The organism is Pseudarthrobacter niigatensis (assembly GCF_030812615.1).
Taxonomy (GTDB): domain Bacteria; phylum Actinomycetota; class Actinomycetes; order Actinomycetales; family Micrococcaceae; genus Arthrobacter; species Arthrobacter niigatensis.
This window is the reverse complement of the sequence record NZ_JAUSTB010000003.1, coordinates 115,344-172,052: the sequence shown is the minus strand read 5'-3', so window position 1 is coordinate 172,052 and position 56,709 is coordinate 115,344. Positions and strand designations below refer to the sequence as shown.

Genomic DNA, 56,709 nt, shown 5'->3' with positions numbered 1-56,709 from the left:
CACCAGGCCCGGGGTGTTGTAGACGGCGAGGCCTGCGGAGTCGGGTCCGCGGTCCACGATCTGGCAGAGCATCGAGGACAGCAGGCTGCCCATCTGGGGGTGCAGCGAGGGATTGCGCAGCTGCAGCGCGGCGATTCCGCACATGGTGGGATTCCTTTACGGGGTAGTGGTCAGATCGAGGTGAGGTACGTCCGGATTTCCCAGTCGCTGACTTGGTTGTGCCAGCTGAGGAACTCCTCTTCCTTGGCGTTTGCGTAGTAGGTTCCGATCTCCGGATCGCCGCTGAGGCTGGCCAGGATCACGGGGTCCCTGCGGAGCGCTTCCACGGCGTGGAGCAGGGTGGCCGGCAGGAGATGGGCATCCGCTTTGGACTCCCCCGGCCCGGATGGCGTCCCGGGGTCGAGTGCCTTCTCCACGCCGTCCAGCCCCGCGGCGATGACGGTGGCGACGGCGAGGTAGGGGTTGGCGGAACCGTCCCCGGAGCGGAGTTCGAGCCTCGCGTTGTCCGGCACGCGGATCATGTGGGTCCGGTCGTTGCCCCCGTAGGAGGCCTTCCGCGGCGACCACGTGGCGCCGGAGGAACTGGTAGTGGCGCCGGTGCGCTTGTAGGAGTTGACCGTGGGGGCGAGGAAGGCCTGCAGCGCGGGGGCGTGGTCCAGGATTCCGGCGATGAAGGAATACGCGAGGCCGGACAGCCCCAGGCCGCGTCCGCCGTCGTCCGTGTTTCCGTCCTCCCCCGGGAACAGCGCGTCCGCGCCCGACCACAGCGAGAGGTGGAAGTGCAGGCCGGTGCCGGTGCGGTCCGTGAACGGCTTGGGCATGAAGGTGGCGGTCATGCCGCGCTGCCCGGCCAGGATGTTCAGGATGTAGCGGAGCGAGATGACGCGGTCGGCGGTGGTGAGGGCATCGGCGTACGTGAAGTTCTGCTCGAACTGGCCGGCGGCGTCCTCGTGGTCGTTGGCGTAGTTGCCCCAGCCGAGTGAGTTCATCGCGTCGCTGATGGACGTGAGGTGCTCATACATCCGGGTCACGCCGCGGGCGTCGTAGCAGGGGCGGGGCGAATCGTCCCGGGTGTCGGCGGTGCTCAGCGTCCCGTCGTCGCTCCTGTTGACCAGGAAGTACTCCACCTCGGCGCCTACCTTGGCCTGCATTCCCTGGTCCGCCAGGCGGGCGAGGGCGTTCTTGAGGATGACGCGCGGGGCGTAGGGCCAGGGCTTGCCGTCGACGTGCGGGTCGCAGTGGATGATGGCCAGCCCTTCCTTGATGAAAGGGACGGGGGTGAAGGAGGCGAGGTCCGGGACGGCGATGAGGTCCCCGTCCTGGGGCTTCTGGCCGATGAGGCCGGCCGCGTAGCCGGCAAAGCCCATGGCGCCCGCTTCGAGTTCGTCGGCGGCTTCCACCGGAACGAGCTTGGCGCAGGGCTTTCCGGTCATGTCCACGAAGGTGGCCAGGAGGAAGCGGATGCCATGGGCGCGGGCGATGTCGGCGAGGGTGATCGTCGGTTCGGAGGCGGGAGCGGCGGACGCAGGGGCCGGCTCCATGGCGGGGGTTACAGCAGGGGTTGCGACACTGGTCATCGAAACATTCCTGTCCAATTGGTTAGTTACAGTAAACCTTGTTGCATCAAAGTATCCAAGGCCGTATTTCACGCGTCGGGCCGGAAGGTTAAATGCATGTTTCGATGGGATGGGGGTACGCGTCCAGCAAAGAGAGAGGGTGTACCCGTTGAGCAATGAGCAGTCCCCTGACCCGCAGGCACCCGCCGAAGCAAAGACCCCCATCCCGGACTTACGGGTGGGGGTGGTGGGCATCGGCTGGGCCGGCCAGCAGCACCTCAAGGCCTACTCGGCGCTGGACGGAGTAAGCATCGTCTCGGTGGCCGGCATGGAACAGGACCTCCGGGACTCCCTGCAGGCCGAATACGCCATCCCGAACGCCTTCGCCGGCTGGGAGGACATGCTGGAGCACGGCGGCCTGGACGCGGTCAGCGTGGCAGTGCCCACCTTCCTGCACGCCCCGATCGCCATCGCCGCCCTGGAACGGGGCCTCCACGTGCTCAGCGAGAAGCCGATCGCCCGCAACGCTGCGGAAGGCCAGGCCATGGTGGACGCCGCCCGCAAAGCCGACCGCGTCCTTGACGTCGCCTTCAACCACCGCCGCCGCGGGGACATCAGGGCGCTCAAGGACGTGATAGACGGCGGCGGCCTGGGCCGGCCGTATTACGCGAAGGCCTCGTGGCTGCGGCGCGCCGGTATCCCCACGCTGGGCAGCTGGTTCACCAACCCGGAGCTCGCAGGCGGCGGCCCCCTGGCGGACATCGGCGTCCATGTGCTCGACTTCGCCCTGTACCTCCTCGGCGAGCCGAAGGTGGTGGCGGTATCCGCAGCCACCCATGCCGAACTGGGTCCGCAGGGCCGGGGCGGCGGAAGCCGGTTCTCCGCCCAGGCCACCAGCCACGCCTTCGACGTGGAAGACTTCGCCACGGCGTTGCTGCGGCTGGAGGGCGGCGCGACCCTGCTGGTCGAGGCCAGCTGGGCTGCCTACCGGGAAACCGACGACCAGCTGGACTTCACCGTGTACGGTACCGACGGCGGTGCCGAGCTCAGGGTGCACGGGGCCCCCTTTCCGCCGGTGGGCCGGCTGCGGGTGTTCGCGGACAAGGACGGGGAGTCCGCGGACTACCTGCCCCCGGTCCTGCCGGGCCGCGCACACGATGCAGTGGTGGAGGACTTTGTCACCGCCGTGCGCGGCGGCGCGAACGTCTGGGCCAACCATGACGGATCCCTGGCGCTGTACCGGGCGCAGGTCATCGACGCGTGCTACCAGTCCGCACGCGAGCAGAGGGAGGTTCGGCTCTGATGGACGGCGGACTGCGGATCCTGGTGTGGAACGAAGGCGTCCACGAAGCCAACAATGAGCCGTCCCACATCGGGGAGATATACCCGGACGGCATCCACGGCGCCATCGCCGCCGGCCTCCGCTCCCACTTTCCGGACGCGGAGATTACGACGGCGGTCCTGGCCACCGGCGCCGACCACGGCCTCAGCGAAGAGGTGCTCGCGGAGACTGACGTGCTGTTGTGGTGGGGCCACATCGCGCACGCGGAGGTGGGGGACGCCGTCGTCGAGCGCGTCCACCGGCACGTGCTGGGCGGGATGGGACTGATCGTGCTGCACTCGGGGCACTTCTCGAAGATCTTCACCAAACTGCTCGGTACCAGCTGCTCCCTTGCCTGGCGGAATGATGGCCAGCGCGAACTGGTGTGGACCGTCAAGCCGTCCCACCCCATCGCGGACGGGGTGGACAGCCCCATCGTCATCCCGGAGCAGGAGATGTACGGCGAACTGTTCGACATCCCGGACCCTGACGACCTAATCTTCATCAGCTCGTTTGCCGGCGGTGAGGTATTCCGGTCCGGCGTCACCTTCACCCGCGGAAAAGGCCGCATCTTCTACTTCAGCCCGGGCGACCAGGAGTACCCGGTGTACCACCATCCGCAGGTCCAGCGGGTCCTGGCCAACGGCGTGCGGTGGGCTGCGCAGCCAGATGTGGACCGTTCCGCCCCGGCCGTGACCAACCCGGCCCGGGAGTGGTTTGACGGGGCAAAACAGCATTGACATCACCTCTGCGGCGGAGCAGATTGGGATCGTCGCACACGAGGTTCGGCAGGTTCCGGACGGGCACACCCCTCCCTGGCGGACCATCCTCCCGGAGCGCCCCGCACGCCCGGGTGAATTAAACAACCCCCTCCTTCCCAGGAGCCTGAAATGCCAGCAGTAACGGTCAAGGACCTTGAATCAAAATCCTTCGATGAGCCGGATGAAAAGCGCCGGCCGCCCATGACGCAGGTCGATGTCGTCACACTCGGCGGTACCACCCTGGGCCGCTTCACCTTCGAACCCGGCTGGCGCTGGTCGGAGACCGTCAAGACGGTGGTCCACACGGACAGCTGCCAGGTCAGCCATTTGGGCGTCTGCGTAGCCGGAACCCTGACCGTTGAACTGGTCGATGGAGGCCGGATGACCATCCACGCCGGTGACGCCTACTCCATTCCGGCCGGGCACGACGCCTGGGTGGAGGGCAGCGGGACCTACGTTTGCTACGAAGTGATGAGCGCCGCGGAGTACGCCAAGCCGGAGTGACCGGCGGCCCGCCGCCAACCACGAGGAAAGGGAGGTCCGCAGGCCCTCCCTTTCCCGCTGCTGCGGCCCTACCGTTTGAGGAAACGCAACGATCGGAGAGCAATGAGAGTCACCGTCATCGGCGGCAGCGGCCACATCGGGTCGTTCCTGGTCCCCCGGCTGGTCCGCGCCGGCCATGAGGTCACCAACATCAGCCGCGGCACCAGCAGGCCTTACACGGAGGCACCGGAGTGGCAGCAGGTGCACCACGTCACCGCAGACCGTGAGGCGGAAGACCGGGACGAAACGTTCGCGGACCGGGTGGCGGCCCTCAAACCGGACGTCGTGGTGGACCTGGTCTGCTTCACCCTCGAATCGGCGGCGCAGCTGGTGCAGCGGCTGCGGGGCGAGGTGGGGCACCTGCTGCACTGCGGCTCCGTCTGGCGGTACGGGCAGAGCCTGAAGCTGCCCATCAGGGAGGGCTCGGATTCCGCTGCTCCACCCTTTGGCGAATATGGCATCCAGAAGAACCGGATTGCCCTGATGCTGAAGGAAGAAACCGCCAGCGGCGGCCTGGCCACCACGTCCCTGCATCCCGGCCACATTGTGGGGCCGGGATGGCAGCCGGTCGGTCCGTTGGGCAACCTCGATCCCACCGTCTGGCAGACCATCTCTGCAGGCCAGCCCCTTCGGATTCCCGGCAGCGGCACGGAGCTGATGCACCATGTGCACGCCGATGACGTCGCGCAGGCGTTCGAACAGGCGATTGCCCGGCGCGGAGCGGCCGCCGGGGAGGACTTCAACATCGTTGCCCCTACCGCGCTGACAGTGCGCGGCTATGCGGACATCGCTGCCGCCTGGTTCGGCCACGCTGCAGTGCTGGAGACAGTTTCGTGGGACCGCTTCCGCGGGAACACCTCCCGCGAGCACGCGGATGCGAGCTGGAACCATCTCTACCGCAGCCAGTGCTTCAGCATCGAAAAAGCGGCCTCCGTGCTCGGCTACGCGCCGCGGTACGAACCGGAGCAGGCAATCTTCGAATCCATCCAGTGGTTGGTTGACCACGAACAGCTGCATGTGGCCCGCCCGCTCGGCGTCGCCGGCTGAGCCTCGACGGCCTACCGGCAGGACCGCCGGAGCCGAGCCACCAGCGTGGCGGCGAGCAGCGCCGTCGTTAGTTCCAGGGCGACAACCAGCAACAGGTCCGTGCTGCCGGAGCCGCTTCCAGCGGACGACGGCGGCTGGCCGCCGTGCGCGTGCCCGGCACCGCCGGCGCCAAGCAGCAGTGTTGCATGAAGGGCAGCCATCACCACGGCAGCGATGGTGACCTGGTGCAGCGCACCCACCCGGCTGTGCCGCCAGATATGGACCGCGCAGGGAGCGCAGACCGCGGCGAGTGCCAGCATGAGCACGCCAAGCCACGTGCCGTGGCGCCCGGAGACGGCCAGCCATACGTGGGCCGCGCAGGAGACCGCGGTAACGATGGCAACCAGCCGGGCGTGCTGGCCGGGCCGTTGGGCATGGACCCGCAGGGCACGGTCCCGTCCAGCCGCCGTCGTGCTCCCTGCCGGGGCGGGGGTCAGGCTAGTGGCAGCCACCGCTGCTGCCCTCGGCATGGCAGGAGGATTCCTGCTTGTTGGGGTTGGCGGGAACGTCCAGGACCGGGCTGCGGTCGAAGAAGCCCTCCGGCCGCAGCTTGAAGCCGACGGTGTCCACGGGCATGATGGGCCAGTCCTCCACCCGGGGGAAGTGGGTCAGGCCGAAGGTGTGCCACACCACGATGTCCTGGCCGTCGATGTCCCGGTCCTGCGCGACATAGGCGGGCAGGCCCGCGCCGCCGGCGTGCTGGTTCACGAAGTCGCCCGTGGGGTACTTCTCGTCCTCGGCGTACCGGGTGACCCACAGGTCCTTGGTGGCAAAGGCGGCGCGGCGGGCGATGGAGGAGTCCGGGTCTGCCAGCAGCGTGGGCTGGTTGTGGGAGTGCAGTTTGTATCCCACGGGCTCGCCCAGCCGGTTCCTTGACCCCGGGTTAGAGATGATCCAGGTGCGGCCGGCGCGGGCGTCGGCTTCCCGGACGCCTTCGGACTCGCGGGCCAGGACGGTGCGCCTGCGGGAGAAGGCATTGCCCCGTTCGTTTCCTGGCCCCATGGCCTGGCGGATGACGTCCTCCTCCTCCACGCGGTTGGTGAAGCCGTCGATGGCCATGTCCAGCCGGGCGCTGAAGAGGTGCTGGTGGAAGGGGGCGCCCAGGCCGGGCGCCAGTTGGGAGATGTTGTCCGAGCCGCCCTCGGGGAACGCGGAGGTGAACACGATGCCGGTGGCTTTGGCCTCGAATTCGATGGTTCCATCCAGGTAGAGGTACCAGTAGAAGCCGTAGTCGTAGTTGCCGATCGTGGTGAAGAAGGAGATGACCAGCCGGCGGTTGCGGCGGGTGTAGGTGACGCCGCTCCAGAGGTCGGAGTGCTTGGAGAGGATACTCCAGTCCTCCTCGTGCATGCAGATGCCGTTGCGGATTTCCCGCGGGGTGCCGAAGGCGTCGCTGATGACCGGGCTGAGGTAGGTGATCTCACCCAGGCAGTCGCAGCCCAGTTCCAGGGAGTTGGCGTACTGGCCAACCAGGTATTCGCCGGTGTCGAAGTAGTTCTGCCAGGACCGGACGGGCGACGGGTCACCGTACGGCACCACCATCTCGGCGATGGACGCGCGGTTGATGATCTGCCGTTTCCGGCCGCCGTCCCGAAACGCGAGGTTGTGCAGGACCACGCCTTCGCGGACATCGAAGCCCACGTCCACGCTCCATTTTTCCCACTCCACGTGGTTGCCGCCCGTGACAGTGAAGCTGGGGCCCTCCGGTTGGGTGATGCTGATGGGTTTCTGGGTTTCGCGGACCGGCCCGGTCAGTTCGGGGTCGGTGTAGTTGCCGTGCTCGGCCGGGATGGGCATGGCACCGAGGTCGATGACCTGGGTGACTTCCCTGCTGACCACGTCCACGTAGGCCACCAGGCCGTCCACCGGGTGTGCCCAGGCGCTGTCCTCGGGGAAATCCTGCACGAACGCCAGGCCGCGGAGGATGCGGCGGCCCTTCTCTTCGCCGTATTCGAAGACGCCGGCCGAGAGCGGGGCCACGCGGACCTTTTGGACGTCGAGTCCCCTGACGGCGAGTGCCGTAAGCCACCGTTCGTCAGTGGCGAGGAGGGACTCCACCACTTCGAACTCCTCCTCCAAGACCGGCAGCTCGCCGGTCACTGCAGTGTCCAGGACGACGGCGGAGAGCACCTTTTGCTGGGTAACGGAGACAACGACGTCCCTCGGCGCAGCCCCGGAGACGTCGTGGATGAAGACCCGGAAACGGCGGTCCGCCTGCGGTTCCGCGCCCCGCGCCGGATCCAGCAGGCCGAGATAGGCGATGCGGTGCCGGGGGCCCAGGTGGCCTTCCGCCTGCAGAAGGGCGCGGACGTCCAGGATTTCCTCCGCGGTTGCCAGGCGGAAGGCGGAGGCGGTTTCGGTTGCTGCGAGAGTCATGGGAAGAGCCTTTGTCCGGGCCGTCACCGGCCACTGGTTTATTTTCTATAGTTGTAGAGAATAAACGTCCGTAACATGGCCCACAAGAGTCTGAGCGAAAAATTTCCGGGGAGTGGCCGCGGTGCCGAAGATAGTTGACCATGATGAGCGCCGCCTGGAACTCATGGATGCCACCTGGCGGATCATCGCCCGGCAGGGCCTTGAGAGCGCCACCATGCGCGAGATCGCCACGGAGGCAGGCTTTGCCAACGGTGCCTTGAAACCCTACTTCCCCACCAAGGACACCCTGCTCGAATTCGCCTTCAGCCACGTCTTCAACAGGACCAACCGGCGCATCGCAGAGGTCACGGCCGGGCGGACGGGCCTGGACGCGCTGCGCGCCTTTTCCCTCGAGGTCCTTCCCCTCGACGAAGAGCGCGTCAACGAGGCACGCATCGTAGTCCCGTTCTGGCAACGGGCCATCAACGACCCCCGGAAGGCGGCGATCCACCAGCAGTCAATGAATGAATGGCTGGTTGCCATCCGGCGCTTCCTGGGAGAGGCGAGGGACAGCGGCGACGTGACCGCCGCCGTCGACGATTCCATCCTTGCCGGGCAGCTGCTGAACATGCTGCTGGGAGCCCAGATCGAGGCGGCCCTGGCGCCGGAAGGCGAAACGGATTTTGGCCATGCCGCCCAGCTTGAGGGCTATCTCGCGCTCCTCGGCAAAATTCCCGGCCGGAAATGAGCGGCAAACTCGAAAGTATGCTTACTATTGGTGGGTCAGGTTCTGGCAGATGCCGGAGCGAGCACGAACTGTAAGGAGCATCTCCATGGGTTTGGATGACAAGATCGGCAACGCTGCAGAGAAGCTCGGCGGCAAGGGCAAGGAAGCTGCCGGAAACGCCACGGGCGACGAGAGCCTGAAGGCCGAAGGCCAGACGGACCAGGCAAAGTCGGATTTTAAGCAGGCCGGCGAACACGTCAAGGACGCCTTCAAGAAGGACTAGTCGGCGCTCGCATAATGGGTGCAACTCCAACCGGAGTTGCACCCATTGCGTTTAAGCGCCCGGCTTGGCCGGGACGCCGGGACGCTCAGTGGATCAGCCCCGACACCAGGTTGATGGTGGTGGCCAGGACGATGGCGCCGAGCAGGTAGGAAAGCAGCGCCTGGCGCAGGACCGTAGAGCGGATGGCAGTGGTCTTCAGGTCGGTGTCCGATACCTGGAACGTCATGCCCACTGTGAAGGCCAGGTAGGCAAAGTCCGAGTACCGGGGCTGGCTCCCTTCGTTGAAATCCACACCCGTGCCGTCGCGGTAATAGATGGCCGCATACCGCAAGGTGAACAGTGTGTGGACCAGGAACCACGAGAGGGCAATGCTGCCCAGCGCCATGGCAACCGTGGCATCCTTGGCACCTCCCTGCTCACTGGCGGCGTCAAGCAGGATCAGGGCCACCCCAGCAAAGCTGGCCACGGTGGCACCCAGGACCAGCGCGTCCGAAAAGACCCTGCCGGGATCCTCCCGCCTGGCATGGGCAGCAGTGGCCGCAGGGCCCAGGCGCCCGATGACGCTCCAGACCCAGATGAGGTAGGTGGCCGAGGCGGCGGCCCAGCCGAGCGCCGGGGCATACGTCCATGTGCCGAAGGTGCCAACCGCCAGTGCCGCGACAAGGCCGACGGCGAGCATCACCACCATCCGGAGCCGGGAGTGGTGCGCGCGGGAGTTGAAGTTCCGGTAGTGGTCACCGGCAGCCGTCATGGACCTCATGGCCCCGATCATGGCACGGGAGTCTGGGCTGCGGCTGGAAAGACGAACTTCTTATTTTCGCCGACCGTTGAAAAAAGAGTATCCGCCCGCTAGTCTGGGAAAACTGTGTCGCAAGGCACAGTTCCGGGGGAAACGTGAAGTGGCCATCCGTCGCGAGGAACATCCATGCAAGCAGCAACCACAGCCCGCATCCCACACCAGGACCTGACCTCCAGGGTGGCCGCGTCGTTTGACCACTGGAAGCACCTGGTGGCGGAATCCTTCGTTCCTCTCGCCGCACGGACCGCCGACGTTGACGGCTTCCAGGGCCGCATGCGGGCCCGGGTGCTGGACCGTATGTCCGTCGTGGAGGTCACCGCCACCTCCCACGAGGTCCACCGCACCCCCGCACTGATCGCACAGTCCCATGAGCGCTATTTCAAGCTGAACCTGCAGCTGGAAGGCACGGGCCTGCTGATCCAGGACAACCGCGAAGCCGTCCTCCAGCCCGGCGACCTGGCAATCTACGACACCAACCGCCCGTACACCCTTGCCTTCGAGGACAGCACCAGGATCATGGTCCTGATGTTTCCCTGCGATGCCCTGTCCCTGCCCGCGGACTACGTGGGGCAGCTCGCCGCCGTGCGCATGGGAAGCGGGGGCCTGAGCGGAATGGTGGGCCAGTTCATCCGCGAACTGTCGGCGAACCTGGACGTCCTGAACGGTCCCAGTGGCTCAAGGCTGGCTACCAACGCCCTGGACCTGGTATCCACCATGCTGCACGCGGAAATGGACATCACGCCGGACCGCATGAAGCCGCAGGCCCTGCTGGCCGTCTCGGTCCGCGAGTACATCGAAGCCAACCTGGCCGATCCCCTGCTGTCACCGGCAAGCATCGCCGCGGCGCATTTCATCTCCACCCGGCACCTGCACAACGTTTTCCACGAGTCGGGGACCACCGTAGCCAGCTGGATCCGGACGCAGCGGCTCGAAGGCGCACGCCGCGACCTCCGTGACCCGCTGCATGCCGGGCAGTCAGTCGGCACGGTTGCTGCCCGCTGGGGGTTCCTGGATGCCGCCCATTTCAGCCGCACGTTCCGGGATGCTTTTGGTGTCTCACCCAGCGAATGGCGCCGGGGCTGATGCAGGCGTTTCCTAGATCAACCCCTGCGCCAGCATGGCGTCGGCTACCTTGACGAACCCGCCGATGTTGGCGCCGAGCACGTAGTTGCCGGGTTCGCCGTATTCCTCGGCGGTGGCGGCACAGCGGTCGTGGATGCCCACCATGATCTCGGTCAGCCGCTCTTCGGTGTGCTCGAAGGACCATGAATCACGGCTTGCGTTCTGCTGCATTTCCAGGGCCGAGGTTGCCACGCCGCCGGCGTTGGCGGCCTTGCCGGGCCCGAACAGGACGCCCGCTTCCTGGAACACCGCAACAGCGTCGCGGGTGGAGGGCATGTTGGCGCCTTCGCCGATGGCGAGCAGGCCGCTGCCCACCAGGCGGGCGGCAGCAGCGCCGTCGAGCTCGTTCTGCGTGGCGCAGGGAAGCGCCACGGTCGCATCGACGTCCCACACTGAGCCGCCGTCCACATACGTGACACCACCACGGCGTTCCGCGTAATCCTTCAGGCGGCCGCGCTGCACTTCCTTGACCTCGCGGAGGAGCGCGACGTCGATTCCCGACTCGTCCACGACGTACCCTGACGAGTCGGAGCAGGCCACCACCACGGCTCCGAGGGACTGGGCTTTGGCGATGGCGTTAATGGCCACGTTGCCGGAGCCGGACACCACCACGCGCTGGCCATCAAAGGAGGCCCCGCGCGTTTTCAGCATTTCCTGGGTGAAGATGACGGTGCCGAAGCCGGTGGCTTCGGGACGGACCAGGGAGCCTCCCCAGGAAATGCCCTTGCCGGTGAGCACTCCGGACTCGTAGCGGTTGGTGATGCGCTTGTACTGGCCGAAGAGGTAACCGATCTCGCGGCCGCCCACGCCGATGTCGCCGGCCGGAACGTCGGTGTATTCACCGATGTGGCGGTAGAGCTCGGTCATGAAGGACTGGCAGAAGCGCATCACTTCGGCGTCGCTGCGGCCCCGCGGATCGAAATCGGAGCCTCCCTTGCCGCCGCCGATTGGCATGCCGGTCAGGGCATTTTTGAAGATCTGCTCGAAGCCGAGGAATTTGACGATGCCCAGGTAGACGGACGGGTGGAAGCGCAGGCCCCCCTTGTACGGGCCCAGCGCAGAGTTGAATTCCACCCGGAAACCGCGGTTGATCTGGACGCGGCCGGCGTCATCGGTCCACGGAACGCGGAAAATGATCTGGCGTTCAGGCTCGCAAAGGCGTTCCAGGATGGCGGCCTCCAGGAATTCCGGATGCCTGTCGTGGACCGGCCCAAGGCTTTCGAAGACCTCCACCACTGCCTGGTGGAACTCCGCCTCACCGGGATTCCGGGCCAGGACGGTGTCCTTAATGGCTTCGAGCCGTGCGTCCATGAACTGTTCCTTACCTCTGAGCCGAAACGAGGGACAGCGCAAAAGCAACGTCGCCCCATAGGTTTACTCTTCAACTTATCGGATTACGACCGGGGAGCAGTAGGCGGACCGGTCCAGGTGGGATAATCTCCGTAATGTGACAAGGATATTTCACATTGTGAGATCTTGGTTCAGGCGATTCTCTCTAGCGGAGGCGCGCTGATGCCCTTCATTTGCCTGCTTCTCTCCGGGGCCGCTTTGCTGATCAACGGGCTGGCGACCCTCGAACGCCTCCCCCGCATCGACGCCGCCACCTTCAGCCTGCTGCTCGGCGGCACCCAGCTGGTGCTCGGCGTCGTCCATCTTTCCACCGGGAGTACCGGCACTGAAGACCTTCTGGCGGCCGCCGGCATGTTCCTTTTCGGGCTGACGTACGCCTATGCCGGACTGGATGGCCTGCTGGGGCTGGGCTCGACGGGCCTGGGCTGGTTCTGCGGCATGGTGGCGTTCTTCGGCCTGCTGCTGGCGGGCGCCTGGCTCGGTCCGGACCCGCTGCTCGCGGTGCTCTGGGTGTGCTGGGCGGTGCTGTGGGGGCTGTTGTTCACCTCTGCTGCACTCGGCGCCGCGCGGCTGGAGCCGTTCACCGGCTGGGCGCTGGTGCTGGCCAGCCAGGTTACTGCCACTGTTCCCGCGTTCCTGGGCCTGGCCGGTCTCTGGCCGCGTTCGGCCGCCGTTGCGTGGTTGGCCGCCCTGCTCCTGGCCGGGCTGTTCGTGGCGGCACGCGCACTGGCCCGGCGCGGACAGGATGTTCCGCGCCGGGCCAGAGAGTCCCTGCCGGCTAAGTGAGCGCGTGGCCCAGGGAGCCAACGTGCTGGCGTCGCTGGATGGCCGATTCCACCAGGACTCCCGCCAGGAAGACCACCGGGACCGCCACCAGCAGGGCAGCAGCAGTCTCGGCGCTGCCGCCGATGAGGGCGGTGAAGTTGCTGACCACCAGGGACAAAACCCAAGCCAACAGGACCGCCGCCAGGACGGGAGCGACGCGGGTCTGCCACAGTTGGGCTCCCGCGCGCTCCCGGCGGAAGAACGCGACGACGGCCGCGGAACACAGCATGTACAGCACCAGCAGTGCCGCCACGGCCAGGCCGCTGAACCAGGAAAACAGAGTCAGGACAGGATCCATGGCCAGGATGGCGAAGGGCACCACCAGCACGACGGCGGTGGCGGACTGGACCCAGGCTGCCACGGCAGGTGCCCGGTGCCGGTTGGTCCGGGCGAGGACGGCGGGCATGGAACCACGCAGTGCCAGGGAGTGGAGGTACCGGTTGATGCCGTTGTGGAAGGCGATGATGCCGGCGAGCAGCGAGGTGACCAGCAGGATGCCGGCCACGATGCCCGCCCAGGGGCCGAACAGTTCCACCAGCGGGCCCAGCACGAAGGAGGTGGCATCCCCTGACTCGAGCGCGGCACCCGCGGCGTCCATCACCTGCGAGGGGCCGTAATAGCTCACCAGCATCCAGGAAATAAAGGCGAAGAACACCGAGATCACGCCGACGGACAGGTAGGTTGCCCGGGCCACAGTGCGGTGCGGATCCTTCGCCTCGGCGGAGTAGATGGCCGTGGACTCGAAGCCGAACATGGAGGCCACCGCGAACATGATGGCAACACCGGGAGCTCCTGCACCGATGGCTTCCGGGGAGAAGGACGCGGCCACGCTGATGCCTTCCGGGCCGCCGCCGTGCAACAGCACGGCGAAGCCGAACATCAGGAGGATGGCCACCTCCAGGCCCACCAGCACGGCCAGCACGCGCGCACCGAGTTCGATGTTAAGGGAGCCCAGAACCTGGACGCCGGCCATGGTGGCCAGGGCCGGCAACCACCAGGGAATGGCCAGCCCGGCAGAGGCTAGGAGCCCGGAGAAGGCAGCGCCGTAGAGCCCGTACATGGCGGCCTGGACGGTACTGTAGGCCAGCAGTGCCAGCCACGCCGCACCGGCTCCCGTCCGCCTGCCGAATGCCGCCGTCACGTAGGCGTAGAAGGCGCCGTTGGCCTGGATCTTGCGGCTCATCGCCACGAACCCCACTGCGAAGATCACGATGACGATGCCCACGATCAGGTAGGCGCCGGGTGCGCCGGCACCGTTACCGAGCGCTGCTGCAAGCGGCGAGGCGCCCACGATCCCCGTGAGGGGAGCCTGTGCCGACAGGACGAAGAAGAGGATGCCCAGGACGCCGATGCTGCCGGCACGCAGTGCCGTTGAATGCTCCTTGGCCGGAGCGTCAGTGGTCCGGGGCTCGGAATTCGAAATACTCATTTGATCCTTCTTAACGGTCATGAGTTCAGGAAAATTGCGGTGGAATCCAGCTTGGCAGCGGGGCACCGAAGCCCTTTGTCCACCAGCGACGAGTTGTTGATTGTCAGCGCAGTGCAGGACTGGGCATCCTCCCGCCGCTGCAGCCGCGCTGAAATTCCCCACCTTTCCGCCCGCACCACTCACAGCCGACGGCGTGTGGCGGGGACACGCCGTCGGGCGCGCTTAAACATGGGGAGAGTCAGCCGGGCATGACAAAGCGCGGCCGGCCGCCCGGAAAGGGCAGCCAGCCGCGCTGACAGTATTCAGTTGAGTAGGCCTACCGCAGCACCACGGTGCGGTTTCCCTGCAGCAGGACCCTGCCCTCGCAGTGCCATTTCACCGCGTTGGAGAGGGCCTTGCACTCCGTATCGCGGCCGGCGGCCACCAGGTCTTCGGGCCCGTAAGTGTGGTCCACCTCCACCACCTGCTGGGCGATGATGGGTCCCTCGTCCAGCTCAGCGTTGACATAGTGCGCGGTGGCGCCGACGGTCTTGACGCCCCGCGCGTACGCCTGGTGGTACGGCTTGGCACCCTTGAAGCTGGGCAGGAACGAGTGGTGGATGTTGATGGCCCGGCCGTCCAGCTTTCGGGTCAGGTCGTCGCTGAGCACCTGCATGTAGCGGGCCAGCACCACGAGTTCGACGTCGAGCCCGTCCACCAGTTCCATGAGCGCAGCCTCGGCCGCGGGCTTGGTCTCCGCCGTGACCGGGATGTGGTGGAACGGGATGCCGTGCCACTCCACCAGTGCCTGGTGGTCCCGGTGGTTGGACACCACGGCCACCACCTCAACGGGAAGTTCGCCGACCCGGGCGCGGAACAGCAGGTCGTTGAGGCAATGCCCAAACTTGGACACCATGATCAGCACCTTGCGCTTGGACCCGTGGCGTTCCAGCTGCCAGCGCATGCCGAACTTCTCCGCCACCGGGGCGAACGAGGTCCGCAGCTTCTCCAGCGTGGACTCATCGCCTTCGGAGACGAAGTGCACGCGCATGAAGAAGTGGCCTTCGGAGCGCTCACCGAACTGCTTGTTGTCGATGATGTCGCAGCCGTGCTCCAGCAGGAACCCGGACACGGCGTGCACAATGCCGGGCCCTTCCGGGCAGTCCAGGGTCAGGACGTGTTCCACGGTGGTGGGCGCCTTCGATGCGGGGATATGGGTTTCAGTAACAGTCATGGCTCAGCACTCGATCACATTCACGGCGAGGCCTCCTCGGGAGGTTTCCTTGTACTTGGTTTTCATGTCGGCTCCGGTATCGCGCATGGTCTTGATCGCCTTGTCCAGCGAGACCTTGTGGCTGCCGTCCCCGTGCAGGGCCAGCCGGGCCGCGTTGATCGCCTTCACGCTGGCGATCGCATTCCGCTCAATGCACGGGATCTGCACCAGGCCGCCCACGGGGTCGCAGGTCAGGCCCAGGTTGTGCTCGATGCCCACCTCGGCGGCGTTTTCCACCTGTGCCGGCGTTCCACCGAGCACCTCGCAGAGCCCGGCCGCGGCCATCGAGCAGGCGGAGCCCACCTCCCCCTGGCAGCCCACTTCGGCGCCGGAGATGGAAGCGTTCAGTTTGAACAGGATTCCGACGGCGGCCGCCGCCAGCAGGAAGCGGACCACACCATCGTCGTCGGCCCCTGGAACAAACTTCACGTAGTAGTGCAGGACTGCCGGCACAATGCCCGCGGCCCCGTTGGTGGGGGCGGTGACGATCCGGCCGCCGGCCGCGTTCTCCTCGTTCACGGCCAGCGCGAAGAGGTTCACCCATTCCATCGCCAGCAGCGGATCCGCGGGTGCCTGGACGGGCGACGGCGACGCTGCCGCGGCTTCGGCGGAGGCGGCCGAGGCCGTCAGGGTGCGGAACAAGGCGGGCGCCCGCCGGGTGACGTTCAGGCCTCCGGGCAGGATGCCTTCGGCGTTGCAGCCGTTCTCCACGCATTCACGCATGACGGCCCACAGCCCCAGCAGCTGTTCGCGGAGCTCCGCTTCGCTGCGCCAGGTCAGTTCGTTGGCCAGCATGACCTCGGAGATGGACATGCCTTCACGGCTGCAGATCTGCAGCAGTTCGTCCGCCGTGGAGAACGGGTACGGCAGCACGGTGTCATCCGGCACCACCTTGTCCGCACCCTCGGCGTCGCCGTCCACCACGAAGCCGCCGCCGATCGAGTAGAAGCTCCGCTCGCTCAGCACGGCGCCCGTGTGGTCCAGGGCCCGGAAGGTCATGCCGTTGGGGTGCGCGGGAAGGGACTTGCGCCGGTGGAGCACCACGTCCTCTTCCCAGTTGAAGTCCACCCGGTGCACCCCGGCAATGTGCAGTTCGGCGTCCAACGCGGCGGCTGCCACCTGGTCGTCGGCGGTGGAAGTGTCCACGGTTTCCGGGTCCAGGCCTTTCAGCCCCAGGACCACTGCCTTGTCCGAGCCGTGGCCGCGGCCGGTGGCGCCGAGCGACCCGAACAGTTCGGTCTGGACGCGGGCGGTGGCGGCCAGCTGGCCGTCACCCTTCAGTCCATCCGCGAACAGCTTGGCCGCCCGCATCGGGCCCACCGTGTGTGATGACGAGGGCCCGATGCCAACGGAAAAGAGGTCAAGGACGCTGAGCGCCATCAGGGGACCTCTGGCGAGGCGTACTCCCGCATGGCGTCCAGCAGCCACCGGCCCAGGAACTCGGCGAACGAAGCGCGGGGGAAGATCCGGAAGGACTCGTCACCGGTCTTCCACAGGATGGCGGGGATGTTCGCGATTTCCGTGGAGAAGGCGGTCCCGGCCTTGAAGACCCGCGGGTGGAGGTCCAGCGAGCAGCCCTTTTCCAGGACGGCACGGGCCCGGGGGCCCGTCAGTTCGAACGTGGTCCGGTTGGCGGACAGGTCCACCACCTGGCCCGCGTCGCCGCCCAGCGCGTCCCGGAGCGCGGGGATGAGGTCCCCGCCCAGGGATTCGTGCGCCTCGGTGGGTGCAACCACCAGGAACTCGGCGGGGCCGAGCCACAGGACGGACACGTCGCCGCTGCCGGCTACGGCACCGGAGCCGGCGGGGAGGCCGCCGGTCACACCGGCCAGGCGCTCCGCCGCGGCGGATCCTGCGAGTGCCCGGAGGCCCACCATTGTCAGGAAGGGCACCTCGGAGATTTCAACGGTTCCTGCCAGGGAGCCAGCCGCGAATTCTTCCGCCAGCTGACGCGCCGGGCTGACGCGGGCGGCGAGGTTCTTCTCGGCGTTGGTCTTGGCGGAGGTCGGGGATGCTGCTGTTTCAGCCATCTTTACGGGTCCCTTCAGAGTCAAAAAGCACTGTTTCTGCGACAACCACGTCCACCAGCTGGTCGCCGGCGGCTGCCACCAGCGTTTCGCCGATGCGGTTGCGTCCGTTCTTGATCAGGGCCAGTCCGAACGACCGGCCCAGCGCTGCGCTGTGGTAGCTGGAGGTGACGAACCCTTCCATCGGCACGGGACCGTAGGCAGGGTTGGTCGAACGTCCCTTCTCCACGAGCTGGGTGCCTTCGGGCAGCCGCAGCGTGCCATCCACGGGGAGGACGCTGACCAGGTGCTTGCGGTCCTCACGCTGGGCGTCCGACCGGGTGTAGGAACGCTTGCCGATGAAGTCCTTCGCCTTGGAGACGATCCATTCCATGCCGGCATCCTGCGGAGTGACGGTGCCGTCGGTGTCCTGCCCGACGATCGGGTAGCCCTTCTCGGCGCGCAGCACGTGCATGGTTTCGGTGCCGTAGGGGGTGATGTTGAACTCCGCCCCGGCAGCAGCAACGGCTTCCCACGTGTTCAGCCCGTACCAGGCGGGGACGTTGATCTCGTAGGCGAGTTCACCGGAGAACGAGATCCGGCAGATCCGGGCCCGCACGCCGGAGGCGAGGGTGGTTTCGCGGAAGGTCATGAACGGGAAGGCTTCCGCGTCCAGGCCGCCGTTGGCAGCCAGTTCAGGGGCCACACGGGCGATGACCTCGCGGGACTTGGGCCCGACGACGGCGATGGTGCTCCACTGTTCCGTCACGGAGGTGCACTGCACGTCCAGCTCCGGCCACTCGGTCTGCAGCCATTCCTCCAGCCAGTCCAGTACCTTGGCGGCACCGCCGGTGGTGGTGGTCATGAAGTAGGTCTCGTCGTCGACGCGGAGGGTCACGCCGTCGTCGAAAATCATGCCGTCCGGGGTGCACATGACGCCGTACCGTGCCGAACCCGGGGCGAGCTTCTTGAACGCGTTGGTGTACATCCGGTTCAGGAACTCCCCCGCGTCCTTGCCGCGGATTTCGATCTTGCCCAGGGTGGTGGCGTCCATGAAGCCCACGGATTCGCGGACGGCGGCGCATTCGCGCAGCACGGCGGCATCCATGTCTTCCCCGGCCTGCGGGTAGTACCAGGGCCGCTTCCACTGTCCGACGTCTTCGAACAGCGCGCCCTTGGCCACGTGCCAGGGGTGGATCGACGTGACGCGGGCGGGGTCGAACAGTTCCCCGCGCTGGCGTCCGGCCAGTGCGGCGAAGGCCACCGGGGTGAAGGGGGCGCGGTAGGTGGTGGTGCCGATGTCGCCGATGCCGCGGGAGGCCTCGCCGGCAGTGCGGAGCGCCGCGGCGATGACGCCAATGGCGTTGACGCCGGAGGTCTTGCCCTGGTCGTTGGCGGTGCTGATGGAGGTGTACCGCTTGATGTGTTCCACCGAACGCATGCCCGCGCCCGTGGAGCGAAGGACGTCCGCCACGGACTGGTCGCGCTGGAAGTCCACGAAGTGGTGGTGCCAGTCATCCGGAGTGCCGCTCTCGCCCGGCACCAGCCACAGCTGGCGGGTGGGGGCGGAGGCCTTCGGGTCGCCGGACACGGACGGCTCGACGGCGGATTCGAAGCCGGCGGCGATGGCCGCCTTGGCGCCGGCGGAGATGCCCTCCGCAACGCAGTCTTCGGTGGCGAAGGAGCCGCGGCCGGCACCAATGGTCTGCTGGTCGGGGACCTCGGTGCTGGGCACGAAGGCTGCCAGCTCTTCGTCCCAGCGCAGCTTGCCCTGGCGCTGGGAGTGCAGGTGGACCAGCGGGCTCCAGCCGCCGGACACAGCCAGCAGGTCCGCTGCGATCTGCTCAACGCCGGAGGTGAGCTCGCCGTCGTCGTTGATGCTGCGGACGGTCACGCCGTCCAGGCGGCCGTCGGCGCCGGCGGAGGTGTTGGCCACCGCGCTGCCGATGAGCACCCGGATTCCGGATTCGACGGCGGCGCTGGCCACCGCAGTGAGGGCCGGGCGGGCGTCCACCACGGCGGCGACCTTGACGCCTGCGGCGGCGAGGTCGGCGGCGGTGGCGTAGGCGCTGTCATTGGTGGTGCTGATGACCACGCGCTGGCCGGCGGCCACGCCGTAACGGTTCAGGTAGCTGCGCACGGCGGAGGCGAGCATGATGCCGGGGCGGTCGTTGTTCTCGAACACCAGCGGACGTTCGTGGGCGCCCGGGGCGACCACCACCTGGCTGGCACGGATGTGCCAAATACGCTGGCGGGACACACCTGCAGCTGCGGGGCTGCTGAGGTGGTCGGTGCGGTTCTGGACGGCGATGACGTAGTTGGCGTCGTAGGCGCCGAACGCGGTAGTGCGGTTCAGGACCGTGGATTCGGCGCCGGAAACCAGTTCGGCTTCGACGTCGGCCACCCATTCCAGGGCCGGCTTTCCCTCGATGGTTTCGGCATGGCCGGGAACCGTGGAACCGGAGAGCAGCGAGCCGCCGAGTTCGGGCTGGTCATCGAGGAGCATCACCCTGGCGCCGGTGCGGACAGCCTCGCGGGCTGCGGCCAGCCCGGCGGGGCCGCCGCCGATCACCAGGACGTCGGTGTGGACGTACTTCTTGTCGTATTCGGCGCGGTCGTCCTCCGGGTCCAGCTTGCCCAACCCGTTGAGCAGGGTGGCCTGGAGTCCGTCCACCAGGGAGACGGTGGTGGCGGGAAGCATGGATTCGGCAACGTGGCCGGGGAAGCGGGCTTCCACGCGGACCAGGGCGTTGGCCTCTTCCACCCCGGCGGACATGATGCCTCGGGGGCGGTCCTCGTAGAGGGAGTTGCCGGCGGCGATGCGGCCGTTGGCCAGCAGCGCGGAGGCAAGGGTGTCACCGGGGTGGCCGGTGAACTCTTCGCCGTCCACGGTGAAGCGCCAGGAGATGGTGCGGTCGATGCGGCCGCCGGTAGCCAGGCGGGCGTTCTGGGAGGTCACTTGGTCGCTCCTTCCGGGGCGGTGGTGCTGAGGATGCTCGTGGCGGAGGTGCTGGGTGCCGCACTTCCCGTGGTGGTGCTGTCAGGGCCGGTGCTGGCGGTCCCGGTTTCGGGTGCACCTTCCGGGGAGCGGTCGGGCCGCTTCGCCCCCATCGGGTAGACAGCTTTGATGTCATAGCTCACGGTGTCGCGGAGCATGTTGAACCACTGGCGGCAGCCGGTGCTGTGGACCCAGCGCTCGGCGAAGATGCCTTTGGGGTTCTCCCGGTAGAAGAGGTAGCGGGACCACTCCGTGTCGCTCAGCTCGTTGGGGTTCTCGGGGTACGGAACGTGAGCCTGTCCCCCGTAGTGGAATTCGGTTTCGTCCCGCGGGCCGCAGTTGGGGCATGGGATCAGCAGCATGTGCGTTAGTCCTTTTCTGGTGGCGGCGGCTAGTGGGCCACGGCGGCAGCGCCGTGTTCGTCGATGAGGGCGCCGGTTTCGAAGCGTTCCAGCGAGAACGGCTTGTTCAGCTGGTGCGGGGCGCCGGTGGCAATGGTGTGGGCGAAGGTCATGCCCGCGGCAGGGGTTCCCTTGAACCCGCCGGTACCCCAGCCGCAGTTCACGAACATGTTCTCCACGGGGGTCAGGCCCACGATCGGTGAGGCGTCCAGGGTGGTATCGACGATCCCGCCCCAGGTCCGGAGCACGTGGGCCCGGGCGAAGATGGGGAAGAGCTCGACGGCGGCCGCCATTTGCTGCTCGATCACGTGGAACGAGCCGCGCTGGCCGTAGCCGTTGTAGGAGTCCACGCCGGCGCCCATGACCAGTTCGCCCTTGTGCGCCTGGGAGACATAGACGTGCACGTGGTTGGACATGACCACCGTGGGGTGGACGGGCTCGTGCAGTTCCGAGACCAGTGCCTGCAGGGGGTGGGACTGGATGGGGAGCTGGAATCCGGCCATTTCGGCCAGGACGGAGCTGTGGCCGGCGGCGGCCAGGCCCACCTTTTCGGTGTTGATGGTGCCGCGGTTGGTCTTGACGCCCACGACGCGGTTGCCGTCCTTCAGGAAGCCGGTCACCTCGCAGTTCTGGATGATGTCCACGCCCATTTCGTCGCACTTGCGGGCGAAGGCCCAGGCCACGTGGTCGTGCTTGGCGATGCCGGCGCGGGGCTGGTAGGTGGCGCCCATGACGGGGTACCGGATGTTGTCGCGGATGTTCAGGATGGGGCAGAGTTCCTTGACCTGCTGCGGGTCCAGCCATTCCGCGTCCACGCCGTTGAGCTTGTTGGCGCCGACGCGACGGATGCTTTCCCGCACGTCGCCCAGGGTGTGGGCCAGGTTCATCACGCCGCGCTGGCTGAACAGGAAGTCGTACTCGAGTTCCTCGGGCAGGATTTCCCAGAGCTTGAGGGCGTGCTCGTAGATGGCGGCGCTCTCGTCCCAGAGGTAGTTGGAGCGGATGATGGTGGTGTTCCGCGCCATGTTGCCACCGGCCAGCCAGCCCTTTTCCAGGACGGCGATGTTGGTCATGCCGTGATTCTTGGCCAGGAAGTAGGCGGTGGCCAGGCCGTGGCCGCCGCCGCCGACGATCACGGCGTCGTAGGAGGACTTGGGTTCCGGGTTCCGCCAGAGGAAGTCCGGGTGCTCAGGAAGGTGCGGGGCGCTCACTGTGCGGCTCCAATCAGGTCTGCCTCGATGCCGGCCAGGTTGGCGTCGGCGGAGAGGTGCGGGTAGAGGGGGAACTTTTCGGCCAGGGCGGTCACGCGTGCGCGGAGTCCGACGGCGGTGTCCCCCGGGAGGGTGCCCGTGCCGGCGGAGGCGATCAGAGCCGTGGCGATGATGTCCGCAACCTCGGTGAATTCGGCGGCCCCGAAGCCGCGGGCGGCCAGGGCGGGGGTGCCGATCCGGAGGCCGGAGGAAACCATCGGCGGGCGGGGGTCGAAGGGGACGGCGTTGCGGTTGACCGTGATGCCGATCTGGTGGAGCGCGTCCTCACCCTGCTGGCCATCCAGTTCGGAGTTGCGGAGGTCCACCAGGACCAGGTGGACGTCGGTGCCGCCGTTGACAACCGAAATGCCCGCGGCTGCGACGTCTTCCTGGAGGAGGCGGTCGGCCAGCAGCCTGGCGCCTTCCAGTACGCGCTCCTGCCGTTCCTTGAATTCGGGGGCTGCTGCGAGCTTGAAGGCCACGGCCTTGGCGGCGACAACGTGCTCCAGCGGGCCACCCTGCTGGCCCGGGAAGACGGCGGAGTTGATCTTCTTGGCGTACTCTTCCTTGGCCAGGATGACGCCGCCGCGGGGGCCGCCCAGGGTCTTGTGGGTGGTGGTGGTGACCACATCCGCGTACGGGACGGGGTTGGGGTGCAGCCCGGCGGCTACCAGGCCGGCGAAGTGGGCCATGTCCACCATCAGGTACGCGCCCACGAGGTCCGCGATGCGGCGGAACTCGGCGAAGTCCAGCTGGCGGGAGTACGCGGACCAGCCGGCAACGATCAGCTTGGGCTTGTGTTCCAGGGCCAGCGCTTCCACCTCGGCCATATCGATCCGAAGGTCTTCCTCGCGGACGTGGTAGGGAACCACGTTGTAGAGCTTGCCGGAGAAGTTGATCTTCATGCCGTGGGTGAGGTGTCCGCCGTGGGCCAGGGAGAGGCCCAGGATGGTGTCGCCCGGGTTCAGCAGGGCGAACATGGCGGCGGCGTTGGCCTGGGCGCCGGAGTGCGGCTGCACGTTGGCGAACTCGGCACCGAACAGTGCCTTCACGCGGTCAATGGCGAGCTGTTCGATGACGTCCACGTGCTCGCAGCCGCCGTAGTAGCGCTTGCCCGGGTATCCCTCGGCGTACTTGTTGGTGAGCACCGAGCCCTGGGCTTCCATCACGGCGGTCGGAGCAAAGTTCTCCGACGCAATCATTTCCAGGGTGGACTGCTGGCGGTGCAGTTCCTGTGCCACAGCGGCGGCGACGTCGGCGTCGACCGTGGCGAGCGAGGCGTTCAGTACGTCCTGCATTGTTCTCCTTCTGAGCCCTTCGGAGTTACTGACCTATAACTGATCTGTAACTGATATATTAGAACTGTCGTAATAGTATGTTCCAGATCACTTGGACGTCAATAGCACTCCTGGGAAGGCTCGAAATGAGCGTCACATTAGAGAACCACCTGGCCGGCGACGGGGACCTCTCACTCTCCGAACAGGCCTACCGGCACCTCCGGGACCGGCTCATCATGCTGGACATCAGGCCGGGCGAGGCGATCAACGACGGCAAGCTGGCCGCCGAACTGGGGATCGGCCGCACGCCGGTCCGGGAAGCCCTCAAGCGGCTGGAAAGCGACCACCTGGTGGTGTCCTATCCCCGCCGCGGAACGTTCGCCACCATCGTCGACATCACCGAACTGGCAGACGTCTCAGAGCTGCGCGAGTCCTTGGAACCTCTGGCCGCCCGCCGCGCCGCCAAGCTGGCAACGCCGGCACTGCGGACGGAAATCCGCGAAACCGCGGCAGCGATTTCCACCATGGGCGATGACGACGATGCCTACGACCTCATGCGGTACGACATCAAGGTCCACCGGCTGATCTACCGGGCCGCCGCCAATGCGCACCTCGAGGACGTCCTGATCCGCTACGACAACCTGGCCACGCGCATCTGGTGCATGGTGCTGGAAAAAGTACCGTCCGTCGCGTCCCACATTGCCGAGCACGTTGAACTGCTGGAGGCAGTGGCCGACGGCGACGCGGACCGGGCCGGCAAGCTCGCCCTGGAGCATGTCACCAGTTTCGAGCAGGCCATCCGCAACGTGCTTTAGGCAGCCCGCGCCAACAGGCGCCGCCCGCATGTGACGTGGAATACTTCCGTACAAGCGCCGCCGAATGTTCCGGCGGGAAGTTCGGGAGGGACAGGCGGACATGCAGGGATTGGTCAACGAGGACGAAGAAGCCCGGCGGCATGTCCTGGCGGTGCTGGCGGCGGAGAGCAGCAGGGGGCTGCGCCCCGACCCTGATTTCGACCGCCGCTTCTATGGGCACTTCCCCACCCTCCGCAGCCTTTTCCATTCCCTGTACGGTGACCGGACGGACTGGCTGGACCAGCTCGCTGCGCTGGTGGTGCAGAGCGCCCGGTCCTGGCAGGAACGGCCGGCGGAGCTGAAGGTCCTGGACGCCGGGCGGGAGGAAAACCCGGACTGGTTCCAGTCCAACCGGATGCTGGGCGGCGTCTGCTACGTGGACCGCTATGCCGAAAGCCTGGAAGGGGTCCGGAAGCGCATCCCGTACTTCAGGGAGCTTGGCCTCACCTACCTGCACCTCATGCCGCTCTTCCTGGCGCCGGAACCACACTCGGATGGGGGGTATGCGGTCTCCAGCTACCGTGAGGTGAACCCGAAGCTGGGCACCATGGAGCAGCTGCGCTCCCTGGCAGCGGAACTGAGGGACAACGGCATCAGCCTGGTGGTGGACTTCATCTTCAACCACACGTCGGACGAGCACGAGTGGGCCCGCAAGGCGGCCGCGGGCGATCCGGAATACAGCGGCTACTACTGGATCTTCCCGGACCGGACCATGCCGGACGCCTTCGAAGCGAACGTGCGCGAGATCTTCCCGGAAAACCACCCCGGATCCTTTATCCGGATTGATGATGGCCGCTGGGTCTGGGCCACGTTCCACACCTACCAATGGGACCTGAACTACTCCAACCCGGAGGTCTTCCGGGCCATGGCTGCCGAGATGCTGTTCCTCGCCAACCAGGGCGTGGACATCCTGCGGATGGATGCGGTGGCATTCATCTGGAAGCAGCTGGGCACCCCCTGCGAGAACCTCCCGCAGGCGCACACGCTGCTCCGGGCCTTCAACGCGGTGTGCCGGCTGGCGGCGCCGTCGCTGCTGTTCAAGTCCGAGGCGATCGTGCACCCGGACGAGGTGGCCCTCTACATCGACCGCAAGGAATGCCAGCTTTCCTACAACCCGCTGCAGATGGCGCTCATCTGGGAATCCCTGGCCACGCGGGATGCCTCGCTCCTGGCCCAGGCACTGCACCGGCGGCACAACATCCCGGCCGGCACCGCGTGGGTGAACTACGTCCGCAGCCATGACGACATCGGCTGGACCTTCGCGGACGAGGACGCGGCCGAACTGGGCATCAACGGCTTCGACCACCGGCGCTTCCTGAACTCCTTCTACGTCAACCGGTTTCCCGGCAGCTTTGCCCGCGGCGTCCCCTTCCAGGACAACCCCAAGACCGGCGACTGCAGGATTTCAGGCACGACGGCGTCCCTGTGCGGGATGGAGGTTGACCCGGCCGAGGCCGTGGAACGGATCCTCCTGGCCCATTCGGTGCCCTTCAGCACCGGCGGCGTCCCGCTGCTGTACCTGGGCGACGAGGTGGGGCAGGTCAACGACTACGCCTACGCCTCGGAACCTGGCCACGAGGAGGACAGCCGGTGGGTGCACCGGCCGCATTTTCCCGCGGAGCAGTACGCCCGCCGCCTGGACCCGGCCACACCGGAAGGCGCGGTGTACGCCGGGCTGAAGCGGATGATCGAGGTCCGGACCAGCACCCCCGGACTGGCCGGGACCACGCTGATCGATTTCGGCACCAATAACCGCGCAGTGCTCGGCTACCAGCGGCCGGGCGCGACGGAGGGCGGCCCCGTCATCCTGGTCCTGGCCAACTTCAGCGACTCCGCCAAGACCCTCCCGGCGGAAACGTTCAGCGGGTTCTCCCCTGCCGCCGTCGACCTTCTCTCCGAAGCAGCCCTGCAGTTGGATGACGGCGTCACCCTCCTGCCCCGGCAGTACCTCTGGCTGCGCGTTACGCCGCAGTAATTGGGAGCTGGCGCCGGGGCGTGAAACCATACGGATCATGGCCTCCAAGATTGCGTACCAGGGTGAGCCCGGCGCCAACTCCAACATCGCGTGTCAGCAAATGTTCCCGGACATGGAGAGCGTGCCGTGCGCCAGCTTCGAGGATGCCTTTGAGCTGGTGGCAAGCGGCGAGGCGGAGCTCGCCATGATCCCCATCGAGAACTCGATCGCCGGGCGGGTGGCTGATATCCACATCCTGCTGCCGCAGTCCAGCCTTCAGATCGTGGGCGAGTACTTCCTGCCCATCCACTTCGACCTGCTGGGCATCCCGGGCAGCACCATCGAAGGCGCCACCGAGGTGCACAGCCACATCCACGCCCTGGGCCAGTGCCGGAAGCTGATCCGCGACCATGGCCTCAAGCCCGTCATCGCCGGCGACACCGCCGGGTCCGCCCGGGAAGTGGCGGAGTGGAACGATCCCCGCAAACTCTCGCTCGCGCCGCCGCTGGCAGCCCAGATCTACGGACTTGAGGTCCTGGCCTCCCGGGTGGAGGACGACCCCTCCAACACCACCCGCTTCGTGGTCCTGGCCCGCGAAAAGACGCTTCCGGCCAAGGACGAACTTCCCGGTCCGGCCGTCACCAGCTTCGTGTTCCGCGTCCGCAACGTCCCGTCCGCCCTGTACAAGGCACTCGGCGGGTTCGCCACCAACGGCGTGAACATGACCCGCCTGGAAAGCTACATGGTGGGCAACGAGTTCGCCGCCACCATGTTCATGGCCGACGTCGAAGGCCACCCCGAGGACCTGCCGCTGAAGCTGGCCCTCGAGGAACTGGACTTCTTCACCACCGAGGTACGGATCCTCGGCGTGTACGCCGCGGCCGACTACCGGGCCGCAGCCGACACCGCCTGACGCGGCGCCGCGGGGGCGGCCTTCAACACGGGCGCGAAGAACGCGCCGAGTTCCGTGGTTGCCGTCAACGGCAGCACGTTGGCCACGTACTGGTCCGGACGGACCACCACCACAGCTCCGGAACGGTCCACGCCGCGAAGGTCGAAGATGTCAGCCTTCGGATCGGTGGCATACACCTTCTCGTAGTCGGTCAGCTTGAAGGGCCCCACCAGCGGCTTGAACACGGCGGGCACGGCATTGATGTCGACGGCGGTGTGCGGCTGCTGGTAGATGACCTTCAGGTCGAACCACGCGTCAGGGTCGGCGCCGGCGGGCGTCGCGGCCAGCGGGGACTCCGGCGATTTCGCGAACCAGTCCGCCAGCCTGTCCGTTGCCGAGCTGGTGCTCGGCAGGGCGGGATCGGCGAAGACGTAGATCCGCCAGCGGCCGTCAGCGGTGGCGTGGTGGCCCAGGTGGAGGGGGTTGGTGTCCCCCACCCGGACCACGGGGGCCGACTTGAAGCGCTTGCCCACCGGGAACCCGGTGGCCAGGTCCTGATGGTCAGGGGTGCCAACGATCAGGGACGGCGTGTACTGCGTCATGAAGCCGGCCGGGAATTCGGCGGTCTGCACGTAGAAGTCCTCAAGATCGGATGGGTGCTCGAACTCCTCCGGCTTCTTGGCCATCATGGTGGACCATTCCTTGTCGAAGTCGATGAGGTTCTTGGCCACCACCTGCCGTTCCTCGGAATACGTGGTGAGCAGGCTCTCGGGGCTGCGGCCTTCGAGCACGTGGCCCAGCTTCCAGGCGATGTTGAAGCCGTCCTGCATGGACACGTTCATGCCCTGGCCGGCTTTGGCGCTGTGGGTGTGGCAGGCATCGCCGGTGATGAACACCCGCGGGGTGCGCGTGCCGCGCTCGGCCGGCAGGACGTCGTCGAACCTGTCCGTAAGCCGGTGGCCCACCTCGTACACGCTGTGCCATGCCACGTTCCGGACGTCCAGCGTGTAGGGGTGGAGGATCGCGTTGGCCTTGGCGATGATCTGCTCGATGGTGGTCTCGCGGACCGAGTGCTGGCTGGCGGGGTCCACTTCGCCCAGGTCCACGTACATGCGGAACAGGTGGCCGCCTTCGCGCGGGATCAGCAGGATGCTGCCTTCGGCACCCTGGATGGCGCACTTGGTCCTGATGTCCGGGAAGTCGGTGACGGCAAGCACGTCCATGACGCCCCAGGCATGGTTGGCCTGGTCACCGGCGAGCGTGCAGCCGATGGCCTGGCGCACCTTGCTGCGCGCACCGTCCGCTCCCACGACGTACTTCGCGCGGACAACACGGTCATGGCCTTCATCTGGGCCTGATGTGTGCCGGAGCGTCACCGTTACCGGGTAATTGCCTTCACCGGTCACCGTCAGTCCCTGGAAGTCATAGCCGTAGTCAGGCTTCATCCGGGTGGGAGCGTTGGCCATGTACTCGGCGAAGTAGTCGAGCACGCGGGCCTGGTTGACGATCAGGTGCGGGAACTCACTGATGCCCATCTCGTCATCCACGGCCCGGGCGGTCCGGATGATGTTCGCATGGTTGGCGGGATCCGGCTTCCAGAAGGCCATTTCGGTGATGCGGTACGCCTCGGCGATGATCCGCTCCGCGAAGCCGAAGGCCTGGAACGTCTCCACGCTGCGCGCCTGGATGCCGTCAGCCTGCCCGATGGCGAGCCTGCCGGGACGGCGTTCGATGATGCGGGTGGTCACGCTGGGGAACATGGACAGCTGGGCCGCGGCGAGCATGCCGGCAGGTCCGGTACCCACGATGAGGACGTCCACTTCGTCGGGAAGTTCCTCGGGGCGGTTAAGGCCGACGCCGGCCGCCGGCTGGACTCGCGGGTCACCGGATACGTATCCGTGGTGGTGGAACTGCACGGGCTTTCCTCACTTCGTTGTGGATGGCTATCGCTGGGACTGTGTTCCATATGAGAACACAAGGTTCGATAATCGAAAACTAGAAACTTGGTTTCAACTGTACGCTCGATGTGATCCGGGCGACAAGTACCGTCGGTCCGGCCGCCAAAAGCCCGGAAAACCGGGGGTTGACGACTAGCTCGGGATGGGTAATAGTGATCGTATACGATTTCGTACCTGATGAGGAGATGGCTTTGGAGCAGGTCAACGGCGACACCCTGGCGGCAGCACGCAAGGTGGTCGCAGTGCACATCAACTACCCCAGCCGGGCCGCACAGCGGGGCCGCACCCCGGCCCAGCCGTCCTATTTCCTCAAGCCTTCCAGCTCGCTGGCACTGGGCGGAAGCCCCGTGGAGCGGCCCGCCGGCTGCGAACTGCTCGGCTACGAGGGCGAGATCGCCCTGGTGATCGGCAAAGCCGCCCGCCGCGTTTCGATCGAGGACGCCTGGAGCCACGTCGCAGCCGTCACCGCCAGCAACGATCTCGGCGTCTACGACCTCCGCTACGCGGACAAGGGCTCCAACCTCCGGTCCAAGGGCGGCGACGGGTTCACCCCGGTGGGCCCGGCACTGATCCCGGCAGACGCCGTCGACCCTTCCAAACTGCGCATCCGCACCTGGCACAACGGGGACCTGGTCCAGGACGACACCACCGAAGACCTGCTCTTCCCGTTCGCCCGGCTCATCGCGGACCTCTCCCAGCTCCTCACCCTCGAGGAGGGCGACATCATCCTCACCGGTACCCCCGCCGGCGCCTCCGTTGCCGCACCCGGCGACGTCCTGGAAGTCGAGGTGGGCACGCTTGATGGCAGCCTCACCACCGGACGCCTGGCCACCACCGTGGAGCAGGGAACGACGGCGTTCGCGGACTTTGGTGCCCAACCCAAGGTCGATGACCTGCAGCGGGAGGAAGCCTACGGGTCCCGTGAAGCAGCGGGCCTCGCCGCCGTCGAACCCGTCCTCACCCCGGAACTGAAAGCCAAGCTCGAGTCCGTCGCCACCGCCACACTGTCCTCCCAGATGCGCAAGCGCGGCCTGAACAACGTCAGCATCGACGGGCTGCAGGCCACCCGCCCGGACCGCCGGGTGGTGGGCGTGGCCCGCACCCTCCGTTACGTTCCCAACCGCGAGGACCTGTTCAAAACGCACGGCGGCGGCTTCAACGCCCAGAAGAAGGCCATCGACTCCGTCAACGAGGGCGAAATCCTGGTGATGGAAGCCCGCGGTGAAAAAGGAACCGGCACCGTGGGCGACATCCTGGCCCTCCGGGCCCAGGTCCGCGGCGCCGCGGCCATCATCACCGACGGTGGCGTCCGCGACTACTCCGCCGTGGCCGGCCTGGAGATGCCCACCTACTTCGCCAACCCGCATCCCGCGGTGCTGGGGCGCCGCCACATCCCGTGGGACACGGACATCACCATTGCCTGCGGCGGTGCCACCGTGCAGCCCGGCGACATCATCGTGGCCGATTCCGACGGCATCCTGGTGATCCCCCCGGCCATCGCCGAAGAACTGGTGGCGGACTGCATCCAGCAGGAAAAGGAAGAGACCTTCATCTTCGAGATGGTCAAGCAGGGCTACAGCGTTGACGGCCTCTACCCCATGAACTCCGAATGGCAGGCACGGTACAAGGAATGGGCAGGCAACAATGAGTGAGGCCACCATGGTTGCCGGCAGCAAGTCCGAGCAGGCCTACCAGGCCGTCAAGGCCCGGATCGTGGAAGGCGCCTACACTCCCGGCTACCGGCTGGTCCTTGGCTCCATCGCCAAGGACCTGGGGTTCAGCGTGGTCCCGGTCCGCGAAGCCATCCGCCGGCTCGAAGCAGAGGGCCTGGTGACGTTCGAACGCAACGTGGGCGCCACCGTCGCGGGGATTGACCCCACCGAGTACCTGTACACGATGCAGACCCTCAGCATCGTGGAGGGCGCAGCCACCGCGCTGTCCGCCCCGCTGATCGATCCCGCGGCCGTGGCCCGGGCCCGCGCCGTGAACGAGGAGATGCGCGCATGCCTGGACCACTTCGACCCGGTCCGGTTCACGCAGCTCAACCAGGACTTCCACAGCGTCCTGTTCGAGCACTGCCCCAACCCGCACATCCTGGACCTGGTGCACCGCGGCTGGAACAGGCTCGCCGCACTCCGGTCCTCCACGTTCCGCTTCGTCCCGGGCCGCGCCCGCGACTCCGTGGACGAGCACGAAAACCTGCTGAAGCTCATTGAAACCGGAGCCGACGCAGAGCAGATCGAAAAAGCCGCCCGCCAGCACCGGGCCGCCACCCTTGACGCATATCTCGCCCAAGCCAAGCACCAGTAAGGACTTCAACGATGACGACCTCAGTAGAAACCGCCAAGCACTACGTCCCTGAGGACCTGCCCACTCACATCCAGCACTACATCAACGGCCAGTTCGTTGACTCCGTGGGCGGCAAGACCTTCGACGTCCTGGACCCGGTCTCCAACCGGAACTACGCCACCGCCGCCGCCGGCCAGAAAGAAGACATCGACCTCGCCGTCGCCGCAGCCCGCGAAGCGTTCGTGAACGGTCCCTGGCCGAAGATGAAGCCGCGCGAGCGTGCCCGAGTCCTGAACAGGATCGCCGACGCCGTCGAAGCCCAGGAAGCCCGCCTCGCGGAACTCGAAACCTTCGATACCGGCCTGCCGATTACCCAGGCCAAGGGCCAGGCCCTCCGCGCCGCCGAGAACTTCCGCTTTTTCGCTGACCTCATCGTGGCCCAGTTCGACGACGCCATGAAGGTCCCCGGCTCCCAGATCAACTACGTGAACCGGAAGCCGATCGGCGTGGCCGGCCTGATCACCCCGTGGAACACCCCGTTCATGCTCGAATCCTGGAAGCTGGCCCCGGCCCTGGCCACCGGCAACACCGTGGTCCTGAAGCCGGCCGAGTTCACCCCGCTCTCCGCCTCCCTGTGGGCCACCATCTTCAAGGACGCCGGCCTGCCCGATGGCGTCTTCAACCTGGTCAACGGCCTGGGCGAGGAAGCAGGCGACGCCCTGGTCAAGCACCCGGACGTCCCGCTGATCTCCTTCACCGGGGAGACCACCACCGGCCAGACGATCTTCCGGAACGCCGCCACCAACCTCAAGGGCCTCTCCATGGAGCTCGGCGGCAAGTCCCCCTGCGTCGTCTTCGCCGACGCCGACCTGGACGCCGCCATTGACTCCGCCCTCTTCGGCGTCTTCTCCCTCAACGGCGAGCGCTGCACCGCCGGCTCGCGCATCCTCGTGGAACGCGCCATCTACGACGAATTCTGTGAAAAGTACGCCGCCCGGGCCAAGAACATCGTGGTGGGCGATCCGCACGACCCCAAGACCCAGGTGGGCGCCCTGGTACACCCGGAGCACTACGAAAAGGTGGCCTCCTACGTGGAGATCGGCAAGTCCGAAGGCCGGCTCCTCGCCGGCGGCGGCCGCCCCGACCACCTGCCGGAAGGCAACTACATCGCACCCACCGTGTTTGCCGACGTCGCCCCCGACGCCCGGATCTTCCAGGAGGAGATCTTCGGACCGGTCGTGGCCATCACCCCGTTCGAGAACGACGACGAAGCCCTCGCCCTGGCGAACAACACCAAGTACGGCCTGGCTGCCTACATCTGGACCCAGAACCTGACCCGCGCCCACAACTTCTCGCAGAACGTCGAGGCCGGCATGGTGTGGCTGAACAGCCACAACGTCCGCGACCTGCGCACGCCGTTCGGCGGCGTCAAGGCCTCGGGCCTGGGCCACGAAGGCGGCTACCGCTCCATCGACTTCTACACCGACCAGCAAGCCGTGCACATCACCCTCGGCACCGTCCACACCCCCAAATTCGGCGCCTAAGCCAGCCGGCCGCCGTCGTACTTTCCACGCCCCCTTTCAAAGAAGAGAGACTCCAATGACCAACTTCGTCCCCACCCCCACCGTCCCGGCTCCGGACATCGTCCGCTGCGCCTACATGGAGATCGTGGTCACCGACCTCGCCAGGTCCCGCGAGTTCTACGTCGACGTCCTGGGCCTGCACGTCACCGAGGAGGACGAGAACAACATCTACCTGCGCTCCCTGGAGGAGTTCATCCACCACAACCTGGTGCTGCGCAAGGGCCCGGTCGCCGCCGTCGCGGCCTTCGCCTACCGCGTGAAGTCCCCCGCCGAGGTGGACGCCGCGGAGGCCTACTACAAGGAGCTCGGCTGCCGGGTGGAGCGCCGCAAGGACGGCTTCACGAAGGGCGTGGGCGACTCCGTCCGTGTGGAGGACCCGCTGGGCTTCCCGTACGAGTTCTTCTACGACGTGGAGCACGTGGAGCGGCTCACCCAGCGCTACGACCTCTACTCCGCCGGTGAACTGGTCCGGCTGGACCACTTCAACCAGGTCACCCCGGATGTCCCCAAGGGCCGCAAGTACCTGGAGGACCTGGGCTTCCGCGTCTCCGAGGACATCAAGGATGCCGACGGCGTCACCTACGCCGCCTGGATGCACCGCAAGCAGACCGTCCATGACACCGCCCTGACCGGCGGCAACGGCCCCCGCATGCACCACGTCGCGTTCGCCACGCACGAGAAGCACAACATCATCCAGATCTGCGACAAGATGGGCGCCCTGCGCATCAGCGACCGGATCGAACGCGGCCCCGGCCGGCACGGCGTCTCCAACGCCTTCTACCTCTACATCCTGGACCCGGACGGCCACCGCATCGAGATCTACACCCAGGACTACTACACCGGCGACCCGGACAACCCCACCATCACCTGGGACGTCCACGACAACCAGCGCCGCGACTGGTGGGGCAACCCCGTGGTCCCGTCCTGGTACACCGAAGCCTCCCTGGTCCTGGACCTGGACGGCAACCCCCAGCCGGTCATCGTCCGCGAGGAAAAGTCCGAGATGGCCGTGACCGTGGGCGCCGACGGCTTCTCCTACACCCGCAAGCCCGAAGGCGAAGCCGCTGAGGGCTTCAAGCTGGGAGTCCAGGTCTGACCATGCTGGAGCCAAAGACGATTGAGGCCATCGCGGACGAGCTGGTGGAAGCCGGCCGGACCCGCACCCCTGTTCCCCGCCTGACGGCCCGCTATCCGGAGATGACGGTGGAGGACTCCTACGCCGTGCAGCAGCTGTGGCGCCGCCGCAACGAGGACGCCGGCCGGACGCTGGTGGGGCGCAAGATCGGCCTCACGTCCAAGGCGATGCAGGCCGCCACCGGCATCACCGAACCTGACTACGGCGCCATCTTCGATGACATGGTGCTGGAGACCGGCTGCTCCGTGGAGTGGGACAAGTACACCCATCCGCGGGTGGAGGTGGAGCTGGCGTTCGTATTAAAGGATGGACTCAAAGGCCCGGGCGTGACCATTTTCGATGTCCTGAAGGCCACCGACTACGTGGTTCCGGCCCTCGAGATCCTGGATTCCCGGATTGAGATGGAGGGCCGGACCATCGTGGACACCATCTCGGACAACGCCGCGATGGGTGCCATGGTGATCGGCGGCAACCCGGTGAAGCCGGACACTGTGGACCTTCGTTGGGTCTCCGCCATCCTGTACAAGAACCAGACCGTGGAGGAAACCGGCGTGGCGGCCGGCGTCCTGGACCATCCCGCCAATGGGGTCCACTGGCTGGCCAACAAGATCGCCGCCCACGGCGACGCCCTGAAGGCCGGGGACATCATCCTGGCCGGGTCCTTTACCCGGCCCATGTGGGTCTACAAGGGCGATACCGTCCACGCCGACTACGGACCCCTGGGGAGCGTGACATGCCGTTTCGAGTAGAGGACACCTTCCGGTCCGCGTTGGCCCAGGCGGACCGCCCGCTGGCAGGTATGTGGGTGTGTTCCGGCAGCCCGCTGGTCGCGGAACTGTGCGCCGGGTCCGGCCTGGACTGGCTCCTGGTGGATGCCGAGCACAGCCCCAACGGGCTCGAATCCATCCTGGCCCAGCTCCAGGCCGTCAACGGCTACCCGGTCCACACCCTGGTCCGGCCGCCCGTGAAGGACACCGTAATGATCAAGCAGTACCTGGACCTTGGCGTGCAGAACCTGCTGGTCCCCATGGTCAACTCGGTGGCAGAGGCGGAAGCCGCGGTGGCGGCCACCCGCTACCCGCCGCAGGGAGTCCGCGGGGTGGGGTCCGCCCTGGCCCGCGCCGCCCGCTGGAACCGGGTCCCCGACTACCTGGCCCGCGCCAACGAGACCATCAGCGTCACCGTCCAGATCGAATCCACCGCCGCCGTCGAGGCTGTCGAGGACATCCTCAAGGTCGACGGCGTCGACGCGGTGTTCATCGGCCCATCAGACCTCGCCGCCTCCATGGGCCTGCTGGGACAGCAGGAACACCCGGAGGTGCGTGCCGCCGTCGACCACTGCCTGTCCGCCGCGAGGGCGGCCGGAAAGCCCGCCGGGGTGAACGCCTTCAACCCGGACACCGCCACGCACTACCTCGCGAACGGTGCCGACTTCATCCTGGTTGGGGCCGACGTCGCCCTCCTCGCCCGCGGCTCCGAAGCCCTCGCCGCCAAGTACATCAAACCTGCCGACGGCGGCACCCCCGCCAGTTACTGACTTTCCCTTCCAAAGGACTTCTGATGACACTTTCTGCGATCTCCCCTGCCTTCTCGCCGGAGCATGAAGCCTCGCTCCTGGCTTCCGTCCCTACCGGCCTGCTCATCAACGGTCAGTGGCGCGAGGCGTCCGACGGCGGCACGTTCGATGTGAACGACCCCGCCACCGGGGAGGTACTCGCCACCCTCGCCTCAGCCACCAGCGACGACGCTATTGCTGCGCTGGATTCAGCCGATGCTGCCCAGGCGTCCTGGGCGCGGACCGCGCCGCGGGTACGGTCCGGGATCCTGCGCCGCGCCTTTGACCTGGTCACCGAACGGGTCGAGGACTTCGCCCTGCTGATGACCCTCGAAATGGGCAAACCCCTGGCCGAGGCCCGCGGCGAGGTCACCTACGGGGCGGAGTTCCTCCGCTGGTTCTCCGAAGAAACCGTCCGGGACTACGGCCGCTACCTCACCACCCCCGAGGGCAAGAACAAGATCCTGGTCCAGCACAAACCCGTCGGCCCCTGCCTGCTCATCACCCCCTGGAACTTCCCCCTGGCCATGGCCACCCGCAAAGTCGCCCCGGCAGTGGCCGCCGGCTGCACCATGGTGTTGAAGCCTGCGAAGCTGACCCCTCTCACGGCCCAGTACTTCGCGCAGACCATGCTCGACGCCGGCCTCCCGCCCGGGGTCCTCAACGTCGTCGCGTCCTCCTCCGCCTCAGGGGTTTCCGGGCCGCTGCTGAAGGACTCCCGCCTCCGGAAGGTCTCCTTCACCGGCTCTACCCCGGTCGGGAAACGGCTCATGGCCGACGCCACGCAGAACGTGCTGCGGACCTCCATGGAACTCGGCGGCAACGCCCCCTTCATCGTCTTCGAGGACGCCGACCTCGACGCCGCCGTCGAAGGGGCCATGGCGGCGAAGATGCGGAACATGGGCGAAGCCTGCACCGCAGCCAACCGCTTCCTCGTCCACGAAACCGTCGCCCAGGAATTCACCCGCAAGTTCGCCACCGCCATGGGCGCCCTGACCACCGGCCGCGGCACCCACCCCGGCACACAGGTCGGGCCGCTCATCGACGGCGGCGCCCGCGACGACGTCCACGCCCTGGTATCAGCGGCAGTCGACGCCGGAGCCGTGGCCGTCACCGGCGGCGCCCCCGTGGACGGGCCCGGCTACTTCTACCAGCCCACCGTCCTGGCCAACGTCCCCAACGACGCTGCGATCCTGGGCCAGGAAATCTTCGGACCCGTCGCCCCCATCACCACCTTCACCACTGACGAAGAAGCCATCACACTCGCCAACGCCAGTGAGTACGGGCTCGCGTCCTACCTCTACAGCAAGGATTTCAACCGCCTCCTTCGTGTGGCCGAGCAGATCGAATTCGGCATGGTCGGGTTCAACGCCGGCGTCATCTCCAACGCCGCAGCACCCTTCGGCGGCGTCAAACAATCCGGCCTCGGCCGCGAAGGCGGCTCCGAAGGCATCGCCGAATACACCACCACCCAATACATCGGCATCGCAGACCCCTACGCCGGATAACCGCCGGGTACGACGGCGTCACGCACGGCACCCTTCAAGCCCACCTTCGGCGTCGGGACCCCGGAAACACGGGGTCCCGACACCGTCCGGTGCGCAAAAGCGTGCTGGGCGTGACATTGCGTTCGCTACCGAACAAGCGCTCTGCGCACAAAGACAAGAGCCTCGACCGGGTTGCCAACCACACTGTGAGTAACCCGCTACGCCGACCGGCTGGCGTCCTTGCCTACTCGAAGTGGAGTATCCCTTGGAAACCTATGATGCGCTTCTCGCGTCCGTTGCCCCCGCCGCCGGCTCCGGCCGGACCATCTTTGACCCGGCCACCGGCGAAGCTGTGGGCGAAGCCCCCATCCACGAACTCGACTACCTGGAAAGTGCCGTGTCCGCCGCCGCCGCCGCCCAGCCCGCGTGGGCTGCCCTGGGCCACGACGCCCGGTCCGCCGCGCTCCTCAAAGCAGCCGACGCCGTCGAACGCTCCGCCGAGGAACTCGCCCGCTTGCTCTCCCGCGAGCAGGGCAAACCCCTCAACGGCCCCAACGCCCGCTTCGAAGTCGGCGCCTGCGTCGCGTGGCTCCGCGCCACCGCCGGCCTGCCGCTGGAACCGGAAACCATCGTGGACGACGGCGAAACCCGCGCCGAACTGCACTACCGGCCCATCGGCGTCGTCGGCGCCATCGGTCCCTGGAACTGGCCCATGATGATCGCCGTCTGGCAGCTCGCCCCGGCCCTGCGGATGGGCAACGCCGTGGTGGTAAAGCCCTCCGAGTACACGCCGCTTTCCGTCCTGGCGCTGGTCAAGGTCATTAATGAGGAACTCCCGGAAGGCCTCCTGACCGTGGTCTCCGGCGGCCGCGACGTAGGCGCCCGGCTGGCCGGACACCCGGCGATCGGCAAGGTCATGTTCACCGGCTCCACCGCCACCGGCCGCACCATCATCAAGTCCTCCGCGGACACCGTCAAGCGGCTCACCCTGGAACTGGGCGGCAACGACGCCGGCATCGTCCTGCCCGATGCCGACCCCAAGGCCATCGCCCAGGACATCTTCTGGGGCGCGTTCCTGAATACCGGACAGACCTGCGCCGCGCTCAAGCGCCTCTACGTCCACGACGACATTTACGATGCCGTCTGCGAAGAACTCACCGCCGTGGCCAAAGCCATGCCCATGGGCAACGGCCTGGACGAGAACAACGTCCTGGGCCCGCTGCAGAACAAAGCCCAGTACGACGTCGTGGCGAACCTCGTGGAGGCAGCAAGGGCTTCCGGAGCACGCGTCCTGCTCGGTGGCAACCCGGACACCAGCCAGCCCGGCTACTTCTACCCCACCACCCTGGTGGCGGACATCGCCAACGACAACCCGCTGGTGGCCGAGGAACAGTTCGGCCCGGCCCTGCCGATCATCCGCTACAGCACCATCGACGAAGCGGTGGAGATGGCAAACGGGCTCGACGTCGGACTGGGCGCCTCCGTCTGGTCCGCGGACCTGAAGGCCGCCCGCGACGTCGCAGCCCGCATCCAGGCCGGCACCGTGTGGATCAACCGGCACGGCGCCGTGGACCCCCGCATCCCGTTCGGCGGCGCGAAACAGTCCGGCTACGGGGTGGAGTTCGGCGTCGAAGGCCTCAAGGCCCTCGGCGTCCCGCAGGTCATCAACGGTTAGGGTTTCTGGCCGGAAATTGCCCCGGTCCCGGGATTGCTAGCCCATGGCCGGGGCAGTGGATGGCCGGCCGGCGAACTGCCGGCGGGCCCAGCGGGCGAGCTTCTTTCCCTTCCCCTTCCACCAGTTGTCCTCGTCCTTGTTGTAGTGGAAGCGGAAAACGATGGCCATCAGCACGAACATGCCCATCACCACGTCCACCCAGGACGACACCACCAGCGCGATGAAGACCGTCAGCGCGTTGGCCATGACCGACGGGATGGCCAGGGTCCGGAAGACAGTGCTGGCCACGAAGCGCCGGTGCGACCTCGGGACGGACAACTCGCGGACCATGTCGAAGCAGACACAGACCACCACGATGGTCTGCCCGAGGGCCAACAGGATCTGCCCCGGCATGGAGCCGCTGAAGGCAGTGACCGCTTCCATTCCCGGGCTCACGGCCGGGCCTTGCTGTGAAGAGTTTTGCTGAGAACCTTAAACACGGAAAACCCCCAGAACTTGCGGAACCATCGCCGCTGATCCGGCGATGGTTCCATTCAAGTTTCGGGGGGCTTTTCCGTCACGAGTAGTCGGTACTCTATTTTCGCGGGACGCCTGGAAGCGGTACCTGCCGGGCCCTACTGTCCAATGGCCCGGGGGCGCCACACCACCATGGCCTGGGACCTGGGCCGTGGCCGCTGCCCGCGCGCCAGGCTCACCACGTCACCGGCGGCGCCGGCGGCAAAGATCCGGGAGTCCACCACGCGCGGGCGGCGCCCGAGTTCCTCGGTGAGTTCCGAGATCCGGCTTTGGAGCGCGGCCACCTGGTTTTCGAGTTCCAGGATGCGCTTGATCCCCTCCAGCGACACACCCTCGTGGGAGAGGCGCTGCACTTCGCGCAGCATGTTCACGTCACGCTGCGAGTAGCGCCGGGACTTGCCCGGGGCACGGCTGGGCTTGACGATGCCGAGCCGGTCATACTGCCGCAGCGTCTGCGGGTGCATGTCCGCCAGCTCGGCCGCCACGGAGATCACGAAGATCGGCTGGTCAGCACTGATGTCCACGGCTCACCCCCGCTCCTAGAGCCGGGCCTTGGCTGCCAGGCCCTCACGGACATCCGCCGACGATGTGGCCTCGGCGAACGCCTTGACCGCAGCTTCGGCATCCTTGTTGAGATTCTTGGGAACCGCGACGTCGATGGTCACCAGGAGGTCGCCCGTGGCCTTGGACGTCTTAACGCCTTTGCCCTTGACCCGCAGGGTACGGCCCGACGGCGTGCCCGCCGGAACGCGGACCTTTACCTTCTCCCCGTCGATGGTGGGAACTTCGATGTCCGCTCCCAAAGCAGCTTCCGGGAAGGTGACGGGAACATGGATGCGGAGGTTGTCGCCGTCGCGCGTGTAGAAGGCGTGGGGCTGGACGGAGACGGAGACCACCAGGTCGCCGTTGCCGGCAGCACCAGGCTGGCCCTTGCCGCGGACGCGGACCTTCTGGCCGTCCTTGATGCCGGCCGGTACACGCACGTCGATGACCTCGCCGCTGGGCTCGCGAAGCCCAATGGTGGTCCCGCGGATGGAGCCGGCGAACGAGATGCTGGTGGATGCGGTACGGTCGGCACCTTTTTGCGGCGTGCGCTGGAAGCCCGGAGCACCGCCGAAGCCGCCGAAGAGGTCTGCGAATTCGGGCGGGATGCCGCCGCCTGCGGGGTTGAACCCGCCCGCGTGCCGCCCGGTGTTGCCCGTGAAGAGGCCGCCGAACATGTCCTCGAACCCGCCGTTCGTGGCGCCGGCGCCACCGGGAGCAAACCGGGCCCCGCTGCCCATGGCCCGGATGGCGTCATACTGCTGGCGCTCTTCGGGATCCGAGAGCACCGAATAAGCCTCGGAGATGTCCTTGAACTTCTTCTCGGAAGCAGCGTTCCCGGCATTGGTATCAGGGTGGTGCTGCCGCGCAAGCTTCCGGTAGGCCTTCTTGATGTCGGCTTCGGAAGCGTCCTTGGCAACACCAAGGATCTTGTAAAAGTCCTTGTCCACCCAATCCTGGCTAGCCAATGGCGTTTCCTTTCTTAAACAAAACCTAAGTGCCCGGCGGGGCGACGCTCCGCCGGGTAGGGGGCCGTGCCCGCTTCGCGGTGCCCGCCACGCCGCGGCCCCCTACCCAGCTGCGCTTCGAGCTTGTGGTCATCTCACCTTAGGTGACACAACCGCCGAGCGACGGACGGATAAGGGGCCCGGGAGTGGCATCGGGCCTGCCGAAGCGTGGCGGCTTAGGTCCGTAGGACCAAGCCGCCACGCGTAGGGGCGGGGCCCCTTATCCGTTCGGCGCGACCAGACCAGCTGACCCCGACTAAGCCGGAACGGCCACAATCACCTGCGCGGCGCGGAGGACGCGGTCTCCTGATTTGTAGCCGGAGCGGAGGACCTGGCTGACGGTGTCAACCTCGATGTCTTCGCCGGGCTGCTGGATCAGGGCCTCGTGGATCGTGGGATCGAACTCCACGCCGGTCTCGTTGATCCGGACCAGGCCGTACGTCTTCAGCGCGTTCTCCAGCTTGGTGGCGATCGCGGCGAAGGGACCATCGGCCAGGTCGCCGTGCTGCCGGGCGGCGTCGACGTCGTCCAGGACCGGGAGCAGGGAGTTCAGGACGCCGATGACGGCCATCTCCCCTGCCACGGCGCGGTCGCGTTCAACGCGCTTGCGGTAGTTGACGTACTCAGCCTGCAGGCGGAGCAGGTCGTTGCGCAGTTCGGCGGCCTCGGCCGTGCCGGCTGCTGCCGGAGCCCCCTGGGCCACGGAGTCCTCGGCCGGCACGTCCACGCCGTTGAGAATCTCTTCGGCCTGGGCCAGCGCGTCGCCGTCGGAATCCGCTGCCCCGGCCTGGGACCCGGCCCCGGGGGCGGCGTGGCCGCCCTCGGGGTGCCGGGCCTGCCCGGTCACCGGATCAACCTTGCGGTTGTCCCGGATGACCGGTTCCTGGCCGTTGCCGTGCGCGTTCTGCTGGCCGGCGGATGCGTTGTGCTCTTCCTCGTTACCGTGGTGCGGCATGGGTTACTTCTTCGCTTCGTCTTCGTCGATGATCTCGGCGTCGACGATGTCCTCGTCCGAGGAACCTGCCGAAGCTCCTGCGGCACCCTCAGCGCCGGGTGCGGCTGCGCCGTCCGGCGAACCGGCCTGGGCGTAGATGGCCTCGCCCAGCTTGGTCTGGGAAGCCTGCAGCTTCTCGAATGCGGACTTCACAGCGGCGTCGTCGGTGCCTTCGAGGGCCTTCTTGAGGGCGTCGACGTCGGCCTGGACCTCGGTCTTGACCTCTTCGGGCAGCTTGTCGGCGTTGTCGGCGATCAGCTTGTCCACGGAGTAGGCCAGCTGCTCGGCGGTGTTGCGGGTGTCGGTCGCCTCGCGGCGTGCCTTGTCCTCGGCTGCGTGCTCCTCGGCGTCCTTGACCATGCGGTCGATGTCTTCCTTGGAGAGGCTGGAGCCACCGGTGATGGTCATGGACTGTTCCTTGCCGGTGCCCTTGTCCTTCGCGGAGACGTGGACGATGCCGTTGGCGTCGATGTCGAAGGTGACCTCAACCTGGGGAACGCCGCGCGGTGCAGGGGCGATACCGGTCAGTTCGAACGTGCCCAGCGGCTTGTTGTCGCGGGTGAACTCGCGCTCGCCCTGGAAGACCTGGATGGCCACCGACGGCTGGTTGTCATCCGCCGTGGTGAAGGTCTCGGACCGCTTGGTGGGAATGGCGGTATTGCGCTCGATCAGGTGCGTCATCACGCCGCCCTTGGTCTCGATGCCGAGGGACAGCGGGGTGACGTCGATCAGGAGGACGTCCTTGCGCTCACCCTTCAGCACGCCGGCCTGCAGTGCGGCACCGACGGCCACGACCTCGTCCGGGTTGACGCCCTTGTTGGGCTCCTTGCCGCCGGCCAGTTCCTTGACCAGGTCGGAGACGGCAGGCATACGGGTTGAGCCGCCGACCAGCACGATGTGGTTGATGTCGGAGAGCTTGATGCCGGCTTCCTTGATGACGTCGTGGAACGGCTTCTTGGTGCGCTCCAGCAGGTCCTTGGTGAGGTCCTGGAACTTGGCCCGGGTGAGCTGCTCGTCCAGGTGGACCGGGCCGTCGGGGGTGACGGAGAGGTACTGGAGGGAGACGTTGGTGCTGGAGGAGGAAGAGAGTTCCTTCTTGGCCTGCTCTGCGGCTTCGCGGAGGCGCTGCAGGGCGATCTTGTCCTTGGAGAGGTCGATGCCCTTCACCTTGAGCTGGTTCAGCAGGTAGTCGACGACGCGCTGGTCCCAGTCGTCGCCGCCCAGGCGGTTGTCGCCCGCGGTGGCGCGGACCTGGATGGTGGAGAAGTTGTCTTCGTCCTTGCCCACTTCCAGCAGGGAGACGTCGAAGGTTCCGCCACCGAGGTCGAAGACCAGGATGAGTTCGTCTTCCTTGCCCTTGTCCAGGCCGTAGGCGAGGGCCGCGGCGGTGGGCTCGTTGACGATGCGCAGGACGTTGAGGCCTGCGATTTCGCCGGCCTCCTTGGTGGCCTGGCGCTCGGCGTCGTTGAAGTAGGCCGGGACGGTGATGACCGCGTCGGTGACCTTTTCACCCAGGTAGGACTCGGCGTCGTTCTTCAGCTTCATGAGGATACGCGCGGAGATTTCCTGCGGGGTGTACTTCTTGTCGTCGATCGCGACAGTCCAGTCGGTGCCCATGTGGCGCTTGACGGAGGCGATGGTGCGGTCGATGTTGTTGACGGCCTGCCGCTTGGCGATTTCGCCAACCAGCACTTCGCCGGACTTGGAGAATGCAACCACCGACGGCGTGGTGCGGCCACCCTCGGCGTTGGCAATAACGGTGGGCTCGCCACCTTCGAGAACGGAGACGACGGAGTTGGTGGTTCCGAGGTCGATACCTACTGCACGTGACATGTGTTGCTTCCTTCTTTCCTTGGAAACTGGTTGGCGCCCTAAGCATTGAGCGTTCTGCACTCAACTTTACTCAGGGCGCCAGCGATGTCAATCCAAAGTTGAGTTAAGTACGCTCAACTTTGGATGCGGCAATAGATAGGCGGGCGAAAAATCCGCGCCATTCCGCGGGTTCCGGGCGCCGAATTACGACGGCGGCACCACAGTTCGCTGTAGGAGAACGGCCCCTCCGGCTGGTTCAGCGCTCCGGATTCCGGTCGCCATGCAGCGGACCGCGCTCCTCATCGGTCGCCTGGACCTGGCCGTCGGTGAGGCCCTCGCGGACAGCACGCTCCGTCCGGGCGCCTCCGGTGGTCCCGGCGTCGCCGTAGTCGCCTTCCTCGTATTCGCCATCGGCAAGATCCCGCCGGGGCTCGCTGCCGGTGCCGGCGGCACCGTGGTCGGCATCCACATAATGTCCGCCTTCCCCCGCGCCTCCCGAAGGGGCCCCAACTGTTCCGGCGTCGCCGTAGTTGCCTTCCGGATACTGGTCGTCCCGTTCATCCGCCGGCCGCTCCACGGCGCCGGCATCACCATAGTCACCGTCCACATACTGCCCGCCTTCACCCTCCAGTCCGGGTGCACTGCTTCCCTTGCGGGGATCTTCGGCTGCAACTTCGGGATTCTCGGTCATGGTGCATCTCTCCTTCGAGGCTCCGCGTCCATGCGGGCGCACTGGCAGTCTATCGACGGCCCGCGCACACCAACAGGGCTCCGCCGGCACCTATCTGGAGGCGCCTGCAGGGAGGCCCGCGATGCCTGCCAGGACGGCGAGGTGATGGTCGAAGAGCTCAGCGGGCGCATGGAACGTGTCCGGTCCGTACTGGTTGAAAACCTCGAAGCTGACTGCACCGAAGAGGGAGCTCCACACCAGGACGCCCCGCGCCACGAGTTCCTCCGGAATGTCCAGGCCAAACCCGGAACGGATGGCGGCGAGGTCCCCGCCCAGGGTTGGCGGCAGTTGCGTGGCGCCTACGGCCGGAACTGCCAGCCGCCCCGCCCGGGAAGCCGCGTCCAGGATGCCGATGAGGCTGACAATGACCCTCGTGCCGGGGCCCGTTGTTCGCTCCGCCGGGGCGCTGTAGCCGGGAACGGGGCTGCCGAAAAGGAGCGCGTAGCTGGCAGGCTCCCGCAAAGCCCACTCCCTGACCGCCCGGCCCAGCGCCCGGAAACGGGCCGCGTGCTCATCCTCCGGCGCTTTGGCGACGGCGGCATCCACCTCGTCCCCAAGTTCACCAAACGCGTCGATCAGCAACAAGGTCAGGAGCTCGTCCCGGCTCTCCACATACCGGTAGACCGCGGAGGACACCACCCCCAGATCCCGCGCCACCGCGCGCAGGGAGAGCGCGGCAGCACCATGCGTTGCCAGGTGCTGCCGCCCCAGGCGGATGATATCCGCCACGGTTTGCGCCCTTGCCCGCTGCCGCGGGGTGAGTGGCCGGGCAACGGCGCCGGTTGTTTTCCCGTCTTCAGTCACGGGTCCAGCATGCCACAACCGAGAGCGCGGGAATCAAAAAAGAGCACCGCTCTTGACTTGGTCAGCTTTCGGGCTCATCCTGTTTGGAGAGCAGTGCTCTCAAAACAGGAACCAAGGAGGCCACCATGACAGATGTGTATGTAGTGACGGGAGCGGGACCGGTGGGGTGGACGGTCGCCGAACAGTTGGCAGCCCTGGGACGGCGGGTGCGCGTACTCACGCGGTCGGGCAGTGGACCACAGCACCCCCTGATCGAGCGTATTGCCGGGGATGCAAAGGACCCGGAAGTTCTGCATACTGCCCTCGCGGGCGCCCGGGCTGTCTTCCACTGCATTCACGGTTCGGCCTACACCGCCGCCGCCTGGCGGGCGGAACTTCCCGCAGCCGAGCAGGCGGTCCTGACCGCGGCGCACGAGGCGGGCGCCGTCGTAGTGTTCCCCGAGAGCCTCTATTCCTACAGCGAGCCGGACAACGTGATGAAAGAGGAGAGCCCGCGCCAGGCTGTGGGCGGCAAACGCGGGGTGCGGACGGAGCTGCTCCGGGCCCGCGAGGCTGCCGCAACACCAACGGTGAGCGTGGTGGCAGGCGACTTCTTTGGTCCGCGCGTCAGGATGGCGCACGGCGGGGAACGGATGGTGGCGCCCATCCTGGCAGGAAAGAGCGTCAGCGTAGTGGGCAGTACCCGGCAGCCTCACTCGTTCACGTACGTACCGGATCTGGCCACGGCAATGGTCGCGGCGGCGGACAGGCCCTCCGCCTGGAATGCCGTATGGCACGCCCCCACGGGGCCGGCGCTTACCCAGATGGAACTGGCCCACGCCTTCGCCGCTGCGGCCGGACGGCCGGCCCCCAAGGTGCGCGCCCTGCCCGCCTGGACCCTTCGCGCTGCGGCGATGTTCTCAGCCGGGGCCCGCGAGCTGGCCGAAATGCTGTACCAGTTTGAGCGGCCGTTCATCATGGACTCGGCCGCGTCCCAGGCGGCCCTGGAAGTAGCCCCCACGCCGCTGGAAACGGCTGCTGCCGACACCGTGGACTGGTGGCGGCAGCAGGGTTAGTGCTCCGCGGCTTCGCTCTTGGCGCGTAGGGGTCAGTGGCTGGGCACTTCTTCCAGCGGTTCGACGCCGGGCTGCCGCGGCCGCGCCGCAGTTCCGCCGTCGGTGCGTCCCAGCTTGCTGGGCCACCAGATCTTCGGCCCGATGTCGTAGGCCAGCGCCGGCACCAGCAGCGAGCGCACCAGCACGGTGTCCAGGAGGACGCCGAAGGCCACGATGAAGGCCAGCTGCACCAGGAACATGATGGGGATGACACCGAGGGCGGCGAATGTGGCGGCGAGAACCACGCCGGCGGAGGTGATGACGCCGCCGGTCACCACCAGGCCACGCAGGATGCCGGGCCGGGTGCCGTGCTTGAGCGATTCCTCGCGGACCCGGCTCATCAGGAAGATGTTGTAGTCCACGCCCAGGGCCACCAGGAAGACGAAGCCGAACAGCGGGACGGTGGCGTCGGCTCCCGGGAAACCGAAGAGGTTGTTGAACACGAAGGCCGACACTCCCAGCGCTGCCGCGTAGGACACCACCACCGAGAGCACCAGCAGGACCGGGGCCACGATGGAGCGCAGGAGCAGCATCAGGATGAAGAGGATCACCACCAGGACCACCGGGATGATGACCACCAGGTCATGCTGGGCGGTGGTGTTGGTGTCGAGGGCCGTGGCAGTCACGCCACCCACCAGGGCACTGGGATCGACGGCCTTCACCTCGGTGCGCAGGGCCTTGATGGTCTCCTCCGCTTCCAGCGAGTCCGCGGCATTCTTCAGCGTGGCGTTGATGAGGACCTTCCCGTCCCGGACGTCGGGTGTGGTGGGGGCACCCGGGGCTCCGGTGACCGGCACGCTGCCGCGGCCCAGCAGGTAGGCCTCGCCCACGCCGTCGTCGGCCTTAACCTTGTCCAGCACCTCCACTGCCTTGCCCTGGTCTGCAACCACGACGGCGGGGCTGCCGCTGCCGGCATCGAAGTGGCGGGCCAGCGCGTCCTGGCCGTCCACCGCGTTGGAGGCCGTGAGGATGACGTCCGTCTGCGGTACACCGTTGGCTTTCAGCTGGAACAGGCCGCCCGCGGCCACGAGCAGCAGGAGGACCGAGGCAACCCAGACCGTCCTGGGGCGCCGCGAGACGAGCGAACCGGTGGCCCGCCACAGCCCCTTTTGGCCTTCCAGCCCGGTGACCAGCTCGGGTTCACGCTGGTCTGCAGGCAGCAGCTTGGGCCGGAAGGGCCAAAACGCGGCCCGGCCGAACAGTGCCATCAGGGCGGGCAGCAGGGTCAGGGCAGCGAACAGGGCGCACAGGATGCCGGCGGCGGCCACCGGGCCCAGGGCCTTGTTGGAGTTCAGGTCGGAGAAGAGCAGGCACAGGAGCGCAATGATCACGGTGGCGCCGGAAGCCAGGATGGGCTCAAAGGATGCTTTCCAGGCGGTAAGGACGGCTGCCGTGCGGTTGGTGGTGTGGGTCAGCGCTTCGCGGAAGCGGGCCACGAAGAGCAGGGCGTAGTCCGTGGCGGCACCGATCACCAGGATGGAGAGGATGCCTTGGCTTTGGCCGTTGAGCTGGATCCAGCCGGCCTTGGCCATGCCGAACACCAGCAGGATGGCCGCACACAGGGCAAACACCGAGGTCAGCAGCACCATGACGGGAAGCAGCAGGGACCGGTAGACCACCAGGAGGATCACGAAAACGGCGGACAGGGCAACGAGCAGGAGGATCCCGTCGATGCCGCCGAACGCCGCGGTGAGGTCCGCCGCAAGCCCGGCGGGACCGGTCACGAAGGTCTGGGTACCCTCCGGCGCCGCGCCCTTCACCGTTGCGCGGAGTTCCTTGACGGCGTCCTTGATCTCAGCGGACGAGCCAATGGGGACCACGAACTGGACTGCCTTGGCGTCCTTGGACGGGATCGGCCCGATGACGGTGCTGCCCAGCTTGAGGTTTTCGAGGTCGGTCTTCAGTGTGCCCAGGCCGCCCAGCTGCTGGGGCGTGAAGGCCTCGTTTTTCTCGATGACGATGATGCCGGGCACTTCGTCCGAGTCGCGGAACTTCGCCTGCCAGTCCTGCGCCTCGGTTGCCTCGGCGCTGGCGGGCAGGAAGGATGCCTGGTCGTTGGACGAGACCTCGTCCAGGCGGCCGAAGGTGGGTCCGCCGACCCCGGCCAGCCCCAGCCAGGCCAGCACCAGGACAACGGGGACCAGCCAGCGCAGCCAGAACGGAACCCGTTCCCTGCCAACTTTTGTGCGTTTCATGGTGCCTTCCTTATCGGGCAGGTGGAGTAGTATTTGTTCCAGCATAGATTATCTCCATAACAGAGATAAGTGCCAGTCAAGCTTTTTTTGTCCGGATTGAGTGACGGGGTCCGGCAGCGTCACCACGGCCCAACCGGCCCTGGAGTAATATCCGTCAGTACGCTTGGGCAAATACGCAGCCCGGGACATAGCAGCCGGGAGGTGGAGATGGCAGGGAACACGGCACCCGGCGCATCACCTTCCGCCCCGGCCGGGCCGGAGTTCGGCCACCCGCTGCTCCGGATCCTGCAGGAGTTCACCCTTGAAGCGAACCGCTACGTGGATGCGGCCGGGGACCGCAAGGACATGCACCGCACGGACATGAACGCCCTCGCAGTGATCATGCGCCACACGGCCCGGGGAAATGTGGTGACGCCGGGGCTGCTGCGGAAAGAACTGAACCTGAGCTCCCCCGCCACGACTGCCCTCATAGACCGCCTGGACAGCGCCGGCCATGTGGTCCGCGAACGCCACAGCACGGACCGGCGGCAGGTCCAGCTGAAGATGACCCCCAAGGCTTTCCGTGAGGGCGGAGCCATCTTCGCCCCGCTGGCCAAGCACATGGGGAGCGCGCTGGCCGGCTTCTCCGAATCCGAGCTGGATACTGTCACGCGATTCATGACCGCCATGATCGAAGCCACCATTGCGGCAAGGACGGAAACCGCCCCGGAATGACGGGGCCCCTTGCGCACATCAGACGGACCGCCAGGAGCATCAGCGGCGGCCCGTCTTCCCGGCCAGGAGGCTATGGCGCTTTCGGCCGAAGCGCGGCAAGCCAACCGGCCCACTCGCGGGCGGCACTGAACTTCCACGTCTTCGCCCCGCTCGCTCCAGCCGCCACCTGGATGCCGTCGGCAAGCTCGAAGCGGCGCTCTCCGGTTTCAACCGCCTGGTTCATCCCGTCAGGCGATGTGAGGGTAACGGAGCTCGAGTTGACGCTCATGCATCCCACAAGCATGGCGTTCGCGGTGCTGGTGGCCACCGCCGGGACGGTTCCGGCCGACGCCGCAGGGCCTGCTCCGGACGTGGCGGCAGTATCGGGCCCCAGGGCGCCGGAATACCTTGCGATGCCGCCACCGCTCGTGGTCGAAGAAGTGGTCCACGCATATTCCGGCGGCTCGGACGCCGTGGCGACCTTGAAGTAGCCGTAGACCTTGGGATTGGCGATGCTGGTCGCGGAGGCCAGTCCAGTCCACCCGGCGGGGACACCTGCCGCGCCGATGGTGCCACCGGTGAGCGATACGCAGCCGACCAGCAGATCACCCTGGGCAACGTTGGCCGGTTTGGGGATCCTGAGCGTGGTGGCTGCCGTGGTGTTGGTGGCTTGGCTGACGGACTCGCGCACGATGCCTGCTCCGCCTCCCGGCGGGCTGGACGTGACACTCCAGGTTTGCGTGGCTGGAGTCGGGTCGGTGTTACCGGCAGGGTCGGTGGCCCAGACGCTGAACGTGTGGGATGCCACCGTCAGCCCGGCGTAGCCCTGGGGCGAGGTGCATCCGGCACGGGCCGCACCGTCGAGGCTGCACTGGAACGTGGAGTTGGCCTCGGTTGAGGTGAAAGCGAAGGAAGCACTGGTCGATGTCGAGGACGCGGGTGGCCCGGAGGTAATGGTCGTTTCGGGCGGAGTGGTGTCCCCTGGCGGGGGCGGTGTCGAGGTTCCCGCCCCGATCTTCCGTTGATCGTAGGCAGGATCGACCAGCAGGGCGGGTGAGTACGCCGCCGCGATCGACTGCCACGGAACGAGCTTGAAATTCTGGTTGCCGGTGTCGTTGCTGGTGTCCTGTGTAACGAAGAAGCCCTGCGGGAACGGGCCGCCGACCCCGAAATTCGTGACGTCTATCCCGTCCATGCCGGTCACCGCGTCAATCCCGTTGCCGGCGGGTATTGCGAAGGCTCCCAGGGGCCTGTTGTCGTCCCGGGCGTAGGCGTGGAACCGGTTGGAGCCCTGGCTCGCAGCCAGCAGGTAGCCTGCACCCCCGCTCCCGTAATAGATGCTGATGCCCTTGATGTCCTGGACAATGTCACCGCCGCTCTCGGTGGTGCTCACAACCCTCGTCCCCGCCGTCGGGTCCCCGGGTTCCGCGCCGATGCGCCAGATCCCGCCGATGTCCTCCTGGGCGATGTAAAGCCGCTTCATCTCATCGTCGGCGACCAGGCCCTCCGTATGGGCTGGACCACTCACCGTCCAACTGCGGACCAGCTTTCCGGTAACTGACCCCGTGGACCCGTCAAGTTCCCACTGTTCGACCTTCCCGACGTCGGTGACGTATGCGTAGTACTTTCCGGTGTCCGGCGAGTGGTAGAAGGAGAACCCGCGGGGCGTGGCGATGTTGGCGGTCGGCGCGAAGCTGCCCACCTTCGTCAGGGAGCGGTCGGACTCATTGACTTTGTAGAAGTCAAGGCTGCGCACGCGGTTCGAGGCACCGACCAGGCCGACACGGCTGCTGCCCAGCGGGAAGTTGTAGCGGACATCAACATTGTTCATCCGCCCGTCAGGGTAGTAGAACAGCTCGCGCCCGGAAAGGTCGTAAACCACCAGCCCATGCCCGTCCGTACTCTTGTCAGTCCCGATGACGGTGCTCCTGGCCGGATCGGTGGGGTGGATCCAGATGGCGGCGTCGTCGGCGGCGTCCCCCGTCCCGTGCACCGGTGCGGTTTCCACCGTCGCGGGCACCTGCGCCACCGCCGCATTGGCCGGTAGGACGCCAAGCCCGCCAAGCAGCCCGGCGAGCATTCCCGCCGCCGTCAGTACGGCAGCAAATCTCGAATTGCTATTCACCCCTGGCCTCCCAAAGCTCCGATGCCGCACATCGTATTCCCGGCGCTCCACGCGGGGGTACGGGGTTTTCAACCCTCCCTGCGCCGGCGCGGTACGGGGTCCACGGCAGCCCCTGGCGGCAAAGACACCGCACAAAGATCAGGGCGCGCCCGGCAGCTGTCCCGCCGGTGGGGGTAGCGTTTGCTTATGAGTGCGCAGCAGCCTGAAGACGACGTCTACACGCACGGCCACCACGAATCGGTGGTCCGTGCCCATGCCGCCAGGACCGCCGAAAACTCCGCGGCCTTCGTCCTGCCCTACCTGACTCCGGGGTCCACCCTGCTCGACGTCGGTTGCGGACCGGGTACCATCACCTGCGACTTCGCAGCCCTGGTCAGCCCCGGCAAGGTCACCGGCCTGGACCGCTCACCGGACATCGTCGCCCAGGCCCAGGCGCTCGCCGTCGAACGCGAAGTGCCCAACGTCGAATTCGTGGCAGGGAACATCTACGACCTGGACTTCGCCGACGAAACGTTCGACGTAGTCCACGCCCACCAGGTCCTCCAGCACCTGACCGACCCCGTCGAGGCACTCCGCGAAATGCGGCGCGTCGCGAAGCCCGGTGGCATCGTTGCCGTGCGCGACGCCGACTTCCATGGCATGAGCTGGTATCCCGACGTCCCCGAGCTGGACGAGTGGATGGACCTGTACCAGAGGATCGCACGGCGCAACGGAGCAGAGCCCGACGCCGGGCGGCGGCTGGTCAGCTGGGCACAGGCCGCAGGCTTCACCGACGTCGCGCCCACCAGCAGCAACTGGCTGTACGCCACGGCGCAGCAGCGCCGCTGGCAGGCACGCGTCTGGGGCGAGCGGGTGCTGCATTCGGCCTTCGCCGAGCAGGCATTGGAGTACGGATTCGCCGACGCCGCAGGCCTTGCCCGGATCTCTGCCGGCTGGCACCGCTGGGGATCCACGGACGACGGCTGGTTCCTGATCCCCAACGGCGAAGTCATCGCGCGGGCCTGACTCCTGGTTGCCCGGACAGCGTCACAGGGACTGAAAAAATCGGCAGCCAATTGCCACCGTAAGATTGTCAAGTGCAATTTTCCCTATGGCTGGCCTTGGCAGGCGCCGGCGCCCTGATCAGCTTCACTCCGGGTGCAGGGGCCATCAACACCATGAGCAACTCACTGAACGCCGGGTTCCGCCGATCCATATGGGGAATCCTGGGGCAGCAGGCGGCCCTGGTGGTGCATGTCCTGATCGTCGCGCTTGGCGTCGGCGTCCTGGTGGCAAGCTCCCCGGTTGCCTTCAACGTGATCCGCTACGCCGGGGCGGCCTACCTGGTCTACCTGGGTGTCCGCCAGTTCCTCAGCAAGCCCGCCGCGGCCCAGGAGCAGGCTGCTACCCTTCGCAGCGAACCTGCATGGTCCATCTTCCGGCGCGGCTTCTGGGTCAACCTGCTGAACCCGAAGGCGATCGTGTTCTTCCTCGCCTTCACACCCCAGTTCATCCGGCCCGAACAACCCCTCTTTACGCAGTACGCCGTGCTGACCGCCACCATTGTTGTCATCGACATTCTGGTGATGTGGTTCTTCTTTGCCGCGGCAGCCAGGTCATTCCAACGCGTCACCAGCACCGAACGGGGCCAGCTGGTCCTCAGCAGGGTGTTTGGTGTCCTGTTCGTGGGTGTGGGCATCCTGCTGGCCCTGATCCACTAGCGGCCAGCGCCCAAGCGGAAACCCCCGATCACACAACGTGGGCCCGTACCCGTTTTCATACCTCGTAATGCATCTTTACAACCCAGTAAAACTTTGTGAACAGGCGGCTGGCCAAAGGTGGCCGGAGCGCGCATGCTTAGTTCCATGACCTCAACGTCGAGCGCCTACCGCGTCATCACTGTCTGCACGGGCAACATTTGCCGGTCCCCGATGGCCGAGCTGATGCTCCAGTCAGCACTTGAACGCGAGGGCCTCGACATGCTGGTTGAAGTGGATTCCGCAGGCATCACGGGGTACGAGGCCGGCCGGCCTATTGATCCCCGCGCTGCCCGCCGCCTCGCGGTGACCCAGCTGGCCTCGGAACAGCACGTGGCCCGCGAATGGGAGCCGGCGTGGTTCCGCGAGCGCGACCTGATCCTCGCGCTCGACATCGACCACTATGCCTGGCTGAGCGAAGCGGCTCCGGACCAGGATTGCCTGGACAAAATCCGGATGTTCCGCAGCTTCGATCCCGCCATGGCCGACCGGGACCGGCTGGACCAAGGCATCGAAGATCCCTGGTACGGCGGGCATGCTGATTTCGACGCCGTCTGGCACCAGATCCACACGGCACTTCCGGGCCTGGTCCAGCACATCAAGTCAGAGGTCCTGCAGAACACCCGCCTCCAACTGCACTAGCTGCAGGCGCCAGGAGAAGGCTCCGGGCGCAAAAAAGGCGTGCGGCCCGGTGGCACCAGGAGTATTTTGTGCTCATGCACGCCGCTTCCAGCCCCGGCAGGTACACCCGACTCCTTGGCAACCTTGAAGATGCCACCTCATTGGACGCCGCTGTCGACGCAGCGGAACCACTGGCGTCCCGGCTGATGTCGCAACCCCGGATCCGGTCACTTATCCGCGGTGACACCACCGGCATACCGCTTCACACCATCCTCACCGACGGCCCCTTCGGCGCCTGGTGGTCGGCAGTGTTCCTGGACCTCTTCGATGACGACGCTTCCCGCCGTTCCTCCCAGCGCCTGGTGGCCCTCGGCGTCGTCGCCGCCGTTCCCACCGCCCTGTCCGGCTGGGCGACCTGGTCCGGCAAGGACCGGCCCTTGAAGCGCGTGGGCATCGTCCACGCCGGCGCCAATGCTGCAGCCACCGCCGTGTACATCGCCTCCTGGCGAGCCCGCTCCCGCGGCAATCATCGGCTGGGAGTCCGGCTGGCACGGGCCGGGGCAGTCCTGCTGCTGGTGAGCGGGTTCCTGGGCGGCCACCTCAGCAGCGGCCGCCATGCGTCCGGGCAGCGCGCACTTCATGGCTGAAAGCGGGCAACGGAAAACGGTACGCTCTAGTCCATGAGCCCAGCCCCCGTCATCATCGCCGTGGACGGGCGTTCCGGCGCAGGGAAGACCACCCTCGCCGTCGAACTTGCTGCACGGCTCCGCGCCCACCACAAGGTTTCACTGTTCCACCTGGAAGACATCTACCCGGGGTGGGACGGACTGGCTGCCGGCGTGGAACGCTATGTCTCCACGGTGCTCACCCCCTTGAGCCGTGGCGAGGCGGCCACCTGGACCAGCTGGGACTGGGAGAACCATTACGACGGCGAAGCCCGGGTCACACTGCCCGCCGAGATTGTCATCGTGGAGGGAGTGGGTGCCGCCGCTGAGGCTGCCCGGCCCATGCTGGACGCCGTCGTTTGGGCCGAGTCTCCGGACGACGTCCGGCGCACCCGGGCGCTGGACCGCGACGGCGCCACCTACGAGCCCTACTGGGACCAGTGGGCCGCCCAGGAGGAAGAGTGGCTGGGCCTGGACGACGTCCCCGGGAACGCGGACCTCCGGGTGCAGAACCTCGCTGACGGATCGGCCCCCACGGACCTGCTGCACCTCCTCCCCTGCCTGCCGGCGCTGGCGCCCGTGCTGGCCCCCGAACTGTCCGCACGCCGCGGCCTCCGGCTCCACGCCGAGCGCCTCGACGCGCTCCCGGACGCGCCGGCCCTGTTCCAGTCGCTGTACGGAACTTCGCCCAATGCAGTGTGGCTGGATTCCTCCAACGCCGGCGCCGCCGCGGCTGCCGCCGGGCAGGAAGAGGGCACGGAGCCGGAGGCCCGCACGGCCGCCGAGCGCAGCCGGTTCAGCATCATGGCGGACGACGCCGGCACGTTCGGACAGTTCGTGACGCACCGTGCCGGGATAAGCCTGGTCAGCACCGGTTCCGCAACTGCCAAGGTGCCGGGCCCCTTCTTCCGCTGGCTGGATACCGTCTGGGGGCGCCGTGCCGTCCGCACGCCCGACGGGTATCCCGGTGAGTTCACGCTGGGCTGGCTAGGTTGCCTGGGCTACGAGCTGAAGCGCGAAACCGGCGGCAGCGACCTCTCCGCCCCCACTCCTGACGCTGCCCTGATCTTTGCCGGCCGGGCCGTCGTGCTTGACCATGCCGGGGGCGCGGCCTGGCTCCTCGCGCTGGAGGCCTCGGACGCCGGGGAGTGGCTGGCCCGGGCCAGGGCCGCAGTGGAAGCCGCCGGCAGCGGCGCCCCGGCGGCCATCCTTGGCCCGGCACCGGAAACCGGCGGCAGCACCGACGTCATGCTTGCCGCGCCGCCTGCTTTCCGGAGCCGGGACACGGGTGCGGAGTACCGGGAGAAAATCACGGCAGCCCAGCACCAGATCGCCCAGGGCAACACCTATGAGGTCTGCCTGACCACGACGCTCGAAGCCAGGGTCCCGGAACACTCACTGGATCCGTGGACCACCTATCTGGCGCTGCGCCACCGGAACCCGGCGCCGTTCGCCAGCTATCTCCGCCTGGGGAACCTCGCCGTTGCCAGCACCTCGCCTGAGCGGTTCCTGAAGATCGCGTCCGACGGCGGCATGCGCGCCGAGCCGATCAAGGGCACCCGCCGCCGGGCTGCCGACCCGCAGGAGGACCGGCTGCTGCGCGAGGACCTGGCCGCATCACTGAAGGACCGGGCCGAGAACATCATGATCGTGGACCTGCTGCGCAACGACCTCAGCCATTTTGCCGAGCCCGGCTCCGTTACCGTGAGCAGGCTCTGCGCGATCGAAAGCTACGCCACGGTCCACCAGATGGTCAGCACCATCGACGCCCGCCTCCTCCCGGGCGCGCCCCGGGCCGAGGCCGTGGCTGCATGCTTCCCGGCCGGCTCCATGACCGGAGCCCCCAAGATCAGCACGATGGCCATCCTGGACGAGCTGGAGGCCGGGCCCCGGGGGCTCTATTCGGGGGCCATCGGCTACTTCTCGCTCAATGCCGCAGCCGACCTCGCCGTCGCCATCAGGACACTGGTGGTCAGCGCGGAAGGTGACGGAACCGCTGAACTGTCTCTCGGCGTCGGCGGTGCCATCACCTCGGACTCCGTGCCCGACGACGAATACGAGGAAATCCGGACCAAGGCCTATGGGGTCCTGTCCACCCTTGGCTCCGTCTTTCCCGGAGACTGACTCCGGTTTAGGCATACGCGGCCGTCTTACTGCACCGTGGCCGTCAGCCGGGCCACGTTGTCCACGTACCGGGCGGCGAGCGGCCGGCTGATCCAGTCCGCGAGCTTGAGCTCGTGCGAGATGTCCCGGTAGGTGTCTTCCACCGCCCGCATCTTGTTCACGATGTCCTCGCCCAGGAGCATCACGGAAACCTCGAGGTTCAGCGAGAAGGACCGCATGTCCATGTTGCTGGACCCGAGGACGGCCACCTCGTCGTCAATGGTGAAGTGCTTGGCGTGCAGCACGAACGGGGCCTTGTACAGGTAGATACGCACACCGGCTTCGAGG

Annotated in this window: 51 protein-coding genes (2 of these 51 running past the window's edge); 26 read left to right on the top strand and 25 right to left on the bottom strand. The window is 67.0% G+C overall.

The genetic code is table 11. The features are described from left to right. A protein-coding gene (locus J2T23_RS06015) for a class II glutamine amidotransferase domain-containing protein (protein ID WP_307358053.1) crosses the window boundary here: on the bottom strand, nt 1-144 show its beginning. Its footprint begins 765 nt before the window's first position; 144 of the gene's 909 nt are visible here — the first part of the coding sequence; it begins with the start codon at nt 142-144; its stop codon lies beyond the left edge, outside the window. A gap of 26 nt (nt 145-170) precedes the next feature. Beyond that, nucleotides 171-1,577, bottom strand: coding sequence for a type III glutamate--ammonia ligase (gene glnT, locus J2T23_RS06010; protein ID WP_307358050.1), 1,407 nt, complete (start codon nt 1,575-1,577; stop codon nt 171-173). Between the two features lie 148 nt (nt 1,578-1,725). On the opposite strand from glnT, the gene J2T23_RS06005 reads away from it, so the two are divergent. From J2T23_RS06005 to J2T23_RS05990, 4 genes are all read left to right on the top strand, one after another. Beyond that, nucleotides 1,726-2,859, top strand: coding sequence for a Gfo/Idh/MocA family protein (locus J2T23_RS06005; protein WP_307358043.1), 1,134 nt, complete (start codon nt 1,726-1,728; stop codon nt 2,857-2,859). After that, complete coding sequence (locus tag J2T23_RS06000) at nt 2,859-3,617, top strand: ThuA domain-containing protein (protein WP_210411355.1); 759 nt, start codon at nt 2,859-2,861, stop codon at nt 3,615-3,617. The genes J2T23_RS06005 and J2T23_RS06000 overlap by 1 nt, the downstream gene beginning before the upstream one ends. A gap of 150 nt (nt 3,618-3,767) precedes the next feature. Next, nucleotides 3,768-4,142, top strand: coding sequence for a cupin domain-containing protein (locus tag J2T23_RS05995; protein ID WP_307358040.1), 375 nt, complete (start codon nt 3,768-3,770; stop codon nt 4,140-4,142). A gap of 102 nt (nt 4,143-4,244) precedes the next feature. After that, nucleotides 4,245-5,228 carry an NAD-dependent epimerase/dehydratase family protein gene (locus tag J2T23_RS05990; RefSeq protein ID WP_307358037.1) on the top strand — a complete coding sequence of 328 codons (984 nt, stop codon included), beginning with the start codon at nt 4,245-4,247 and terminating at the stop codon, nt 5,226-5,228. An 11-nt stretch (nt 5,229-5,239) separates the two neighbouring features. On the opposite strand, the gene J2T23_RS05985 is transcribed toward J2T23_RS05990, so the two are convergent. Then, complete coding sequence (locus J2T23_RS05985; protein ID WP_347885030.1) at nt 5,240-5,737, bottom strand: hypothetical protein; 498 nt, start codon at nt 5,735-5,737, stop codon at nt 5,240-5,242. Beyond that, complete coding sequence (locus tag J2T23_RS05980) at nt 5,706-7,643, bottom strand: primary-amine oxidase (protein WP_307358035.1); 1,938 nt, start codon at nt 7,641-7,643, stop codon at nt 5,706-5,708. Before J2T23_RS05980 ends, J2T23_RS05985 begins: the two co-directional genes overlap by 32 nt. Nucleotides 7,644-7,764: 121 nt before the next feature. Between J2T23_RS05980 and J2T23_RS05975 the strand changes: the two genes are divergently transcribed. Together J2T23_RS05975 and J2T23_RS05970 are read left to right on the top strand one after the other, a co-directional pair. Next, the gene (locus tag J2T23_RS05975) at nt 7,765-8,370 is read left to right on the top strand and encodes a TetR/AcrR family transcriptional regulator (RefSeq protein ID WP_141182626.1); all 606 of its coding nucleotides are present in this window, start codon (nt 7,765-7,767) and stop codon (nt 8,368-8,370) included. A gap of 85 nt (nt 8,371-8,455) precedes the next feature. Further along, the gene (locus tag J2T23_RS05970; protein WP_307358031.1) at nt 8,456-8,632 is read left to right on the top strand and encodes a CsbD family protein; all 177 of its coding nucleotides are present in this window, start codon (nt 8,456-8,458) and stop codon (nt 8,630-8,632) included. 85 nt (nt 8,633-8,717) lie between these two features. Here J2T23_RS05970 and J2T23_RS05965 read toward each other — a convergent pair whose 3' ends face one another. Beyond that, the gene (locus J2T23_RS05965) at nt 8,718-9,392 is read right to left on the bottom strand and encodes a DUF1345 domain-containing protein (protein ID WP_141182628.1); all 675 of its coding nucleotides are present in this window, start codon (nt 9,390-9,392) and stop codon (nt 8,718-8,720) included. Between the two features lie 165 nt (nt 9,393-9,557). Between J2T23_RS05965 and J2T23_RS05960 the strand changes: the two genes are divergently transcribed. Continuing rightward, complete coding sequence (locus J2T23_RS05960; protein WP_307358028.1) at nt 9,558-10,514, top strand: AraC-like ligand-binding domain-containing protein; 957 nt, start codon at nt 9,558-9,560, stop codon at nt 10,512-10,514. Nucleotides 10,515-10,526: 12 nt separating this feature from the next. On the opposite strand, the gene gdhA is transcribed toward J2T23_RS05960, so the two are convergent. Further along, on the bottom strand, nt 10,527-11,864 hold the full coding sequence (gene gdhA / locus J2T23_RS05955; RefSeq protein ID WP_307358025.1) for an NADP-specific glutamate dehydrogenase: 1,338 nt from the start codon (nt 11,862-11,864) through the stop codon (nt 10,527-10,529). A gap of 201 nt (nt 11,865-12,065) precedes the next feature. On the opposite strand from gdhA, the gene J2T23_RS05950 reads away from it, so the two are divergent. Next, the gene (locus J2T23_RS05950; protein WP_307358023.1) at nt 12,066-12,689 is read left to right on the top strand and encodes an AmiS/UreI family transporter; all 624 of its coding nucleotides are present in this window, start codon (nt 12,066-12,068) and stop codon (nt 12,687-12,689) included. On the opposite strand, the gene J2T23_RS05945 is transcribed toward J2T23_RS05950, so the two are convergent. The 8 genes from J2T23_RS05945 to glyA all read right to left on the bottom strand — a co-directional run bounded on the left by J2T23_RS05945 (nt 12,682) and on the right by glyA (nt 23,362). Beyond that, a complete protein-coding gene (locus J2T23_RS05945) occupies nt 12,682-14,157 on the bottom strand; it encodes an APC family permease (RefSeq protein WP_307358021.1) in 1,476 nt (491 codons plus the stop codon). The two genes, J2T23_RS05950 and J2T23_RS05945, sit on opposite strands and share 8 nt — an antisense overlap. A gap of 316 nt (nt 14,158-14,473) precedes the next feature. Beyond that, complete coding sequence (purU, locus tag J2T23_RS05940; RefSeq protein ID WP_141159115.1) at nt 14,474-15,370, bottom strand: formyltetrahydrofolate deformylase; 897 nt, start codon at nt 15,368-15,370, stop codon at nt 14,474-14,476. A gap of 3 nt (nt 15,371-15,373) precedes the next feature. Then, on the bottom strand, nt 15,374-16,789 hold the full coding sequence (locus J2T23_RS05935; RefSeq protein WP_307358018.1) for an L-serine ammonia-lyase: 1,416 nt from the start codon (nt 16,787-16,789) through the stop codon (nt 15,374-15,376). After that, complete coding sequence (locus J2T23_RS05930; protein ID WP_307358014.1) at nt 16,789-17,439, bottom strand: sarcosine oxidase subunit gamma; 651 nt, start codon at nt 17,437-17,439, stop codon at nt 16,789-16,791. Before J2T23_RS05930 ends, J2T23_RS05935 begins: the two co-directional genes overlap by 1 nt. Further along, on the bottom strand, nt 17,432-20,374 hold the full coding sequence (locus tag J2T23_RS05925) for a sarcosine oxidase subunit alpha family protein (RefSeq protein ID WP_307358010.1): 2,943 nt from the start codon (nt 20,372-20,374) through the stop codon (nt 17,432-17,434). The genes J2T23_RS05930 and J2T23_RS05925 overlap by 8 nt, the downstream gene beginning before the upstream one ends. Continuing rightward, nucleotides 20,371-20,775: a sarcosine oxidase subunit delta gene (locus tag J2T23_RS05920; RefSeq protein WP_307358008.1), complete on the bottom strand. Its 405-nt coding sequence runs from the start codon at nt 20,773-20,775 to the stop codon at nt 20,371-20,373. Before J2T23_RS05920 ends, J2T23_RS05925 begins: the two co-directional genes overlap by 4 nt. A gap of 29 nt (nt 20,776-20,804) precedes the next feature. Next, nucleotides 20,805-22,025: a sarcosine oxidase subunit beta family protein gene (locus J2T23_RS05915; protein ID WP_141159110.1), complete on the bottom strand. Its 1,221-nt coding sequence runs from the start codon at nt 22,023-22,025 to the stop codon at nt 20,805-20,807. Next, complete coding sequence (gene glyA / locus J2T23_RS05910) at nt 22,022-23,362, bottom strand: serine hydroxymethyltransferase (RefSeq protein ID WP_141159109.1); 1,341 nt, start codon at nt 23,360-23,362, stop codon at nt 22,022-22,024. Before glyA ends, J2T23_RS05915 begins: the two co-directional genes overlap by 4 nt. A 125-nt stretch (nt 23,363-23,487) precedes the next feature. Between glyA and J2T23_RS05905 the strand changes: the two genes are divergently transcribed. The 3 genes from J2T23_RS05905 to J2T23_RS05895 all read left to right on the top strand — a co-directional run bounded on the left by J2T23_RS05905 (nt 23,488) and on the right by J2T23_RS05895 (nt 27,062). Further along, a complete protein-coding gene (locus tag J2T23_RS05905; protein ID WP_307358003.1) occupies nt 23,488-24,156 on the top strand; it encodes a GntR family transcriptional regulator in 669 nt (222 codons plus the stop codon). A gap of 100 nt (nt 24,157-24,256) precedes the next feature. Beyond that, complete coding sequence (locus J2T23_RS05900) at nt 24,257-26,170, top strand: amylosucrase (RefSeq protein WP_307358000.1); 1,914 nt, start codon at nt 24,257-24,259, stop codon at nt 26,168-26,170. A 37-nt stretch (nt 26,171-26,207) separates the two neighbouring features. Beyond that, nucleotides 26,208-27,062: a prephenate dehydratase gene (locus tag J2T23_RS05895; protein ID WP_307357997.1), complete on the top strand. Its 855-nt coding sequence runs from the start codon at nt 26,208-26,210 to the stop codon at nt 27,060-27,062. Here J2T23_RS05895 and J2T23_RS05890 read toward each other — a convergent pair. After that, nucleotides 27,035-28,957, bottom strand: coding sequence for an FAD-binding monooxygenase (locus tag J2T23_RS05890; RefSeq protein WP_307357995.1), 1,923 nt, complete (start codon nt 28,955-28,957; stop codon nt 27,035-27,037). The two genes, J2T23_RS05895 and J2T23_RS05890, sit on opposite strands and share 28 nt — an antisense overlap. Before the next feature lie 227 nt (nt 28,958-29,184). Here J2T23_RS05890 and J2T23_RS05885 point away from each other — a divergent pair, with 227 nt between their 5' ends. From J2T23_RS05885 to J2T23_RS05850, 8 genes are all read left to right on the top strand, one after another. Beyond that, the gene (locus J2T23_RS05885; RefSeq protein ID WP_307358432.1) at nt 29,185-30,651 is read left to right on the top strand and encodes a fumarylacetoacetate hydrolase family protein; all 1,467 of its coding nucleotides are present in this window, start codon (nt 29,185-29,187) and stop codon (nt 30,649-30,651) included. Then, nucleotides 30,644-31,309 (top strand): GntR family transcriptional regulator, encoded by a 666-nt coding sequence (locus J2T23_RS05880; protein ID WP_141159104.1) that lies wholly within the window; start codon nt 30,644-30,646, stop codon nt 31,307-31,309. Before J2T23_RS05885 ends, J2T23_RS05880 begins: the two co-directional genes overlap by 8 nt. A gap of 11 nt (nt 31,310-31,320) precedes the next feature. Further along, nucleotides 31,321-32,832 (top strand): 5-carboxymethyl-2-hydroxymuconate semialdehyde dehydrogenase, encoded by a 1,512-nt coding sequence (gene hpaE / locus J2T23_RS05875; protein WP_307357992.1) that lies wholly within the window; start codon nt 31,321-31,323, stop codon nt 32,830-32,832. Between the two features lie 55 nt (nt 32,833-32,887). Beyond that, on the top strand, nt 32,888-33,967 hold the full coding sequence (hpaD, locus tag J2T23_RS05870) for a 3,4-dihydroxyphenylacetate 2,3-dioxygenase (RefSeq protein WP_307357989.1): 1,080 nt from the start codon (nt 32,888-32,890) through the stop codon (nt 33,965-33,967). A 2-nt stretch (nt 33,968-33,969) separates the two neighbouring features. Continuing rightward, complete coding sequence (gene hpaH, locus J2T23_RS05865) at nt 33,970-34,755, top strand: 2-oxo-hept-4-ene-1,7-dioate hydratase (protein WP_141159101.1); 786 nt, start codon at nt 33,970-33,972, stop codon at nt 34,753-34,755. Beyond that, nucleotides 34,740-35,543, top strand: coding sequence for an HpcH/HpaI aldolase family protein (locus J2T23_RS05860; RefSeq protein WP_307357985.1), 804 nt, complete (start codon nt 34,740-34,742; stop codon nt 35,541-35,543). The genes hpaH and J2T23_RS05860 overlap by 16 nt, the downstream gene beginning before the upstream one ends. Nucleotides 35,544-35,566: 23 nt before the next feature. Beyond that, the gene (locus J2T23_RS05855; protein ID WP_307357981.1) at nt 35,567-37,069 is read left to right on the top strand and encodes an NAD-dependent succinate-semialdehyde dehydrogenase; all 1,503 of its coding nucleotides are present in this window, start codon (nt 35,567-35,569) and stop codon (nt 37,067-37,069) included. Nucleotides 37,070-37,313: 244 nt separating this feature from the next. Next, a complete protein-coding gene (locus J2T23_RS05850; RefSeq protein ID WP_307357978.1) occupies nt 37,314-38,723 on the top strand; it encodes an aldehyde dehydrogenase family protein in 1,410 nt (469 codons plus the stop codon). Between the two features lie 36 nt (nt 38,724-38,759). On the opposite strand, the gene J2T23_RS05845 is transcribed toward J2T23_RS05850, so the two are convergent. The 7 genes from J2T23_RS05845 to J2T23_RS05815 form a co-directional block, all read right to left on the bottom strand. Beyond that, nucleotides 38,760-39,146, bottom strand: coding sequence for a hypothetical protein (locus tag J2T23_RS05845; RefSeq protein ID WP_307358430.1), 387 nt, complete (start codon nt 39,144-39,146; stop codon nt 38,760-38,762). 191 nt (nt 39,147-39,337) lie between these two features. After that, entirely contained in the window at nt 39,338-39,763 is a 426-nt protein-coding gene (locus J2T23_RS05840) for a heat shock protein transcriptional repressor HspR (protein WP_307357977.1), read from the bottom strand. 15 nt (nt 39,764-39,778) lie between these two features. Continuing rightward, on the bottom strand, nt 39,779-40,750 hold the full coding sequence (locus J2T23_RS05835; protein ID WP_210411349.1) for a DnaJ C-terminal domain-containing protein: 972 nt from the start codon (nt 40,748-40,750) through the stop codon (nt 39,779-39,781). A gap of 295 nt (nt 40,751-41,045) precedes the next feature. Next, nucleotides 41,046-41,744, bottom strand: coding sequence for a nucleotide exchange factor GrpE (locus J2T23_RS05830; protein ID WP_307357972.1), 699 nt, complete (start codon nt 41,742-41,744; stop codon nt 41,046-41,048). 3 nt (nt 41,745-41,747) lie between these two features. Next, nucleotides 41,748-43,616 (bottom strand): molecular chaperone DnaK, encoded by a 1,869-nt coding sequence (gene dnaK / locus J2T23_RS05825; RefSeq protein ID WP_141159095.1) that lies wholly within the window; start codon nt 43,614-43,616, stop codon nt 41,748-41,750. Nucleotides 43,617-43,851: 235 nt separating this feature from the next. After that, nucleotides 43,852-44,286, bottom strand: a complete 435-nt coding sequence (locus J2T23_RS05820; RefSeq protein WP_307357970.1) for a hypothetical protein — start codon at nt 44,284-44,286, stop codon at nt 43,852-43,854. 90 nt (nt 44,287-44,376) lie between these two features. Then, nucleotides 44,377-45,129 (bottom strand): TetR/AcrR family transcriptional regulator, encoded by a 753-nt coding sequence (locus J2T23_RS05815; protein WP_307357968.1) that lies wholly within the window; start codon nt 45,127-45,129, stop codon nt 44,377-44,379. 125 nt (nt 45,130-45,254) lie between these two features. On the opposite strand from J2T23_RS05815, the gene J2T23_RS05810 reads away from it, so the two are divergent. After that, on the top strand, nt 45,255-46,184 hold the full coding sequence (locus J2T23_RS05810; protein WP_307357966.1) for an NAD-dependent epimerase/dehydratase family protein: 930 nt from the start codon (nt 45,255-45,257) through the stop codon (nt 46,182-46,184). 32 nt (nt 46,185-46,216) lie between these two features. Here J2T23_RS05810 and J2T23_RS05805 read toward each other — a convergent pair whose 3' ends face one another. Beyond that, nucleotides 46,217-48,418, bottom strand: coding sequence for an MMPL family transporter (locus J2T23_RS05805; protein ID WP_141159092.1), 2,202 nt, complete (start codon nt 48,416-48,418; stop codon nt 46,217-46,219). Between the two features lie 207 nt (nt 48,419-48,625). On the opposite strand from J2T23_RS05805, the gene J2T23_RS05800 reads away from it, so the two are divergent. Beyond that, a complete protein-coding gene (locus J2T23_RS05800; protein WP_307357963.1) occupies nt 48,626-49,132 on the top strand; it encodes a MarR family winged helix-turn-helix transcriptional regulator in 507 nt (168 codons plus the stop codon). A gap of 70 nt (nt 49,133-49,202) precedes the next feature. Here J2T23_RS05800 and J2T23_RS05795 read toward each other — a convergent pair whose 3' ends face one another. Further along, entirely contained in the window at nt 49,203-51,236 is a 2,034-nt protein-coding gene (locus tag J2T23_RS05795) for a phytase (protein ID WP_307357960.1), read from the bottom strand. Nucleotides 51,237-51,422: 186 nt separating this feature from the next. Here J2T23_RS05795 and J2T23_RS05790 point away from each other — a divergent pair, with 186 nt between their 5' ends. The 5 genes from J2T23_RS05790 (at nt 51,423) to pabB (ending at nt 56,382) form a co-directional block, all read left to right on the top strand. After that, nucleotides 51,423-52,241 (top strand): methyltransferase domain-containing protein, encoded by an 819-nt coding sequence (locus J2T23_RS05790; protein WP_141159090.1) that lies wholly within the window; start codon nt 51,423-51,425, stop codon nt 52,239-52,241. A gap of 71 nt (nt 52,242-52,312) precedes the next feature. Then, nucleotides 52,313-52,936, top strand: a complete 624-nt coding sequence (locus tag J2T23_RS05785) for a LysE family transporter (RefSeq protein WP_307357958.1) — start codon at nt 52,313-52,315, stop codon at nt 52,934-52,936. A 144-nt stretch (nt 52,937-53,080) separates the two neighbouring features. Then, complete coding sequence (locus J2T23_RS05780; RefSeq protein ID WP_307357955.1) at nt 53,081-53,614, top strand: low molecular weight protein-tyrosine-phosphatase; 534 nt, start codon at nt 53,081-53,083, stop codon at nt 53,612-53,614. A gap of 74 nt (nt 53,615-53,688) precedes the next feature. After that, entirely contained in the window at nt 53,689-54,240 is a 552-nt protein-coding gene (locus J2T23_RS05775; RefSeq protein WP_307357953.1) for a DUF2231 domain-containing protein, read from the top strand. Between the two features lie 33 nt (nt 54,241-54,273). Then, the gene (gene pabB, locus J2T23_RS05770) at nt 54,274-56,382 is read left to right on the top strand and encodes an aminodeoxychorismate synthase component I (RefSeq protein ID WP_307357951.1); all 2,109 of its coding nucleotides are present in this window, start codon (nt 54,274-54,276) and stop codon (nt 56,380-56,382) included. A gap of 26 nt (nt 56,383-56,408) precedes the next feature. On the opposite strand, the gene cls is transcribed toward pabB, so the two are convergent. Further along, nucleotides 56,409-56,709, bottom strand: partial view of a cardiolipin synthase gene (gene cls, locus J2T23_RS05765; protein WP_370871431.1) — the 3' portion only. It continues 1,175 nt past the right edge of the window; only the last 301 of its 1,476 coding nucleotides appear in the window; the start codon falls outside the window, past its right edge; its stop codon occupies nt 56,409-56,411.

Excerpts from the sequence above, each read along its gene's own strand:
- glnT (WP_307358050.1), bottom strand. The coding sequence starts at position 1,577 with ATGACCAGTGTCGCAACCCCTGCTGTAACCCCCGCCATGGAGCCGGCC.
- J2T23_RS06000 (WP_210411355.1), top strand. The coding sequence starts at position 2,859 with ATGGACGGCGGACTGCGGATCCTGGTGTGGAACGAAGGCGTCCACGAA.
- J2T23_RS05995 (WP_307358040.1), top strand. The coding sequence starts at position 3,768 with ATGCCAGCAGTAACGGTCAAGGACCTTGAATCAAAATCCTTCGATGAG.
- J2T23_RS05990 (WP_307358037.1), top strand. The coding sequence starts at position 4,245 with ATGAGAGTCACCGTCATCGGCGGCAGCGGCCACATCGGGTCGTTCCTG.
- J2T23_RS05985 (WP_347885030.1), bottom strand. The coding sequence starts at position 5,737 with ATGCCGAGGGCAGCAGCGGTGGCTGCCACTAGCCTGACCCCCGCCCCG.
- J2T23_RS05980 (WP_307358035.1), bottom strand. The coding sequence starts at position 7,643 with ATGACTCTCGCAGCAACCGAAACCGCCTCCGCCTTCCGCCTGGCAACC.
- J2T23_RS05970 (WP_307358031.1), top strand. The coding sequence starts at position 8,456 with ATGGGTTTGGATGACAAGATCGGCAACGCTGCAGAGAAGCTCGGCGGC.
- J2T23_RS05965 (WP_141182628.1), bottom strand. The coding sequence starts at position 9,392 with ATGAGGTCCATGACGGCTGCCGGTGACCACTACCGGAACTTCAACTCC.
- J2T23_RS05960 (WP_307358028.1), top strand. The coding sequence starts at position 9,558 with ATGCAAGCAGCAACCACAGCCCGCATCCCACACCAGGACCTGACCTCC.
- gdhA (WP_307358025.1), bottom strand. The coding sequence starts at position 11,864 with ATGGACGCACGGCTCGAAGCCATTAAGGACACCGTCCTGGCCCGGAAT.
- J2T23_RS05950 (WP_307358023.1), top strand. The coding sequence starts at position 12,066 with ATGCCCTTCATTTGCCTGCTTCTCTCCGGGGCCGCTTTGCTGATCAAC.
- J2T23_RS05945 (WP_307358021.1), bottom strand. The coding sequence starts at position 14,157 with ATGAGTATTTCGAATTCCGAGCCCCGGACCACTGACGCTCCGGCCAAG.
- purU (WP_141159115.1), bottom strand. The coding sequence starts at position 15,370 with ATGACTGTTACTGAAACCCATATCCCCGCATCGAAGGCGCCCACCACC.
- J2T23_RS05935 (WP_307358018.1), bottom strand. The coding sequence starts at position 16,789 with ATGGCGCTCAGCGTCCTTGACCTCTTTTCCGTTGGCATCGGGCCCTCG.
- J2T23_RS05930 (WP_307358014.1), bottom strand. The coding sequence starts at position 17,439 with ATGGCTGAAACAGCAGCATCCCCGACCTCCGCCAAGACCAACGCCGAG.
- J2T23_RS05920 (WP_307358008.1), bottom strand. The coding sequence starts at position 20,775 with ATGCTGCTGATCCCATGCCCCAACTGCGGCCCGCGGGACGAAACCGAA.
- glyA (WP_141159109.1), bottom strand. The coding sequence starts at position 23,362 with ATGCAGGACGTACTGAACGCCTCGCTCGCCACGGTCGACGCCGACGTC.
- J2T23_RS05905 (WP_307358003.1), top strand. The coding sequence starts at position 23,488 with ATGAGCGTCACATTAGAGAACCACCTGGCCGGCGACGGGGACCTCTCA.
- J2T23_RS05900 (WP_307358000.1), top strand. The coding sequence starts at position 24,257 with ATGCAGGGATTGGTCAACGAGGACGAAGAAGCCCGGCGGCATGTCCTG.
- J2T23_RS05895 (WP_307357997.1), top strand. The coding sequence starts at position 26,208 with ATGGCCTCCAAGATTGCGTACCAGGGTGAGCCCGGCGCCAACTCCAAC.
- J2T23_RS05885 (WP_307358432.1), top strand. The coding sequence starts at position 29,185 with ATGGCTTTGGAGCAGGTCAACGGCGACACCCTGGCGGCAGCACGCAAG.
- J2T23_RS05880 (WP_141159104.1), top strand. The coding sequence starts at position 30,644 with ATGAGTGAGGCCACCATGGTTGCCGGCAGCAAGTCCGAGCAGGCCTAC.
- hpaE (WP_307357992.1), top strand. The coding sequence starts at position 31,321 with ATGACGACCTCAGTAGAAACCGCCAAGCACTACGTCCCTGAGGACCTG.
- hpaD (WP_307357989.1), top strand. The coding sequence starts at position 32,888 with ATGACCAACTTCGTCCCCACCCCCACCGTCCCGGCTCCGGACATCGTC.
- hpaH (WP_141159101.1), top strand. The coding sequence starts at position 33,970 with ATGCTGGAGCCAAAGACGATTGAGGCCATCGCGGACGAGCTGGTGGAA.
- J2T23_RS05860 (WP_307357985.1), top strand. The coding sequence starts at position 34,740 with ATGCCGTTTCGAGTAGAGGACACCTTCCGGTCCGCGTTGGCCCAGGCG.
- J2T23_RS05855 (WP_307357981.1), top strand. The coding sequence starts at position 35,567 with ATGACACTTTCTGCGATCTCCCCTGCCTTCTCGCCGGAGCATGAAGCC.
- J2T23_RS05845 (WP_307358430.1), bottom strand. The coding sequence starts at position 39,146 with ATGGAAGCGGTCACTGCCTTCAGCGGCTCCATGCCGGGGCAGATCCTG.
- J2T23_RS05830 (WP_307357972.1), bottom strand. The coding sequence starts at position 41,744 with ATGCCGCACCACGGTAACGAGGAAGAGCACAACGCATCCGCCGGCCAG.
- dnaK (WP_141159095.1), bottom strand. The coding sequence starts at position 43,616 with ATGTCACGTGCAGTAGGTATCGACCTCGGAACCACCAACTCCGTCGTC.
- J2T23_RS05820 (WP_307357970.1), bottom strand. The coding sequence starts at position 44,286 with ATGACCGAGAATCCCGAAGTTGCAGCCGAAGATCCCCGCAAGGGAAGC.
- J2T23_RS05810 (WP_307357966.1), top strand. The coding sequence starts at position 45,255 with ATGACAGATGTGTATGTAGTGACGGGAGCGGGACCGGTGGGGTGGACG.
- J2T23_RS05805 (WP_141159092.1), bottom strand. The coding sequence starts at position 48,418 with ATGAAACGCACAAAAGTTGGCAGGGAACGGGTTCCGTTCTGGCTGCGC.
- J2T23_RS05800 (WP_307357963.1), top strand. The coding sequence starts at position 48,626 with ATGGCAGGGAACACGGCACCCGGCGCATCACCTTCCGCCCCGGCCGGG.
- J2T23_RS05790 (WP_141159090.1), top strand. The coding sequence starts at position 51,423 with ATGAGTGCGCAGCAGCCTGAAGACGACGTCTACACGCACGGCCACCAC.
- J2T23_RS05780 (WP_307357955.1), top strand. The coding sequence starts at position 53,081 with ATGACCTCAACGTCGAGCGCCTACCGCGTCATCACTGTCTGCACGGGC.
- J2T23_RS05775 (WP_307357953.1), top strand. The coding sequence starts at position 53,689 with ATGCACGCCGCTTCCAGCCCCGGCAGGTACACCCGACTCCTTGGCAAC.
- pabB (WP_307357951.1), top strand. The coding sequence starts at position 54,274 with ATGAGCCCAGCCCCCGTCATCATCGCCGTGGACGGGCGTTCCGGCGCA.